33 protein-coding genes (1 of these 33 running past the window's edge) are annotated in these 57,671 nt (G+C 40.6%); 18 read left to right on the top strand and 15 right to left on the bottom strand.

The window, feature by feature from the left end; genetic code table 11:
* Nucleotides 1–277, bottom strand: the beginning of a protein-coding gene (locus tag ACFO6W_RS19960; protein WP_379999717.1) for a glycoside hydrolase family 2 protein. 2,324 nt of this gene lie to the left of the window's left edge; 277 of the gene's 2,601 nt are visible here — the first part of the coding sequence; the start codon lies at nucleotides 275–277; its stop codon lies off the left edge, out of view.
* Nucleotides 278–327: 50 nt separating this feature from the next.
* Entirely contained in the window at nucleotides 328–1,311 is a 984-nt protein-coding gene (locus ACFO6W_RS19955) for a GntR family transcriptional regulator (protein WP_379999715.1), read from the bottom strand.
* Between the two features lie 417 nt (nucleotides 1,312–1,728).
* On the opposite strand from ACFO6W_RS19955, the gene ACFO6W_RS19950 reads away from it, so the two are divergent.
* From ACFO6W_RS19950 to ACFO6W_RS19905, 10 genes are all read left to right on the top strand, one after another.
* Entirely contained in the window at nucleotides 1,729–5,142 is a 3,414-nt protein-coding gene (locus ACFO6W_RS19950) for a SusC/RagA family TonB-linked outer membrane protein (RefSeq protein ID WP_379999713.1), read from the top strand.
* Between the two features lie 45 nt (nucleotides 5,143–5,187).
* The gene (locus ACFO6W_RS19945) at nucleotides 5,188–7,404 is read left to right on the top strand and encodes a RagB/SusD family nutrient uptake outer membrane protein (protein ID WP_379999711.1); all 2,217 of its coding nucleotides are present in this window, start codon (nucleotides 5,188–5,190) and stop codon (nucleotides 7,402–7,404) included.
* Nucleotides 7,405–7,548: 144 nt separating this feature from the next.
* Nucleotides 7,549–9,240: a polysaccharide lyase gene (locus ACFO6W_RS19940; RefSeq protein ID WP_379999709.1), complete on the top strand. Its 1,692-nt coding sequence runs from the start codon at nucleotides 7,549–7,551 to the stop codon at nucleotides 9,238–9,240.
* 83 nt (nucleotides 9,241–9,323) lie between these two features.
* The gene (locus ACFO6W_RS19935) at nucleotides 9,324–9,971 is read left to right on the top strand and encodes a DUF3826 domain-containing protein (protein WP_379999707.1); all 648 of its coding nucleotides are present in this window, start codon (nucleotides 9,324–9,326) and stop codon (nucleotides 9,969–9,971) included.
* Nucleotides 9,972–10,007: 36 nt separating this feature from the next.
* Nucleotides 10,008–13,118: a DUF6298 domain-containing protein gene (locus ACFO6W_RS19930; RefSeq protein ID WP_379999704.1), complete on the top strand. Its 3,111-nt coding sequence runs from the start codon at nucleotides 10,008–10,010 to the stop codon at nucleotides 13,116–13,118.
* 11 nt (nucleotides 13,119–13,129) lie between these two features.
* Nucleotides 13,130–14,062 carry a glycoside hydrolase family 43 protein gene (locus ACFO6W_RS19925; RefSeq protein ID WP_379999702.1) on the top strand — a complete coding sequence of 311 codons (933 nt, stop codon included), beginning with the start codon at nucleotides 13,130–13,132 and terminating at the stop codon, nucleotides 14,060–14,062.
* Between the two features lie 2 nt (nucleotides 14,063–14,064).
* Nucleotides 14,065–15,408 carry a pectate lyase gene (locus ACFO6W_RS19920; protein WP_379999700.1) on the top strand — a complete coding sequence of 448 codons (1,344 nt, stop codon included), beginning with the start codon at nucleotides 14,065–14,067 and terminating at the stop codon, nucleotides 15,406–15,408.
* A gap of 24 nt (nucleotides 15,409–15,432) precedes the next feature.
* Nucleotides 15,433–18,750, top strand: coding sequence for an MGH1-like glycoside hydrolase domain-containing protein (locus ACFO6W_RS19915; RefSeq protein WP_379999698.1), 3,318 nt, complete (start codon nucleotides 15,433–15,435; stop codon nucleotides 18,748–18,750).
* 124 nt (nucleotides 18,751–18,874) lie between these two features.
* Nucleotides 18,875–21,556: a glycoside hydrolase family 78 protein gene (locus ACFO6W_RS19910; protein ID WP_379999696.1), complete on the top strand. Its 2,682-nt coding sequence runs from the start codon at nucleotides 18,875–18,877 to the stop codon at nucleotides 21,554–21,556.
* A gap of 797 nt (nucleotides 21,557–22,353) precedes the next feature.
* A complete protein-coding gene (locus ACFO6W_RS19905; protein ID WP_379999694.1) occupies nucleotides 22,354–24,381 on the top strand; it encodes an aceric acid hydrolase in 2,028 nt (675 codons plus the stop codon).
* An 80-nt stretch (nucleotides 24,382–24,461) separates the two neighbouring features.
* On the opposite strand, the gene fucP is transcribed toward ACFO6W_RS19905, so the two are convergent.
* The 4 genes from fucP to ACFO6W_RS19885 form a co-directional block, all read right to left on the bottom strand.
* Complete coding sequence (gene fucP, locus ACFO6W_RS19900; RefSeq protein WP_379999692.1) at nucleotides 24,462–25,727, bottom strand: L-fucose:H+ symporter permease; 1,266 nt, start codon at nucleotides 25,725–25,727, stop codon at nucleotides 24,462–24,464.
* A 43-nt stretch (nucleotides 25,728–25,770) separates the two neighbouring features.
* Nucleotides 25,771–26,694 (bottom strand): amidohydrolase family protein, encoded by a 924-nt coding sequence (locus ACFO6W_RS19895; protein ID WP_379999690.1) that lies wholly within the window; start codon nucleotides 26,692–26,694, stop codon nucleotides 25,771–25,773.
* Nucleotides 26,695–26,706: 12 nt separating this feature from the next.
* Nucleotides 26,707–27,723 (bottom strand): zinc-binding alcohol dehydrogenase family protein, encoded by a 1,017-nt coding sequence (locus tag ACFO6W_RS19890; RefSeq protein WP_379999688.1) that lies wholly within the window; start codon nucleotides 27,721–27,723, stop codon nucleotides 26,707–26,709.
* A 68-nt stretch (nucleotides 27,724–27,791) separates the two neighbouring features.
* Complete coding sequence (locus ACFO6W_RS19885) at nucleotides 27,792–28,724, bottom strand: aldo/keto reductase (RefSeq protein WP_379999686.1); 933 nt, start codon at nucleotides 28,722–28,724, stop codon at nucleotides 27,792–27,794.
* Nucleotides 28,725–28,862: 138 nt separating this feature from the next.
* Here ACFO6W_RS19885 and ACFO6W_RS19880 point away from each other — a divergent pair, with 138 nt between their 5' ends.
* Nucleotides 28,863–29,891 carry a LacI family DNA-binding transcriptional regulator gene (locus ACFO6W_RS19880; RefSeq protein ID WP_379999684.1) on the top strand — a complete coding sequence of 343 codons (1,029 nt, stop codon included), beginning with the start codon at nucleotides 28,863–28,865 and terminating at the stop codon, nucleotides 29,889–29,891.
* 99 nt (nucleotides 29,892–29,990) lie between these two features.
* On the opposite strand, the gene ACFO6W_RS19875 is transcribed toward ACFO6W_RS19880, so the two are convergent.
* On the bottom strand, nucleotides 29,991–34,061 hold the full coding sequence (locus tag ACFO6W_RS19875; protein ID WP_379999682.1) for a hybrid sensor histidine kinase/response regulator transcription factor: 4,071 nt from the start codon (nucleotides 34,059–34,061) through the stop codon (nucleotides 29,991–29,993).
* 253 nt (nucleotides 34,062–34,314) lie between these two features.
* Here ACFO6W_RS19875 and ACFO6W_RS19870 point away from each other — a divergent pair, with 253 nt between their 5' ends.
* From ACFO6W_RS19870 to ACFO6W_RS19845, 6 genes are all read left to right on the top strand, one after another.
* Entirely contained in the window at nucleotides 34,315–34,572 is a 258-nt protein-coding gene (locus tag ACFO6W_RS19870) for a hypothetical protein (protein ID WP_379999680.1), read from the top strand.
* A gap of 260 nt (nucleotides 34,573–34,832) precedes the next feature.
* Entirely contained in the window at nucleotides 34,833–37,946 is a 3,114-nt protein-coding gene (locus tag ACFO6W_RS19865; protein WP_379999678.1) for a SusC/RagA family TonB-linked outer membrane protein, read from the top strand.
* A 15-nt stretch (nucleotides 37,947–37,961) separates the two neighbouring features.
* Nucleotides 37,962–39,593, top strand: coding sequence for a RagB/SusD family nutrient uptake outer membrane protein (locus ACFO6W_RS19860; RefSeq protein WP_379999676.1), 1,632 nt, complete (start codon nucleotides 37,962–37,964; stop codon nucleotides 39,591–39,593).
* A 31-nt stretch (nucleotides 39,594–39,624) separates the two neighbouring features.
* Complete coding sequence (locus ACFO6W_RS19855; RefSeq protein ID WP_379999674.1) at nucleotides 39,625–40,767, top strand: SusE domain-containing protein; 1,143 nt, start codon at nucleotides 39,625–39,627, stop codon at nucleotides 40,765–40,767.
* Between the two features lie 79 nt (nucleotides 40,768–40,846).
* Nucleotides 40,847–41,995: a glycoside hydrolase family 76 protein gene (locus tag ACFO6W_RS19850; RefSeq protein WP_379999672.1), complete on the top strand. Its 1,149-nt coding sequence runs from the start codon at nucleotides 40,847–40,849 to the stop codon at nucleotides 41,993–41,995.
* A gap of 81 nt (nucleotides 41,996–42,076) precedes the next feature.
* The gene (locus tag ACFO6W_RS19845) at nucleotides 42,077–44,227 is read left to right on the top strand and encodes a GH92 family glycosyl hydrolase (RefSeq protein ID WP_379999670.1); all 2,151 of its coding nucleotides are present in this window, start codon (nucleotides 42,077–42,079) and stop codon (nucleotides 44,225–44,227) included.
* A gap of 216 nt (nucleotides 44,228–44,443) precedes the next feature.
* Here the strand turns inward: ACFO6W_RS19845 and ACFO6W_RS19840 are convergent, their stop codons facing one another.
* Genes ACFO6W_RS19840 through ACFO6W_RS19830 form a run of 3 tightly spaced genes read right to left on the bottom strand, consistent with a single transcriptional unit; the run spans nucleotide 44,444 to nucleotide 48,477 of the window.
* On the bottom strand, nucleotides 44,444–45,808 hold the full coding sequence (locus ACFO6W_RS19840; RefSeq protein WP_379999668.1) for a putative oxidoreductase C-terminal domain-containing protein: 1,365 nt from the start codon (nucleotides 45,806–45,808) through the stop codon (nucleotides 44,444–44,446).
* Between the two features lie 24 nt (nucleotides 45,809–45,832).
* A complete protein-coding gene (locus ACFO6W_RS19835) occupies nucleotides 45,833–47,209 on the bottom strand; it encodes a Gfo/Idh/MocA family protein (RefSeq protein WP_379999666.1) in 1,377 nt (458 codons plus the stop codon).
* Nucleotides 47,210–47,232: 23 nt separating this feature from the next.
* A complete protein-coding gene (locus ACFO6W_RS19830; RefSeq protein WP_379999664.1) occupies nucleotides 47,233–48,477 on the bottom strand; it encodes a DUF6807 domain-containing protein in 1,245 nt (414 codons plus the stop codon).
* A gap of 432 nt (nucleotides 48,478–48,909) precedes the next feature.
* On the opposite strand from ACFO6W_RS19830, the gene ACFO6W_RS19825 reads away from it, so the two are divergent.
* Nucleotides 48,910–49,815, top strand: a complete 906-nt coding sequence (locus ACFO6W_RS19825) for an AraC family transcriptional regulator (protein WP_379999662.1) — start codon at nucleotides 48,910–48,912, stop codon at nucleotides 49,813–49,815.
* Between the two features lie 110 nt (nucleotides 49,816–49,925).
* On the opposite strand, the gene uxuA is transcribed toward ACFO6W_RS19825, so the two are convergent.
* From uxuA to ACFO6W_RS19800, 5 genes are all read right to left on the bottom strand, one after another.
* Nucleotides 49,926–51,134, bottom strand: a complete 1,209-nt coding sequence (uxuA, locus tag ACFO6W_RS19820) for a mannonate dehydratase (protein ID WP_379999660.1) — start codon at nucleotides 51,132–51,134, stop codon at nucleotides 49,926–49,928.
* A gap of 33 nt (nucleotides 51,135–51,167) precedes the next feature.
* Nucleotides 51,168–51,296 carry a hypothetical protein gene (locus ACFO6W_RS19815; RefSeq protein ID WP_379999658.1) on the bottom strand — a complete coding sequence of 43 codons (129 nt, stop codon included), beginning with the start codon at nucleotides 51,294–51,296 and terminating at the stop codon, nucleotides 51,168–51,170.
* 123 nt (nucleotides 51,297–51,419) lie between these two features.
* Nucleotides 51,420–53,201: a RagB/SusD family nutrient uptake outer membrane protein gene (locus ACFO6W_RS19810; protein WP_379999656.1), complete on the bottom strand. Its 1,782-nt coding sequence runs from the start codon at nucleotides 53,199–53,201 to the stop codon at nucleotides 51,420–51,422.
* A gap of 29 nt (nucleotides 53,202–53,230) precedes the next feature.
* Nucleotides 53,231–56,371 carry a SusC/RagA family TonB-linked outer membrane protein gene (locus tag ACFO6W_RS19805; protein ID WP_379999654.1) on the bottom strand — a complete coding sequence of 1,047 codons (3,141 nt, stop codon included), beginning with the start codon at nucleotides 56,369–56,371 and terminating at the stop codon, nucleotides 53,231–53,233.
* Nucleotides 56,372–56,432: 61 nt separating this feature from the next.
* Complete coding sequence (locus ACFO6W_RS19800) at nucleotides 56,433–57,236, bottom strand: SDR family oxidoreductase (protein ID WP_379999652.1); 804 nt, start codon at nucleotides 57,234–57,236, stop codon at nucleotides 56,433–56,435.
* Nucleotides 57,237–57,671 lie beyond the last annotated feature (435 nt).

Below are 57,671 nucleotides of genomic sequence, written 5' to 3'. Positions count from 1 at the left end.
GGTAATTACGGCTTCCACTGGCCTCGGAAGGCATCAACTGTACCGTATGCGGTGTGGATACCACATCCCACCGACTATCATCAAAGTCTGCCTTTTCGGCTCCGGATATTTCACCTCTAAAAAACCTCCAGCCAACATTAAAGTCATAAACTTCCCGTCCGGACTTCTCCAATGAATAGAATCCGGCAACAGAAAAATCCGGTTGATAGTTTCCCGCTGATATATTCGTATTAAAAATTAAACTGGTAAATAAAATTAAGATATATGCACGTATCATGGTAAGGACACTTTAATATCGAGGTTGAGATTAAACAATGGAGGTTCTTCTTACAAAGAACCTCTTAATATCAGTTGCGTAGGAATATAAACCTGAACTTTTTGCCTTGTTTTTATATATTCAGCCGCAATTTTACCCATCTGCTTAAAATTTGTGGAAATAACGCTTATTCCATTTTCAATAACCTCCAGCATAGGAGCATCGTTCATTGTCACCAAGCCGACATCTCTACCTAACTCATAATTCTGCAGGCGACATGTTTTAACAATCTGAATCATATCTATGTGGCGAACGGCAATATAAGCGGTACCGGGAACAATATCAAATGAATTCAGATCCCGCGTAATAATATTATAAGCAAAATTATTATCCATACAAAACTGTTCAAAATAAGGAATACAACTCTTGGGATGCTCAGACTTGGCATTAAATACCAGGCAAATCTCTTTATATTTACTGAATTTATCCAGACCTGATGTCAGACAATCATATAAAGTCGTATCAAAGCCCTGGCATACATATGAGAACTTATCTTTCTTGAACTTTCCTAAGTCTACCAGCAACACTTTTGTATTATCCAAACGATCAAGGACTTCCGAATAAACATCATTCTGAAGATTGGTAATAAGATAAAGGTCGTATCGCCCAACACTATCCTGAATTATATTATTGAACGAACGTTTATTATAATGATGGAAATACAAATCCAACCTATAATTCAGTGGAAGATTCGCTGTCAGCTCTTTATAGAAATTTTCCTTATAAGGACCAAATATATCAAGCAGCACAAAAATATTATTCACTGTGTTAGAGACAAAATATCCCCGTGTCGGGGCAGATTCGATTATCCCTTTTTCCTTCAGATCCTGAAACGCTTTATATACAGTATCACGGGCCAGATTATACTTTGCACTTATTTTATTTATAGAGGGAAGTGTATCGCCTTCCTTGAATTCCCCATTCGAAATAGCTGTCCGAATAGCATCTGACAACTGGCGAACCTTGCTTTTATTTTGATCAAATTCTAATATCATGAATCAATTTTCGTTAAATATGTTCAATATTATACCGGATAATAACTATCCTGTTCTATCCTGATATCACAAAGAAAAGCATTTTTTTGTAATAGTCCAATTTTTAAGCAATATGTTATTAAACATTTATTATTTTTTATTGTATCACCATTTTTTTGATACTTTTGCCACAATCATAACAGTACAGTACAGTACAATAAATATATTTAAAACGTTTAATGATGACTTATGACAAAAACAATGAAATCTTAAAACCATAGGACAGAATATGTTAGTACACTCTTAATATTCTATATACCATCAACTTAGTTAAAATAAATTAAACATTTAACATTTATGAAAAACACTTTTAGGTATTTAATTAGATGCAAAACCGCCAATCCAAAAAAACAGGTGCATGCAAAAAAACTGATTTTTATGCTTTTATGTTGTTTCGCTTTCACAGCACAAATATATGCCCAGCAACAGATCAAAGTATCGGGGGTAGTTAGCGATGAAAGCGGAGAGCCTATAATCGGGGCTAGTGTAACGATACTGAACACTACAACGGGAACTCTGACCGATATTGACGGGAAATTCACATTGAATGTTCCGTCAAATGTGACCTTAAAAATCTCTTATATAGGCTTCACTCCTCAGGAAATTCCTGTAAGCGGGAAAACAACTATCAATGTTGTTTTAAAAGAGGATTCGAAGCTTTTGGATGAAGTTGTAGTTGTGGGATACGGAACACAAAGAGTTAAAGACCTGACAGGAGCAGCGACACCTGTACAGATGGAGGATATTGAGAACTTGCCGGGTTCCAATCTCCTCGATGCTTTATCCGGACAAGTAGTTGGGCTAAATATAACTAAAAGTGATGGACGCCCGGGATCTACAAGCGGGAAAGTTACAATAAGGAGGCCTGCTCCTATACTCTCCGGTGGTACCGGTAACGGACAGCCTCTAATCGTAATCGACGACGTGATACAGGTAAATTATGAGGGAGATCCGGATATGGCAGCGTTCTATGCGTTGGACTATTCCGAAATAGAAAGTATGACAGTACTGAAAGACGCTTCGGCAGCTATATATGGAGCAAGAGCTTCTAATGGTGTTATCCTTATAAAGACAAAAAGAGGAGCAATAGGCTCGCCACAAATATCCTACTCTGCAAAACTGGACTTCTCCGACGCTGTTAGTCACGTAAAAATGATGAATGCCTACGATGTGGGTATACTCACCAATAGAATGTTCAGACAAACTTTTGCCAATGGAGGAAAAGATTATACCGGATTTTCTTATTCAGAGGACGAACTGAATAAAATGAAGTCAATGAACTATGACTGGCTGGGTGAAGCTTGGGATTCATCATTTTCTCACCGGCATTCTTTGAATGTAAGTGGGGGTTCAGAAAAGGCCACTTATTTTGCAGGACTCTCTTATCAGGACCAGGGTACGAACCTTGGTAGCTTACAGGATTATAACAAATGGACTTTCAGAACGGGCACCGAAATCAAGGTTGCCAGCGGATTGAAAATCTCAGCCAGTGTGGCAGGATTTACAAACGAAAAAATAAGCGGCAACGATAATCCGGGTATTAGTGATAGCTCATGGGGAAGACGTGCGGGATCGGACGGTGACTATGTAATACTACGACATATGCCAAAACACATCCCGATGTCTGTCAATCTGGAAACAGAGCCAGGCATTTCAAAAAACTATTGGATATCACCTTATATAGGGCCACATGCTGTAAACAATGCTGCAAATATAAATTCTCTAAGTGCATGGAATTATTTTGCAAATCAGGAGTCCGGGTCTAAAAAAATAAATAAAGAAAACGGCTATAGTGCTAACTTTTCGTTATCTTACGATATACCGTTTATAAAAGGGCTTTCAGTAAAAGGCACTTATGCCTTAAACTATAACAATACATTCGGTGAAGAAATTCAATCATATTATACACTCGCACGCGCTCAGAATACAAACAAAGAAGGGCTGCATTTGATAGATAATTCTACGAAAGGTTCCCTTATTTGGGACCTAAAGGAATATCGTAATAGTGCCAACCCGGCCAGGATTGTATATAAAAAGGCAACCAGTAGAGGAGAACAAATGAACTTTATGATTAATTACGACCGTACATTCGGCGAACATAATGTTTCGGCTGTCGGTGTAATAGAGCGTGCAGAGAGTGAAGGTTCTGATGAAAGTCTGACTTACCAAAATCCATGGAAAAATTATAATGGAACTTCTATCACAGCAGGCGAACTACTTACTGATAAAAGCGCTACTTATTTAAAAAAATATGAAAGCGGTACATTGTCTTATATAGGCAGGGTCAACTACAAATACGGGAACCGTTATCTGGCCCAATTCCTGATCAGAAGCGACGCATCCACTAAATTCGCACCGGAAAACTACTGGGGAACATTCCCTTCCGGGTCTGTAGGTTGGGTTGTTTCGGAGGAAAACTTCTTCAAAAAGAGCAAGGTTGCAAATATTTTCGATTATCTCAAATTACGCTACAGCCTGGGGCTAACAGGGAAAGATAATGTAAATGCATGGTCATGGCTTACATACTACGCCTTTGAAAACGGTACCGGTTTCGGTTCTCAAGGGGGTGAACTGGTTAGTGGTCTGGGTCCTTCAGGAACAGCAAACCGCAATATCAGATGGGACAAAACTGTTAAAACAAACTATGGTATCGATCTGAATATTCTCGATAATAGGCTGGCTCTAACAACAGATTATTTTTATGATAAGACAAGTGATTTGATTATGCTTCCGATGACCAGCTCATATCCTATATATATAGGGGCTAGTGTTCCCCCTGTGAACTATGGAAAATCAGATAGCTGGGGATGGGAATTTACACTAAGATGGAATGATAAGATCAATCAAAGTTTGCTACCAAAATGGGGACCGATCAAATATGGTATTGGAGTGGATTATGGCATATCTTGGTATAAAATGGTACTAGGTACAGATCCTGTCTTTAACCATCCTGCCGTAGTGAATAATAATCAAAATGCCACAGGTTACAGATCACCCGATAACACTTATGGAATGAAGGTCTGGAGGGGGACTTCGTCTGGAGATGGAATACTACGTACAGACGAAGATGTACAGCGTTACTGGCAATATCTCAAGGATCTGGCAGTAACCTCTAAAAACGATCCGAACGCAGAACCAACATATTTCGGAACAGGAATAGGTAAAGACGCTCCTAAAAATATATACAAAGGTATGCTTGCCTACCAGGATATGGCCGGAAGCGCTAATGCTGAAACCGGAATTATCGAAGGGCCGAATGGATCTATTTCAAGTACGGACGGGGAAGATTTCGCAAAGCTTGCTAATAACAGGACACACAATATAAATACAAGATTCAGTCTTCAATGGGGTGACTTTAGTTGGTCTGCACAATTGGCAACCTCTTGGGGTGGATTTGCAGCAATAGATTACGGTGAAAGCCAAATCATAGATGAAAGTAGAATGATATGGGCACAACCAATATTTGCGAATGACATGTATGATCCTGTGGATAATCCGAATGGAAAATATCCAAGCATGGCAGTAAATAATGCATGGAATGTACACTCCGATTTTTGGTCAGTTTCTACCTTCCGTTGCTATGTCAGGAATATGTCATTTGCATACTCTCTGCCAAGAAATATTTTAAAACCAACAGGAATTGACAGAGTTCAACTGGCCCTTACTGGCAACAACTTGTGGGACTTTTATAATCCTTATCCAAAGAAATACCGTAATATGTATGATAGCGCAACTAGAGCAACTTATCCTACTTTGCGAACATGGACATTAAGCTTGAATCTCACATTTTAAAAATCCGACAGATTTAAGAATGAAAAATAAAATACATTCGCATTTATGAAAACAAACAAAATATTAATCACAACGTTGATATGCCTGCTGTTATTATCTGCATGCAGTGATGAATTTCTAACAAAAAAAGATAATAGTAACAACTTCTCTTCAAATTTTGTATTTGACAATCCGGAGCAGGCCAATGCTATATTCGCTTTCTTTTACAAAGGATGTCTGAGTTCCTATAAAAGTCCGATGTATGGTTCCGACCCATTAATGAGGCACAATAACCAAGCTTCCTTTGGTGGTAATGGTGATGGAGGAAAGAATTATGCATTGACAGAAGAAATAGCAATTCCTGATCTTAACGATAAAAGGATCAACATAAAGGCAGCAATTAATGATATATCCCGTGGAAACTTCATTGGCGGCGATCATTATTGGAATGCCGGGTTGAGCAACAGGGATAAACCGAGATCGACTTTATATGCAAGAGTCTATCAGTTAAATCAATTTATAACAGATATAGATGCTACGGGGCGTAATGCTTATAACGATGACACCTACTGGAATAGACTGCAAGGTCAGGCTATCTTTTTACGAGCCTGGTTATATTTCGACGCATTACGCTTATGGGGTGGAGTCCCTTTTTATGCCACAGAAACTGAAATAGCGGATGTCAACGACCGATCTCCACGCCTGACTGTAGACGAGACTGTTGAAAAGATTTGTTCAGACTTCAATCGTGCTGCAAGTTTATTACCTGACAAATGGGAAAATGGGACAGCCGATTATGGAAGATTTACACGTGTTGCTGCCTTGGCAATGATAAGCAGGGTACGTTTATATGCAGCCAGTCCGGTTTTCAATGCCAGTTGGGACACAGGGATCAAGCGTTGGGATGAAGCATTAAAGGCTTCTTTAACGGCCAAAGAGGAGGCAGACAAAGCTGGTTACGGAACATCTGTAAATTCTATTAAAAGCTGGGACGAAATGTATTATGCATACAACGGTGGAACCTTTAATCCAGAGGCACTTATAGTAATTCCTACTGCGAATAATGAGCTGACAGGAACCAGTGGACTTTTGACAAATGTTTGGGAAAAAGAAATTCGGCCGGCATTTCTGGATGGTGATGGCATTGGGGTTCCTGCTCCAAAACAGATGATAGATCTATTCCCTATGGCAGACGGAAAGCGTCCTGTTACTGGGAACAATTATAATCAGAACGAGTTTTACGTGAACAGGGATCCGCGTTTCTATCGCACATTTATCTTCTCTGGCTGTGCGTGGGAAAGTTCTGCCGGAGCAAAGGTACTTTGGTTATACGGTTACAGAACAGGAAATGATGCTTATAATTATACAGATGGCTCAACTACCAATCAGATATATGGAAAAAGTAAAGCCCTTATATGGAAAATGTCTAACCCTAAAGCATCAAATGATCGTCCGGATTTAGGAGGAGCAGATATTCTGGAATACCGTTATGGCGAATTACTACTGAATATTGCAGAATGCTATGCAGCAAAAGGAGACATAGGTTCATGTACAAGCTATTTAAATATGATAAGAAACAGGGTCGGAGCCGGAACCGTACCATCTATCGGCGATAAATATCAGGCACTAGAAGCTGTTTTGTATGAGCGTCGCATCGAATTGGCCTACGAAGGCAAGCGGGCTTGGGATACCAGACGTTGGTTGTTATATGAAGGAGGAGCTGGATTCCATATTGAGAACAGTGGTACGGCCAGTGTTGCTGCCGCTCATGGACAAGGATGGAAAATATATGACGGTAAAAATGGCAGAGCAAGCTATACGTCCGCATCTAATGTATGCACGAAATTAGGTCTTACTCCTATTAGTGGGATGAAACATGTTGCCGAAATCTGGGGAAAGGATATCACCACAATACAAAGTGGAGATCCATTATCTGGTAACACAGAAAAAGCCGCTATTGAAGCCAATCCAATTAAGAGAGATGATTCAGAGGCAGTCAGAGCTGCCAAACTACAACAACTAAAAACGTTCTATGAAAATAATCTCTCTACTGTAAATTTATCGGGTGACATAAATCTTAAATACGGAATGGATTATGTAGCCGACTATCCAAATGCTGGTATCATGTTTAGAGGCTGGTACTACATTTATCCGATACATTACAATATATACATTATTGAGAATGCTAATACTTGGATCACACAGAATGCAGGTTGGAATATTTCGAATGGATCACCAGGATTAGTCCAAGATGGCACCTATATCTATTGTACTCCGGAATAAAAATAATTAATACCCGGAAAAGTCTTCTGTCATTTCGTACAGAAGGCTTTTCATTAAGAACAAAAAAGATTATATAAACTTATATATTTTAAGACAATTAAGTTCTCTCAGTAAAGAAAAGCTGTAGTTTAAAACAAAAAAATCATGAAAAAAAAATTAGTCTTTGCAAGCACAGCCTTTTGCTTACTTGCATTTAATGCTCAGGTATTTGCCCAATACCCCAAAATCACATCGGAAGTAGCCGCACAATCATCCCAATTACTCAAAAAAGCGGAGGAAGCTTCTAATGCTGCCTGGGAAAAAGCATTGCCTATTATAGAGAAGGAAGCAAAAGAAGGCAAACCCTATATTCCGTGGGCAGCCCGCCCGACAGACCTTCCTCAGGCTGAGATACCTGCGTTTCCCGGAGCCGAAGGAGGTGGAGCATATAGCTTTGGAGGCCGCGGAGGTAAAGTGATCGTGGTAACCAGTCTCGAAGATAGCGGTCCCGGGACCCTTCGTGAGGCCTGCGAACAAGGTGGTACCCGTATCGTTGTCTTCAATGTGGCCGGTATAATCCGTTTAAAGTCACCATTGATCGTACGCGCTCCGTATATTACAATTGCCGGACAAACAGCTCCGGGCGACGGCATTTGCGTGGCAGGTGAATCCCTGTGGGTCAATACTCATGATGTAGTCGTACGGCATATGCGTTTTCGCCGTGGTGAAACATGGGTAGGACGCCGTGATGATGCATTCGGAGGAAATCCGGTTGGAAATATTATGATCGACCACTGTTCTACCAGCTGGGGACTGGATGAGAATATTTCATTCTACCGCCACATGTTCAACCCGGGGGACGGTTCCAAAGAACTAAAACTGCCAACCGTAAATGTCACAATACAGAATACAATTTCAGCTCAGGCTCTGGACACATACAATCACGCATTCGGCAGCACGCTGGGAGGTGAAAACTGCACATTTATGCGTAACCTGTGGGCCAATAATGCCGGAAGGAATCCATCGGTAGGCTGGAATGGAATTTTCAACTTTGTCAACAATGTTATTTATAACTGGGTACACCGCTCTATGGACGGTGGAGATTACACTGCCCTGTTCAATGTAATAAACAACTATTACAAGCCGGGGCCTCTTACACCGAAAAGCTCGCCTGTCGGCCACCGCATACTTAAACCCGAATCGGGCCGCAGCAAATTAGGTTACTATGTATTCGGCCGTGTATATGCAAACGGTAACATTGTGGAAGGCTATCCTGAGATAACAAAGGATAACTGGGCCGGGGGAATTCAGGTTCAGGAGCAGGGAAATACCGACGGATATACTGCAAATATGAGGTGGGACAAACCATTCCCGATAGAAAATCCATTCCCTATCATGACTGCACAGGAGGCCTATAACTTTGTACTGGAAAATGCAGGAGCGACATTCCCTAAACGTGATATCATCGACCAGCGTGTACTGGAACAGGTAAAAACAGGAAAAGTATATTACGCAGAAGGGTTGAATCCGGATGATTTCTATCAGTTTGAACATCGCCGCCTGCCAAAAGATTCATATAAGCAAGGAATTATAACGGACATCAAACAGGTCGGAGGTTATCCCGAATATAAAGGCAATCCATACAAAGACAGTGACGGCGACGGTATCCCTGACGAGTGGGAAAAGAAATACGGCCTGAATCCGAATGACCCAAGCGATGCCGTAAAGGATATGAACGGAGACGGATATACTAATATTGAAAAATTTATCAACGGAATTGATCCTGCAAAAAAAACAGATTGGACCAAACCTGAAAATAATTACGATACGCTCGCAAAGAGAAAAAGTTTATTATAATTTAAGACACCGGATTGATGGTACATAATAAATTACAGATATATTTATGTACCGTCAATCTTTTCAATACTCAAAATACTTTTATGAAACAGACATTTTCTATTCTGCTATTTCTGTTCATCGCCATATCTCTGTTTTCTCAGAATAAGGAAGAAGAATACAACAAAGTTCTGCAACAAAGAGCTGATAAAATCGTAAAAACCCTGGGCATACGAAATCAGGAAATTTACGACAAGGTTACGGATATTATTACTAATCAATACAAAGGATTGGGAGCTATCCACGATAATTCCGAGGCACTGATAAAAACCGCAAAAAGCGACATTTCAGATAAAGAACAACGTGAGACTACCATCAAAAACATAGAAAATGAAACCGACGCCAAGTTGTATAAACAGCATTGCGCATACATAGGGGCATTATCGACTTATCTGACCAATGACCAGATCGAAAAGGTTAAAGACGGTATGACATACGGAGTTGTAAAGGTCACCTACGATTCGTATCTCGATATGATTCCAAGCCTCAAGCAAGAGGAAAAAGATCAATTGTACACATGGCTGGTTGAAGCAAGAGAGTATGCAATGAGCGCCTCTTCTTCCAACAAAAAACATGAATGGTTTGGTAAATATAAAGGCCGATTCAATAATTATTTATCACAAAGAGGATATAACATCCAAAAAGAACGCGAAAACTGGAACAAACGTATTGAAGAGCAGAAAAACAAATGATATTCAGTCATTAAACTATATCGAATATCTTAAAACATGAAAAAATCATATTTCATAATACTTCTTCTTATTTTGGGCGGATATACTTCCGCTCAGAATAAGAAAGCGGAAAAACCTGTTCCTCCTTTAGAACTGAAAGATGGCAGGCTTTCTTACACTCCTGACAGCTTAGGAAACAGGATTCCTGATTTCTCCTATGCCGGATATATGGCCGGAGAAATACCTATCCCCTGCCCTGCGGCTACTATAATCATTCCTCATACGGATGGAGATGCCACAAAGATTATACAAAATGCCATTGATTACATTGGAAATAAAGAAACAGACAAGACCGGGATCAGAGGGGTAATTCTCCTCCAACCCGGAGCATACCATATATCAGGAAACCTGAATATCTCGCGTTCAGGAACAATTCTCCGCGGAGCCGGAATGGGCGATAAAGGAACAAGCCTCATAGCCACCGGAAAAGACCGGAGAACCCTCATTCAAATCGAAGGGCAAAAAGACCTGATAAAAGACGCTGCAATAGAAATAACGGACAATTATGTACCGGTAAATTCATTGACACTAAACATCGCAACAGGACATAACCTGAAAACAGGAGATAAAATATTTATCCATCGCCCATCTACTACCGAATGGATAAACAAATTAGGAACAAACCACTTCGGAGGGGGAATAACCGCCCTCGGATGGAAAGCAGGAGAACAGGACTTATATTGGGACAGGACTATTATTTCCGTCGCAGGCAATAGAATAACGATAGATGCCCCGCTCACCACTGCTTTAGACAAAAAATACGGAGGCGGCTTTGTAATACCTTATACATGGAACGGACGTATAAATAATGTCGGAATAGAAAACCTATCATGCATATCCGAATATGATAAGAATAACATGAAAGATGAAGCTCATTCATGGGTAGCTATTTCGATGGAAAATATATGCGATGCATGGATACGAAATATTACATTCCGCCATTTTGCAGGTTCTGCCGTTACCGTGCAGGAAACAGCAAAAAGAATAACAGTTGAAAATTGCAAATCGTTTGTCCCTGTTTCCGAAATCGGAGGGCAACGTCGTTATACATTCTTTACTTCCGGCCAGCAGTGTCTTTTCCAACGATTGTATTCGGAGCAGGGATACCATGACTTTGCTGTAGGATTCTGTGCTCCGGGACCCAATGCTTTTGTGCAGTGCGAATCGGAATTACCATACAGTTTCAGTGGCCCTGTGGACAGTTGGGCCTCCGGCGTATTATTCGATATAGTGAATGTAAACGGCAACGCACTGAGTTACAAAAACAGGATGCATGAAGCACAGGGAACCGGATGGAACGCGGCAAACAGCGTATTCTGGCAATGCTCGGCATCCCTTGTTGAGTGCTTTGCACCACCGACTGCTCAAAACTGGGCATTTGGCACCTGGGCTGAATTTTCCGGTGATGGATACTGGAATGAAAGCAATAATCATATAAATCCCCGTAGCCTGTATTACAAACAGTTGGAAGAAAGACTCGGCGAGTCGTATCAGGACAGGGCCAATCTTCTACCTGTAAGCTCGGAAGCTTCGAGTTCTCCATCTGTGGCAGTAGCGACAGAGCTTACCAAACAGGCTTATCAGGCTCCTGTCACACTAAGCGAATGGATCGATAGCGTAGTAGCAAAACAGAAATTTCCGGCGGATGATAAAGCCGTAATATTTACTTTCAAAGAAAATATTTCAGAAAAAAAACTACCGGTTTACCCTCTGGCCATTACAAATGGCTGGTTAACGAGAAATAATAGTGTCCAAACCGGATACAAGCATAATATCCAGTGGTGGAACGGAACAGTCCAACCGGCATATCTGGCCAAATCGGCCAGTCCCCATATTACACGCTTTGTGCCCGGGCGAACAGGTACAGGGCTGACCGACAACCTTGATTCCGTCGCTTCATGGATGCAAAAGAACAATATTATCGCTATCGACCATAATTATGGTTTATGGTACGACCGCCGTCGCGACGATCATGAGCGGGTACGCCGTATAAACGGGGAGGTATGGCCGCCATTCTATGAGCAGCCTTTTGCCCGCAGCGGACAAGGCATGGCTTATGACGGGCTGAGCAAATATGACATCACAAAATATAATGACTGGTATTGGTCGCGGCTGCATCGCTTTGCTCAGATCGCCGATAATGACGGATTGATACTCATGCATCAGAATTATTTCCAGCATAATATTATCGAAGCCGGAGCCCACTGGGTTGACAGCCCATGGCGTCCTGCCAATAATATTAACAATACAGGCTTTCCCGAACCTGCGCCATATGCGGGAGATAAACGTATTTTTCTGGCTGAGCAGTTTTACGATATCAGCCATCCTGTAAGACGTGAACTTCATCGCGCATATATACGGCAATGCCTCAACAATTTCAGAGGGACAAACAGCATAATACAGTTGATAAGCGAAGAGTACACAGGACCTCTCCATTTCGTCCAGTTCTGGCTCGATGTCATTGCCGGGTGGGAAGCCGAAACAGGAGAAAAGCAACTGATTGCCCTTAGTACAACAAAAGATGTACAGGATGCCATCCTTGCCGACCCTGTACGTTCCAAAATCGTAGACATCATAGACATACGTTACTGGTTTTACCGTAACGACGGCTCTACATATGCACCCGAAGGCGGTCTGAATCTTGCACCCCGTCAGCATGCAAGACTGGTGAAACCGGGAGGTAGCGATTTTAACTCGGCATATCGGGCCATCAGCGAATATAGGCAAAAATTTCCGGACAAAGCGGTTACCTTTTATTCCAGCACTTATCCGCAACAAGCATGGGCGGTATTTATGGCTCAAGGCTCTCTGGCCTGCCTGCCTAAGATAAGCGACGGCAGATTCCTCAAAGACGCATCGGCTATGAGCATTATTCCCGAAATGAATACAGAAGGACAATATGTACTGGGAAATCCAGCAGTAGGATATATCATATATTCCGATAATAAAACCATCTCTATCGACCTGAGCGGCACTAAGAACAGTTATGACCTTTATCAGATCGATGCCAAAACAGGAGAAATAAGTAAGGACAGACAACAAATAAAAGGCGGAAGTGCAGTCAGTATTCAGAAGAAAGAGACAGTGCTTTGGCTTGTAAAAAAATAAATCACCCTATTATGAAGAAAAGTATCTTATTCTTGTTCGCATTAATAGCATTTATATCCTGTGATACAAACAAAAATAAAGAACAAAAGGAAGCAGAGGTATATATGTTCACTTCTTTCCGCGAACCTGCTACTGACGGATTAAAATTATTATACAGTTACAACGGATATAAATGGGACAGCATACCCGGCATATTCCTCAAACCGGAAGCCAGAGTTCAGAAATTGATGCGTGACCCAAGCATTGCCACAGGGCCAGACGGTACATTTCATCTGGTATGGACTTGCAGTTGGAAAGGCGATCCGGCATTTGGCTATGCTTCATCAAAAGACCTGATAAACTGGTCGGAACAGCGACATATCCCCATTATGGCATTCGATACGACCACTGTAAATGTATGGGCGCCCGAACTATTTTACGATGACGTAAACAATGACTTCATTATTGTCTGGGCTTCCACCATTCCATTCAAATTTGAAAAAGGAATAGAAGACGAAGATAACAACCACCGCTTGTACTATACCCGTACAAAAGACTTTAAGGATTTCTCAAAAGCTGAGATACTCTATGACCCTGGATATAGTTCAATCGATGCGGTAATAGTAAAACGTGATTCAGCCGATTATGTATTGGTATTCAAAGATAACACACGTCCTGAAAGAAATATGCGTGTAGCTTTTGGAAAAACAGCCATTGGACCTTACGGCAACCAATCGGAGAAATTCACGGAGAACTTTACGGAAGGGCCTTCTGTTGTCAAGGCCGGAGACGAATGGCTGATTTATTTCGATGCTTACAGGAAAAAATCATATGACGCTGTCTCCACAAAAGACTTTAAAACATTTACAGATATCAATGGTAAAATATCCGTACCCACAGGCCATAAACACGGCACTATATTCAAAGCGCCGGAAAGAGTATTAAAAGCCCTATTGGATAAATAAATATGAAAAGAATTCCAGTCATATTATTGTTTTTAATATTCTCCTTACTTATAAACGCGCAGCTACCTGCATTTCCGGGAGCTGAAGGCTGGGGAATGTATGCTACAGGAGGAAGAGGCGGTATCGTCTTAACTGTAACCAATCTGAACGACTCCGGCGAAGGCAGTTTCCGTGAGGCTGTAATGAATCCGAATCCCCGGATTGTCATATTCAAAATATCCGGAACCATCGGATTAAAATCGGAACTTATAATAAAAGATCCATTCCTGACAATTGCCGGGCAAACAGCTCCCGGTGATGGTATCTGCCTGAAGAATTTCCCTCTGCGGATTCAGAATACTCATAACATCATTATCAGAAGTATCAGGGTCCGCCCGGGAATCGAATCAGGATTAATCGGTTCCGAAATTGATGCTATCGAAATCAGGGAATCCGAAAATATTATAGTCGACCACAGTTCTTTCAGCTGGTCGAATGACGAAGGGATAAACAATTGGCACAAAAGTGGTCACATCACATTCCAATGGTGTATTATGAGCGAGCCGCTCAACCGGTCTGTACACGAAAAGGGAGCGCATGGATTTGCTTCCACCCTCGGTGGATATAAATCGTCCTTCCATCATAACATACTGGCTAATGCTGTTGCCCGCAACCCCAGCATTGGAGGGAATGACAGCCACCATACTGTACTGCTGGATATCCGCAACTGTGTAATATCTAATTGGGGGCACCGTTCATGTGACGGGAAACCATTATCCGTAAACATTATAAATAATTACTATAAACCGGGGCCGGCAACAAAAGACGATGTAAAGCGACGCATTGCCCGTATAGACAGGACCGATCATATGGGATTCGGTAGTTTGTGGCATATCGAAGGGAATTATGTGGAAGGCTATCCTGATATTTCCGCCAATAATTGGGACGGAGGGATTGATTTCGAAGCTAATACTTCGATAGAAAAAAACAGGCAGGCTGAAGCGTTTAAGGTAGCTGGCGTGACAACCCAGTCTGCTACCGAAGCCTATAAGTCTGTATTAGCAAATGCCGGCTGTACAAACAGGGATAGTCAGGAAGAAAGAATCATAAAGCAAATAGAAACCGGAAAGTATCTCTATACCAAAGACGGAATTGTAGATAATATAGAACAAGTGGGGGGATATCCGATCTTAAAAACCGGAACCATATTAAAAGATTCGGACGGGGACGGCATGCCCGATGAATGGGAAATAGCACAGGGATTAAACCCGCATAACGCGAAAGACGCGTCTCTCGTTTTTCAAAATGGCTATACCAATATAGAGAACTATATCAATAGCCTGATTCCCGATCCATATAAAAAATAAACACCTATAATATAATTTATTAAGATGATTAAAAGATTCAAAGTCGCATTAGCCTTAGTTGCAATAACCCTGGCCGCGTCAGCACAAGACGGTGTGCATTATACAGGGAAAACATTGTCTAATGTAGATTACCATCACGGACAACTAAGCCCCGCAGTAGGGACACATAACATACAAACATTCCGTGCCAACAGAGAATATCCCCAAAAAGCGGAAGGACTGGGCTGGACATACAACCATGCTCCTATGCTCGCCTATTGGAACGGTACATTTTATCTGGAGTATCTGAACGCTCCGGTAGGTGAGCATGTGCCCCCGACAAGAACAATGATACAAACATCGAAGGATGGTTATAACTGGACTACCCCTGTAACTCTTTTCCCTGAGTATAAAGTGCCTGATGGATATACTAAACCCGATTACCCGGGCGTAGCAAAAGACCTGTATGCGATCACACATCAGCGTGTAGGTTTTTTCACGGCAAAAAACGGACGTCTTTTGACCATCAGCTATTATGGTGTTGCGCTGGATATGAAGGATGACCCCAACGATGGAAATGGTATCGGGCGTGTTATCCGCGAAATAAAGAAAGACGGGTCATTCGGACCTATCCACTTTATCCGTTACAATCACGCATTCAATGAAAAGAATACAGATTTTCCATTTTATAAGAAGAGTAAAGATAAAGGATTTGTCGAGGCATGCGACGAACTTCTTTCCAATCCCCTGTACATGATACAATGGATAGAAGAGGCCGACAGGAACGACCCTATTATACCTAAAATACAGGCATATAAGGCATTCAGTTATTACAGGCTGGATGACGGGCGCATCGTCGGATTATGGAAACACGCGCTTACAACCATCAGTAATGATGGAGGGAAGACATGGCCCGAACCGGCACAACGTGCTCCGGGCTTTGTTAACAGTAATGCAAAAATCTGGGGGCAAAGAACTTCGGATCAGAAATTCGCGACAGTTTATAATCCGTCCGAATTCCGTTGGCCACTGGCTGTTTCTACAAGTATGGACGGATTGGAATATACCGATCTGTATCTTGTACACGGAGACATCACTCCTATGCGATACGGAGGAAATTATAAATCGAGAGGCCCTCAATACGTAAGGGGCATACAGGAGAACAACGGCACTCCTCCGGATGGTAATATGTGGGTTACCTACAGCATGAATAAAGAAGATATGTGGGTTGCCAAAGTACCTGTGCCTGTTACCAATATGGCGACAAGCCACGCCGACGAGGTATTCGACAACATGCCTGAAGGAAAAGAACTCGATGTATGGAACATATACAGTCCGCTATGGGCACCTGTAAAAATAGAAAAGCGTAATGATGGTAAACGCTGGCTTTCTCTTAAGGATCGGGATTTATTCGATTATGCAAAAGCAGAGAGAGTAGTCCCCGAATCACAGACATTAGATGCTTCTTTTGCTGTACTGCCAATGCAAAACGATAGAGGAAATCTTCAAATAGAATTTCAGAATGCGAAAGGAGAAGCCTGTACACGTATAATCTTCGACAATGACGGCCTGATGAAACTGAAAACAGGAGCCAGATACAATACATTGACTCCGTATGAAGCCAATCAGGTATATAATATACAGGTATCACTGAATACAACAACCCGCAGCCTGACGATGAAAATCAACGACAAGAATATTCCGGCCCGCTTATTCTTCAACCCTGTCAAATCAATAACAAGAGTTGTATTCCGCACCGGAGATCTGCCGTTAGACCCTACACCGAACACACCTGCCGACAGGTTTACCGATCTGCCGAACTCCGGTGAAGATGAGCCGGAAGCAGCGTATTACATCTCTTATCTGAAAACGTCGAACCCGACTAAAACGGCTGTAATATTAGACGCTGGTAACTTCAAATCCTATGTAGATTACTTCAATACGATGGAAGATGAAAATATCGTACAGGCTATTCCTAATTCTCAGTCGTGGGACTGGATGAAAGCTAATATTCCATTATTCGAATGTCCGCAAAAGAATTTTGAAGAGATGTATTATTACAGATGGTGGTCGTTCCGAAAACATATCAAAGAAACCCCTGTTGGGTACGGAATAACTGAATTTTTGGTAAACAGGTCTTACGCTGATAAGTACAACCTGATTGCATGCGCGATAGGTCATCATGTATATGAAAGCCGCTGGCTCCATGACCAGAAATATACCAACCAATATATCCATGTCTGGTTCAGAGGCAACGAAGGAAAGCCGATGAATAAACTCCGTAAGTTCAGTAGCTGGACAGCCAATGCTTTATACAACAAGTATCTGGTAGATGGCGACAAAAACTATTTGCTGGATATGTATCCCGACCTTGAGAATGAATATTCGCAGTGGGAAGGCGACCACAGGTTACCCAGCGGGCTATACTGGCAGGGTGATGTACAGGATGGCATGGAAGAAACAATCAGTGGCGGCCGCCGTAAACAATATGCCCGCCCTACCATCAACTCTTATATGTATGGCAATGCCATTGCATTGGCCGAAATAGCAAAAATGAAAGGAGATGAAGCTGCTGTAAAAAAATATGAAGAAAAAGCTGCTGAAATAAAGAATCTTATTCAAACTCAGTTGTGGAATACGGATAGTGTTTTCTTTGAAACATTAAGGGCCCCCGGAGAATTTGCCCAGGCACGTGAAGCAATCGGTTACATACCATGGTATTTCAATTTGCCGGACGAGAAAAATGGATATGCCCAGGCCTGGAAGCAAGTAACCGAACCGAAAGGATTCCTTGCTCCTTACGGGCTGACAACTGCCGAGCGCCGCCACCCTCTCTTCCGTACTCACGGATGTTGCAACTGCGAGTGGGATGGAGCCATCTGGCCTTTTGCCACTTCCCAAACCCTAACAGCTATGGCCAATGTTTTGAACAACTATAAGCAAGATGTGGTAAACGACAGCATCTACTTCCGCCATATGGAACTATATGTAGAAAGCCAGCATCACAGAGGCCGTCCATATATCGGCGAATATCAGGATGAAGTGACAGGTTACTGGTTGAAAGGGGACCAGGAGCGCAGCCGTTATTACAACCATTCTACATTTAATGACCTTATTATATCGGGACTTGTAGGGTTACGCCCGCGGGCAGACCAGATGCTGGAAGTCAATCCGCTCCTCCCTGATGGCAAATGGGATTGGTTTTGTCTGGACAATGTGCCTTATCATGGCAAGACCATCACGATTGTCTGGGACAAAACAGGAGAAAAATATAAGCGTGGAAAAGGATTTTATGTAATGGTAAACGGAAAGGTCGTTGCCAGAGCGGATAATCTTACGAAACTGACTTATAAAATGCAATAATAAGGATTTCAAGATTTCAGGTCTCAAGATTTCAAGATTTTTATGGCACACAAATAACTCCATGAAGGCTTGTACTTTTGAAATCTTGAGACCTGAAATTTTGAAATATTGAAATATCATATATATGAAAAGACTGACTGTAAACATAGTAGCCTTACTCATTTGTTTAAATATTTTTTCAATCGGCATTTCAAACCTCACCGTAGAGATGCAGCAGGCACCTTTGGCTATAGATACCGATAGCCCGCGGTTCGGGTGGCTGCTGACATCAGATGAAAAGGGTGACTGCCAGACTGCATATCAGATTACAGTAATGAACGGCAGTAATAAAGTATGGGATTCGGGAAGGGTGAAATCGAACCAGAGCCAACTGGTTCCCTATAAAGGCAAAAAACCGGAAAGCAATACCCGCTATATATGGAATGTAAAAGTGTGGGATAAGAACGGGAAGATGACAGAAAGTGAATCTTCATTTTTCGAAACAGCCCCTGCATTTTCTTCATCTGAAATACAATGGATAGGCGCTATCAGCCGAGCCAAAGCAAACTTACCGATCGGCCGCCGCGATCTTCACGGGCCTTCTTTCAAAAAGCCTGAATACAAGGAAGTGTATGACAAGATAGATACGTTGGCTTTACGAAGTATCAGTCTGCGGAAGACTTTCAATTCATATAAAAAAGTAGAAAGAGCCATCGTTCATGTATCAGGGCTTGGACATTACAATCTTTATCTGAATGGTAAACGTGTGAGCAAAGATATATTCACCCCTGTATGGAGCGATTATGACAGAACGGTTTATTATAATACCTATCAGGTAGATTCACTTTTGCTTTCCGGTGAAAATGCTATCGGCGTCACACTAGGCAATGGTTTTTATAATGCGGTAGGCAACCGCTACCGTAAATTGTGGATATCGTTCGGTCCTCCTACCCTGTTCCTGAAAATGCATGTATATTACAGTGACGGTTCGGAAGATATAATTTTATCTGACGAAACATGGAAATATTCGTTAAGCCCCATCACTTTCAACGATATATATGGCGGTGAGGACTATGATGCCCGGGTGGAACAAAAAGGGTGGAACAAACCGGGATTCGATGACAGGACATGGAAACCGGTGGTTTTGCAGGAAGCTCCTAAAGGCACATTAAGAGCGCAACAAGTCACCAATGTCCGCAGTATGAAAGAATATAGTGCGGTAAAAATGACCAGAATAGATTCAAGCTATGTACTGGATATGGGGCAAAATCTTTCGGGTTATCCGTCGATCAAAGTAAAAGGAAAGGCCGGACAAACGGTAAAATTAACAGTCGGCGAACTATTGAATGAAGAAACAGGCCTTGTTTCCCAAAAGCAATCGGGTGGTCCCTATACCTATTACTACACGCTGAAAGGAGATGGTGAAGAAAGCTGGCATCCTGAGTTCTCCTACTATGGATACCAATATATACAGGTAGACGGGGCAAATATACTGTCTTACAGTAACGATAAACCGACCGTCACCGACATAAAGTCCCATTTTATTTACAATTCGGTCGAAGAAAACGGCTATTTCCAATCATCGAATGAGATATTCAACAAGGCTCATGTTCTGATAAAAAACGCGGTAAAGAGTAATATGCAGGCTGTGTTCACTGACTGTCCGCATCGTGAAAAACTAGGCTGGCTGGAAGAAACCCATCTAAACGGCCCCGGACTGCTTTACAACTGGAACCTCACCCAAATGTTCAACAAGGTGATGCAGGATATGGAAGACGGGCAGCAACCGAACGGGCTGATACCAAATATTGTACCCGAGTATGTAGTATTCGGCGACGGCCTGGAAGTATTCCGCGATTCTCCAGAATGGGGAGGCGCTTCTGTTATCATGCCGTGGATGTATTATCGATTTTACGGGGACAAAAGCATACTTAGCAAGTATTATAATGTGATGAAACGTTACGTGGATTATCTGACGTCCATGTCGGCAAATCAGATTGTTTCCCACGGACTTGGCGACTGGTACGATTATGGCGAGCACCGCGCAGGATTCTCTAAAAACAGCCCTGTAGAGGTTTCCGCGACAGCACATTATTTCTATGTCACTCATTTGTTTACTGAAATAGCAAAGCTAACAGGAAACAGCTCTGATGAAAAGAGATACGGTTCCCTGGCAAATGAGATAAGAAATGCTTTCAATAACAGATTCTTCAACAAGGATACTAAACAATATGGTTCGGGCAGCCAGTTTTGTAATGCCGTAGCCATATTTATGGATCTGGTAGAGCCGGCACATAAGCAGGCTGTAATGGACAATCTGAAAAAAGATATTGCTCAAAGAGGAAACCGCCTGACTACGGGTGATGTAGGTAATCGTTACCTGTTTCAGGCTTTGGCTCTGAATGGTGAAAACGAACTGATGTACCTTATGAACAATCATTATGATGCTCCCGGATATGGCTTCCAGATAAAATACGGAGTGACCACACTGACCGAACAATGGGACCCACGCAAAGGCGCGTCATGGAACCACTTTATGATGGGACAGATAGATGAATGGTTTTTCCGCAGTCTGGCAGGGATAGAACCGGCAGCACCGGGCTTTCAGGAATTTACCGTACAACCTCAGCCTGTCGGCGATCTGACATGGGTAAAAGCAGGGCATAAAACCCTTTATGGCGATATTAAAGTGGAATGGCAACGGAAGGACAGTAAGTTTTACCTGACTGTGCTCGTTCCTGTAAATACCAGGGCTACCGTAGTTTTACCCGACGGAAAGACACAATCGGTAGGTTCGGGCGAATATAAATTTGATTGCAGCATATAAGTTATGTTAATCAGAAATTGAAAACTTTATCTATGTTATTAGCTGATAGTTCTTTGAAAGAATGAACGAGCCCTTTCAATCCCCAAAAGGCAGGGCTGTTAAGTTCTACGTTTTATTCTGTTATTCTCTGCTATCATCCTGAGTGAAACGAAGGATCTTTTTCGATTTAGGAGATGTTTCACTTCGTTCAACATGACACAGAGGGTATAAGAATGCAGAACTTAACAGCCTTGCCCGAAGGGGGACTTACAGAGAGGGAAAAAAGTAACAGATAAAAAATAGTAGGAAATGTGTCAAGTTTGTCAAGTTTTATACATAAGCTATTGGCTAACAGCTATTAGCTAATAGCTAAAAAGGTGTTACCTTTTAACAGTTACGAGTTACTTCGCCCTACGGGTAGTTACAAGTTACGAGTAGACAAGATACGAGATACGAGTTGTTAACTGATGACTGCTAACTGCTAACTGTTCACTGATATATCTGTTACCTTTGTTACCTTTTAACAATATATAGTTAATAAATATAAAAAACATAAGACAAAAACAGTAAAAAAAGTGTCAGATATGTCAGGTTTTAACTAAACGTAGTTAATAAACGTGAACAAGGCGATAAGTGATGAGTTAGACTTTGCATCTTTGCGAGAGAAACTTTTTAAGGAAGAGATGCTTCGTTCCGCTCAACATGACAGAATATGAAGGTTCTCAAAAAGCTAACGGCTAAAAGCTATCAGCTAATAGCTAAAAAACTGTTACTTCTGTTACTTTTTAAAGTCAATATATGTAAAAATACAATACAGAATGAAATTTAAAAGTTTATCCTTATTTTTTCTATCCCTTTTTTTCGCAGCAACAACATCAGGTCAGACAAAAGGACTTACTAACACGACCAAAAGCCCCTATGCAAAGATGCATAGCGTAGATCTGAGCGATGTAGTTTGGACAAAAGGCTTCTGGGCCGAACGGTTCGATGTATGTAAAGACACCATGCTTTACAATATGTGGCGTATATTCGACAACCCCGAACTCAGTCATGCTTACCGCAATTTTGAAGTTGCCGCCGGCCTGAAAGAAGGTGAACACAAAGACCCTCCTTTTTTCGATGGCGATATGTATAAATGGCTTGAGGGCGCCGCCGCCGTTTACGCCATTACCAAAGACCCGAAGCTGGATGAGTTGATGGATCGTTTTATCGAAACAATCCGGCTCTCACAGCGTGAAGACGGATACATCCATACTGCCACGATCGTCGCTCACAAAAATAATCCCGGAGTAAAAAAAGGATTTGAGGAAAGGCTTCATTTCGAAACATATAATATGGGACATCTGATGACAGCCGGTTGTGTACATTACAGGGCTACAGGCAAAAGATCGCTATTGGATTTGGCTGTAAAGACTACAGAATTCCTTTATAGTTTCTATAAAACAGCAACTAACGAACTGGCAAGAAGCGCCATCTGCCCGTCTCATTACATGGGAGTAGTAGAGATGTACCGGACAACCGGAAACCCGAAGTATCTGGAATTATCAAAAAGCCTTATAGACATTCGGGGGATGGTAGAAAACGGAACAGATGATAATCAGGACAGGATTCCCTTCCGCGAGCAAAGAGTAGCTATGGGACATGCCGTCCGCGCCAACTACCTGTATGCAGGTGTAGCCGATGTATATCTTGAAACCGGAGATAAAACGCTTTTGGATTGCCTGCACCCGATCTGGGACGATGTTACTTACCGGAAGATGTATATAACAGGCGGCTGCGGTGCTTTATATGATGGTACCTCTCCCGACGGAACAGCTTACGAGCCGGACAGCATACAGAAAGTACATCAATCGTATGGACGGGCGTATCAGTTGCCGCAAGAGACAGCGCACAATGAGACCTGTGCCAATATAGGCAATATGCTGTGGAATTTCAGGATGCTCCAACTTTCTGCCGATTCCAAGTATGCCGATATTATGGAGCAGACATACTACAATAGTATCCTGTCAGGCATCAGCCTTGATGGTAAGAAGTATTTCTATACAAACGCATTAAGCCGCACTCATGAATTTCCTTACCAAATGCGCTGGGGTAATTTCAGACAGGAATATATCAGCTGTTTCTGCTGCCCGCCTAACACTGTGCGCACCATAGCGGAAGCTAACAGCTATGCATACACGACTTCCGGTAAAGGTGTTTATTGTAATCTTTATGGTAGCAATATTTTAAGAACCAAGGGAGCCGATGGTTCTGACATTCATATTACGCAAACGACGGATTACCCGTGGGATGGAAATATTAGCATGAAAATAGAAAAGGCTCCGGAAAAACCTTACTCCATATTCCTGCGTATCCCTGAATGGTGCGAGAATGCTTCCATAAAGGTAAATGGTAAAGCTACGGATATACTAGTGATTCCGGGAAGCTATGCAGAGGTAAACGGCACATGGAAGAATGGTGACATTATAGAACTGGATATGCCATTCGAAGCCAGATTGGTAGAATCGAATCCGATGGTTGAGGAGAACCGCAACCAAATAGCTGTAATGTATGGCCCGCTGGTTTACTGTATGGAAGGGAACGACCTGCCGGAAGGGGTATCAATACATGACATCCTCATTCCTACGAATATAAGATTAACGCCAAAAGTTATCAGTATAGATAACAGTAAGGTAGTAACGCTGACAGGAAAAGCCCGTATGCTCACTGACAACAAATGGGATGGCAAATTGTATCGTAAGGTTAATAATTCGGCCAAAGATGTTGATATAAGCCTTATTCCGTATTATGCGTGGAACAACCGGGGAAATTACGATATGTCGGTGTGGTTAAGAGCTGTTAGGTAGTTACAATCCCTAAGGCAGTTACGAGTTACAAGTAGATTGACGCACTGAGAGCGTAAAACGACTTGTAACTCGTAACCAAATCAATCCACGACCTTATATCCTTTCCATCCGTAATATGCACAGAAAACAAAGCAGATAAGCGGAATGATATAAGCTATCTGATAGATCTGTTCATTATGGTGCATGATATAAGCCGTAAGTTGTGGCAGGCAGGCATTTCCTACTATGGCCATTACAAGGAAGGCCGAGCCGCTCTTCGTATTCTTCCCCAGGCCTTCGAGAGCCAGCGAAAACTGGGTAGGATACATAATCGACATGAAGAACGAAACGCCAAGCATAGCGTATAGGCCGGCCATTCCGCCAAATATCATAATCACCGCGCATAAGGCAATATTGGTCAGCGCATATACCACAAGCATATTCTGCGGTTTGAACTTTACCATCAGCATGGTCCCTACCCAGCGCCCAAGCAGGAAAGCCAGCATATAAAGCCCGAAGAATGTTGTTGCTGTACCTTCGGCCATTCCTGCATAAGTACAGCAATAGACCAGGAACAGACTATTGATAGCCGTCTGTCCTCCATTATAAAAGAATTGGGCAATTACTCCCCAACGGAGATGAGATCGTTTCAGCACTTTAAAGTCGATAAGCTTATCATCATTCTTTTGTCCTTCTTCATGATCTCCTTCTTTGATTTTAGGAAGATGGGAAAAGACAAATACAACAGCTATCACGATCAGTACACCGGCCAGAATGAGATAGGGAAGCTTCATCGCATCCGTCTCGAACTGAATATAACCTTCCCACCCGCCGGTATAATCGGCAGGAATAGTCTCACGGCTGTATTCTTGTCCGCTAAGTACAAGTTTACTCAGGAACATAGCCGCAATAAAAGCACCTAATCCGTTGAAGGACTGGGCAAGGTTCAGCCTCCTGGGCGCCGTCTTCGGGTCCCCCAAAACCGTAACATAAGGATTAGCCGCCGTCTCAAGGAAACACATTCCCGTAGCGATAATAAAGAATATACCTAAGTATGCCCAATACTCCCTGATGATCGAAGCAGGGAAGAACAGAAGCCCACCCATTGCGGCCAGACACAAGCCGAATATAATGCCGGCCTTGTAGCTGTATTTCTTCATAAACATTGCTATAGGGATTGGGAATATGAAATAAGCCAGCCAATAGGCTGTCTCTGTAAATGATGCTTCAAAAGTATTGAGTTCGCAGGTCTTCATCAACTGACGTATCATTGTCGGCAAAAGATTACTGCTGATAGCCCAGATAAAGAAAAGGCTGAAGATAAGCGCAAGTGCTATTGTATAGGTATTCTTCTTATTGTTGTTCATGGCTGTTATATGACGTTTTCCTGGTTTGTTCCGGATAATATATCTATTCGGACATGTTTTTGATATAAGGAAGGTCTATCAGGCTTTTAAAGCGATAGAATCTCTCTGCGTTTTCTCCTAAAAACATGGCCTTTTCTTCATCGGCCAGACTCTTTGACTTTAATACAAAGTCATAGGACATACGGTAGGTAATAGCCGTTATAGTGCGTGGATAATCCGAGCCCCACATCAGTTTGTCCATTCCTACCAGCCCGGCTGCTTCCTGTATGGCTTTTATGGCACCGGTAAAGGGATAAAACTCATCATTAAACAACCAGGTGATCCCTCCCGATTCTATCATTACGTTCTTATTCCGCGCCAGCTTTATCTGTTCCTGCCACCCTTCACGGGTCACCATCCCAAAATGGCCAATTGCTATTCTCAGATCAGGACATGCTGCTATTACTTCCTTCATTTCCCCGACCTGTTCCGCTCCGTCTGCCAGATCAATAGACAGGAGGATATCGTTCTTTTCCATTAGCCTGAATATCTCCATCATCGGGTCTGATGTTAAATAAAGCCTGCCTTCGGGTAAGAAAAAGCGGTGAGCCGGAACTTTGAGGGCTTTAAAACCGTGTCCTATCAGTTTTTTCGCATGCTTTATATAATTAGGCCGCCTTACATCAAACATCCCGCAACACATAAATCTATCGGGATATTTCTCTCCTACCTCCGACAGATAAGCGTTTTGCAGGCCATCTATATATTCCTGAGTAATAACGGCGGCAGAGACCTGTGCGTAATTCATATTCGCAAGAAATATTTCTGCCGTGTTCCTTCCATCTACCATAAACGGGGGAATCATCTGACGAATCTCTCCCATAAAAATAGACTGTCCACCTTCCAATGCCTTTATCTTCTGCCCATTTACTTCCGTATCCTGACTTAACCAAAGGTGCGCATGAGCATCTATTATCTTGAAATCCATAGATCTTCTTTTTTAAAATTCAATGAGTATTCTGAATACCTTACCCGGATTTTCAGCCCATCCAGCCAGTGCTTTCTGTGCCTCTTCCGGTCTATATATTGCTGTTATAAGCTCATCTTTCGGACATGTGCCGCGTTTCATATATTCAATCACTGCCCGAAAATCTTCAGGCATAGCATTCCTTGAACCTCTGATATCCAGTTCCTTTTGCACAAAATATTTTGTTTCAAAAGCTATTTCAGTTTTAGCGTATCCTATACAGACAACCCGCCCTGTGAAAGCGACCTCATTTATGGCAGTCTGATAAGTCACCGGAGCGCCAACAGCCTCTATAACAACATCTGGGCCCGAGCCGTTGGTAATCTCATATAAACGGGAATGGACATCTTCAGTCTTTGAATTTATTGTATTAACTGCCCCTAAGCGTTTAGCCAAGGCCAGTTTCTCGTCATCCATATCCATCGCGATAACTCTTGCTCCCCTCAAAACGGCACGGACAATCGCTCCTACCCCAATCATACCGCACCCTATAACCAATACATTATCTATGTCTGTTATTGCTGCACGGGCAACAGCATGAAAGCCGACACTCATAGGCTCAACCAAAGCGAAATCACGGGGATTCATATCTTTATCTACTATCACCTTCTGCCAGGGTACAGCTATATATTCACACATGGCCCCGTCGCGCTGTACACCAAAAGTCTCATTATGCTGGCAGGCATTAGGACAGCCATTTCGGCAAGAAGGACAATATCCACAATTGGTATAAGGATTTACCGTACAAGACATACCTTTTTTAATAGATTCAGGCACATTAACCGATATATCTTCCACAACAGCGCCTATCTCATGACCGGGAATCACAGGTAACCTCACCATTGGATTCTTCCCCAGATAAGTATTGAGGTCAGAACCACAAAAGCCTACATATTTGATTTTGACAAGGACTTCCCCTTGTTTTAATTCAGGTTTGTCTTTTTCCAATACAGCAACCTTTTGACTTTCTATTATAGTAACTGCTTTCATTTTTACCTTTTGGCTATTAGATTTTATTACGATTATTTCAGATTTTATATTTTTCAACCAGGTAAACATCAACTGTTCAGCCAAGTATCCCGGAAACGGGACTTTAGTATGGAGCGTACTTCTTTCAGTAACTCTTCATTCAATGACAGTTCAGCCCACCTGATATTTTGAAGTATTGCTTCGGAACGGGATGTACTGAACAAGGTAGTTGCAATCCGGGGATTGGAAACCGAATAACTAATGGCTAACTGCTCTATAGAGGTATCTTTCCCCTTACAATATTCCATAGCCTTATTGCATAAATCTTTCAAGGGATTTGGTGCAGGGTGCCATTCCGGGGCGCCTCTTTCGGTGAGCAGCCCCATAGAAAAAGGGGACGCGTTGATTACACCGATTCCTTTTTCTTCAAAGAAGTCGAGATAATCAAGCAGTTCATCATCATTGAGACAATAATGACAGAATGACAATACACTATCTACTGTTCCAAGAGGCACATTGTCAATTACATATTTCAGATGCTTAAGGGTAAGATTGGTTAATCCTACATTCTTTACAATGCCTTCCTCTCTCATTTCTACCAATGCAGGAAGAGTTTCTGCACAGATCATTTCCAGATCGGAGAATTCGATATCATGAATATTAATAAGATCCACATAATCGACATGGAGGCGTTCCATACTTTCGTATACACTTAATCTTGCTTTCTTAGCCGAATAGTCCCAATAGTTTAGCCCGTCTTTTCCATATCTTCCTACTTTTGTAGAAAGATAATATTCGCTTCTGTCTATATTTTTTAAGGCTTTTCCCAGTATAATCTCAGCTTTTAAATGGCCATAATAAGGAGACGCATCAATAAAATTAATACCGTTTTCTATTGCTGTATATACGGCTTCAATCCCCTCTTTTTCCTTTACAGGATGAAAGACTCCCCCCAATGAGGAAGCGCCAAAACTCAAATTGGACACTTTCATTCCTGTTTTACCAATTTCTCTATATTCCACGATACGGATTTATTTAAGGTTTATGTACCCAAAAATATAGCTTTGTAAATTTCATTTAATCAATTTATAGTGAAAACAGAACGCAAACCTTTGCGTAACTCGAAGCTATTTTGTATTTTCAGGAATTAATTGTTTCGCATGGATAAAAAACGCCCTATATCATTAAGAGATCTGGCTTCAGAACTAGGAGTTTCTATTTCCACGGTTTCGAGAGCACTTAAAAATAGCCCTGAAATCAGCATGGAAATGAAAGAGAAAATAAAAAAACTCGCAAAGAAAAGGAACTACCGGCCTAATCCCTTTGCTATGAGCTTACTAAAGAATGCACCGCGCATAATCGGTATAATAGTTCCCGATATAGTAACCCATTACTATTCATCCATCATTAGCGGCATAAATGATGTTGCCAGAAAAAATGAGTATTCAATAATCATTACTTCTTCCTACGAAAATTATAAACTCGAAATGCAATGTCTCGAAGATCTCATTAATATAAGGGTAGAAGGTATTATAGTATGTCTCTCTCAGGAAACTACAGACTACTCTCATTTCGAGGCCCTATATGACCAGAATATACCCCTTGTGTTTTTTGACCGGGTTTGCCTGATCAGAAAGTTTTCTTCAGTTATAACAGATAACGAAGATTCGGCATTTCATGCCGTCAGCCACCTTATCGAAACGGGTTCGAAACGCATAGGTTTTATTGGAGGAGCCAATCATCTGGAAATTGTAAAGCAACGGAAGCATGGTTATCTGCAAGCCCTTAGGAATTACAGAATACCAATAGAAAAGGAACTTGTCTATTGTAAAAAAATCGGCTACGAATCGGGATATGATGGGGCACATGCTTTATTATCATTGCCTGAGCCTCCTGATGCAATACTAGGAATGACAGACAGCCTGGCTTTTGGAGCCATGAAAGCCATCAGGGAACATAATTTACGCATTCCTGAAGATATCTCTCTGATTGGTTATACAGACGAGGTCCATTCTAATTATGTAGAACCTCCACTCACAGCTGTTACGCATCAAACCTACAAAATGGGCGAAACCGCTTGCAAATTACTACTGAAACACATAAAAGGGAATAATAAAGTTGAACAGATCACAATTCCCTGTATTCTATCCGTCCGGGCTTCATCTATAAAGCATCAGAAAAAGGAGTAAAGCATTGTATTTCAATCTGCCTATAAGGCTCATTCTATAACGACATTGTTCTATAGCACTTTGCTTCCTTATTCCATATTCGTTATTTTACCGGTAACATTATTCAAATCTTTTTTTACCGGATTTATATTTGCTTATATTCTTATCCCTATACTCTTTTGGTGTACAACCATATTTTTGAGAAAATAGCCTAAAGAAAGTCGCCCTGTTTGTAAATCCGGATTTATAGACGATCTCATCTATTGTCATTTGACTATTTAGAAGATACTTGTGGGCTATATGCATTCGGGATTCTTTTATCATTTCGGAAGGACTGTCACAATCTATTTCGCCTAATTTTCGATACATATGCCGAGGACTTATGTTCAACTCGGCAGCTATGAATTGGCTCGATAACTTTGGGTTATGAATATTTTGATTTATAACACTTAATATATTCTGTATAAATTCGATATTCCCTTTATGCGTTAGTTTCCCTTTATTTAACACAAATGCGCTCATTGGCGAGTCCAGATAATCTTTTAGGGCTTCGTCCTGCGAAAGTAAAGATTTTACAGATGTTTTCAGATAATTTGGATCAAATGGCTTGGCTATATACATCTGAGCCCCTGTAGATAATCCTCTTATCTGCTCTTCGGTAGAATGTTTGGCTGAAATAAGTATCATCGGGATGTGTGCCGTCCTCTTATTGGCTTTTATTTTTTCAGTTAAGGAAATACCATCTATCTGAGGCATCATTATGTCGCTGATAATAATATCAGGAGATACTTCAAGCAATAAGCCCTCGACTATTGTAGAATTATTGACAGGAATAACATTGTATTCATTTTTAAAAATTTCGCATATCAACCATAATATTTCAGAATCGTCATCAATTACAAGGATTGTCATTTTAGTTTGATCTAATTGATTTTGATCAGGGTGTATTATAGCGTCATATTCTATGACAGGCTTCATTTCATGTAAAATATTTCCAATCTTACTTGTTTCCGCATGCTGGGTTATCTCTTTTTGAGGAATCCGTACAGTAAAACGGGTATTTTCATTTACAGTGCTTTCAACATCAATAGTACCATCAAGTAATTTTACCATATTATAGGAGATAGCCAATCCTAATCCATTTCTGGAACTGCCTTTTATTTTGTCCTGGTTCTCAAAATTATCCAATATCATGTACCGGTCAAAAACACGGCTTAAATCCTGGTCTTTGATTCCTTTTCCGGTATTGGTGATAACAATACATAGTTCTTCATTTTCTTCAAATATATCTAAAGATATAGTCCCGTTTTGATTAGTATATTTGAATGCATTGGAAATCAGATTTGTAACAATTGTATATAAAAAGTTCTTATCCGAGTTCCAATAAAGGCTGCGAGGTATATTACGTTTGAAAATAATCTTTTTGGATTCGGAGAAGTTACAAAAAGACTCGCTCAGGTCTTTTATGAGAGTAGATACATCTATATTTTCGATGACGGGAGAACTATTATCTGTTTCTATCCGACGGAATTCTATCAGATTCTGAATGAGGTCGTTCATCCGTTCTGCATTTCGCTGAATCAGTAATATATTTTTCTTAATATAATTATCCGTTCCCAGATAAGTTAAAATATTATTACATGGCCCATAAATAAGGGTCAGTGGCGTACAAAACTCATGCGCTATATTTGTAAAAAAGCGTAGTTTAGATTCATAAACTTCTTCCTGGTGTTGTTGCTGAAGCTTTCTTATAGCATTTTTCTTCTTTCTCTCGTTACGTACATATATTTCTTTTATTATGTATATAATACAGATCAAGATTAGGACAGTATATGCCAGATAGGCCCACCAGGACATATACCAGGGAGGAGAAATTTTGATAATCAGGGAATATTCGGGACTTTCTATTCCCGTAAGTTTATTTTTATATTTCACATGTAATATATACTCACCGGGAGGTATACTCGTAAAAGAAGCATAATTAGATGCTCCGTTATCTATCCACTGTTTACTCAACCCTTCTAGTTGGTAGTAATAATTATAGTCATATCCGTTGATATAATCTAATGCAGTAAATGACAAGGAAAAGAAATTCTGATTATGAGAGAGCCTTAATACATTTGAACCCTCTTCGTCCATAATATAGTCGTACAGATTCCCTTTACTACCATATATCATTAAGTCCCCAAAATAAATAGGAGGTAGAAAATCCTGCTGTTGAATATTTGTTTCGGATACAACCACAAAGCCATTGATTCCCCCAAAATACAGATTATTGGTCTTACTGTCTTTGAATGCTGCGCCATCACTAAATTCTACGATCTGTATTCCATTATGTTTATTATACAAGTGGAAGGTCTCTTTGTTGATATTAAAACGTACAATACCTTGATTCGTACTTAACCACAGGTTGTCCCGGGCGTCAGTTAATATTGTATGAATGGTATTATTAGGCAGTCCATCTTTCTGATTAAAAAGCTTACGTTCTCCACTGGCTGTTTCTCTCAGTAAACCATAACTGGTTCCAAACCAAAGATTATTGTTTAGGTCGGAATTGATAGCATAGATATCATTTATAGTTTGATTTTCGCACAAATCATAAAAATTCTCATTGTTCAATTGAAGATTTTCGGGTTCGAAGTAAAAAGCTCCGTATCCCCTATTCCCAAACCATAATGTAGAATTTACAGAATCATTATAAATTGTAAAAAAATAATTACAGAAACTAGTACCGTCATTTATCATTATTCTGTTTGCCGATTCAACATAAGGGGTATTCCCTGCCCATTTTAGTCGTGCTTTGACAATACCGGTACCGACCGTAGCAATCCACAAGGTAGAATCATTCAGTTCGCATATTCCGTGTATGAATTTCACATCCTCTCCGTCGGCGATAAAATCCAGTCTCTTTATTTCATCACGGTCATATGAGTAATAATTTAGCCCGAGTTCAGTTCCTATCCACAGAATATTATGTCTACTTTTTTCAAAAGCATAAATTGAATTATCTGTCAGCCGGCTATTTGAAGTTGTGATATATTCCGTTTTGTGAGAGGAGAAATCTTTATCAACTTCAAACTTGTTTATTTTGGCTATTCCATCGCCTTTGGTTCCAATCCACAGATCCCTGTTATAATCCATAAAAAGTGCACGTACAGGCTTATCTATTCTGGGAATAAAATTCGAAAGAGGATAGGAACGCATTATATATATATTATTTGACAGCATATATACACCATGCCCGTCTGTTCCAATCCATATAACATCCTGATACCTGCCTTTTACCAAGCAAAAGATCCCGGACTTTATCCCGATATCTTCTATTTTATATTTATTTACACTATCGCTGATGTTTTCTAATTTCAAGACACCGTTTGTTTTAAACCCAATGAAAAAATCATCGTGCAACTTTATGATGGAAGAAATAATACCCCTGCTTTTTATTTCTTTTTCCAGCTTCGATATATAATATTTTTTCTTAGAGACAAAGTTATATTCATACAAAGTATATGTTTCATCTACGAAATAAATAATATCCGGGGTTTCCTTTTCATGGAAGCAATAGATTAACCCGGGGGCATGTTCAAATGGGTCCTGTTTTATCAACAAAACCTCCCCGGTGTTTTTTCTATTGATTGTCAGACTTATATTCTTACCATCCCGCATAAAAATATGCATGATGTCTTCTGAAGTAATAGTGAATCCGATAATTTGATTGTATACTAACCCTGATACCGTAATTTTCTTAAATGAGTCAGAATCCTGATGATAATAATAAATGCAACTATTCTCATTGATAATATATACAATATTATGCTTATCCTTTTCGATAAAATAAAGACCTTTGAATTGGTTGTATGCCGATAGCTGCCAATTTCTTTTATTGAGTTTGTTCAGTCCATAATTTGTATGTATCCATAAAATATTATCTTCTGTTTCGAGAATACTTTCAATCAGATTACCCGACAAATTAATTTTATCTCCAGTAGGTTTATATACCTGCACATTTTTTCCATTGTATAAGTTTAAACCATCGCAAGTTCCGAGCCACATATAGCCGTCTTTATCTTGTTGCATAGAAAGTATTGCACTATTCGACAAACCATCCCTGTTTGTTATTTGTTGTATATTATTAGCTGATAATCCCGATATACATACCCAAAGGCTAATAATAAAACAAATATTTCTCATGCTTATTTCTCTTGTCTCAGACATTATCAAATATGTATTTATTTGTGACAAATATAAGCAAATAGACTCCGAACAACAATATACACAGTATGAAATAAAAAAGTTAAAAAGTATAATTATGCGACAATATTGTAATGAAATAAGACTTCGCAATGGATTCAATGATTAGAATTATATGAGAGATACTTAAGGTCTGTATATTTGCCTTTGATAAATTAATACCCTAAAAAATATCTCTATATCTTTATTTAATATGTTATCGAAAAACAGAATAGGATTTAGAATCCCGACAGCTAAAATTATTACAATAATAAATGCGGTTTTTCCTTCTAATAATTTGGAAGTTATCTCTGTTTTATTAAGAGAGAGAGAGAGAGAGAGAGAGAGAGAGAGAGAGAGAGAGAGAGAGAGAGAGAGAGAGAGAGAGATTAAATATAATAAAAAAAAGGGATTTAGTAAAAAATATTTACTATTTTCTTACACCTATAAAGAGAGGGTCTCTTATGCTTGATTGTCAGGTATAAGGGGCCTTCTTTTTTTAATTAAACCTCAATTAACTAACCATTTAAAATTTAGTCTATGTAAAATAATCATGAGAAATTTTAATAAGAAAAAAGAAAAAGAGATTTTCTAATAATAAATGTTGATCGCATTGCAATCATTCTTACTTCCGATTAAATAAAAAAATAGCGGAAGATAAAACATTTTACAAATACGAAGATCCCTAACTCTTAGTCAAAAAAAATAAAAAACAAATCTAAGAACCATTCTATGATTAAAAAGCAGCACAAAACAATTTTTACTTGCATTTTGAGCGGATTCTTACTAATGAATTCGTCTCTACACATATATGCAGGAGAAAACAATTTGAATGAGACTCAGCAGTCTGTTACAAAGACTGTTTCCGGGACCGTGAAAGATCAAGGTGGAGAGCCATTGATTGGAGCAACTATAGTTGTTAAAGGAACTACAAAAGGAGTTACGACCGATATTGACGGGAATTATACCATTACATGTTCTGATAAAGACTACCTGGTAATTTCTTATATGGGATTCGTAGCACAGGAAGTTCTTGTCGGGAATAAGACCAATATATCTGTTGTATTATTGGAAGACTCTAAAGTTTTAGACGAAATTATTGTAATCGGATATGGAACAACTACCCGGAAGAGCGTTGTCGGAGCCGTAGATCAAGTAAAGTCGAAAATGCTGGAAGACAGGCCTACATCCAATATGGCTCAGGCGCTTCAGGGAGCTTCTCCCAGTTTGATTATACAGCAGAAAAGTATGGATCCAAACAACAATAGTATGAATATAAACATAAGAGGACTTTCTACAATGAATGACAATGCCCCTCTTATTGTTATCGATGGGCTGGTCTCGGACGACGCCAGTTTAAACAAACTTAATCCAAATGATATAGAAAGTGTATCTGTATTGAAAGATGCCGGAACCGCGGCAATATATGGCTCCCGGTCTTCCAATGGAGTTATCCTGATAACAACTAAAACGGGAAAGAAGAATCAACGCCCGTTAGTCCGGTTAAATGGGCAGGTAGGGGCTCAAGATCCTAAAATCCTATTCAGGCCTGTTTCCGGCTATCAGAATGCAACATTGAAAAACTTATCTTTGACTAATACCGGCCAGGCTCCGCAATATTCACCTCAACAGATTCAGGATCTATATGCTCACCAGAATGAGGAATATTGGTATTATGATAAGATTATACAAACGGCACTTCAACAATCTTATAATGTTAGTGTATCGGGAGGTAATGATAATACCACTTACATGTTTTCCGGCGGATATTTTGATCAGGAAAGCAACTACAAAGGTCCCGGCTATGGTGTGGCACGTTATAATTTACGTTCCAGCATCATAACAGAATATGGCCGGTTCAAATTGACTTCTATTCTGGGCTATACCCGTGATGATGGTAAAAAAAGTGTAGATGGCAATGCTATCATTAATTCATCTCGTATACCTACCTACTATTGGAATAGACTACAAGATGAAAATGGAAGATATTTGGTAAATGATCTGCTTACCGATCAAAATCCTTTGGCCGGTCTGAAAGAAAGCGGATATGAAAAAGGAAATACTGACTATATCAATGTTAATCTTGGATTAGAAGTAAAGATAATCGATGGTCTTAAACTCAAAGGTATTTTAGGAGCTGATATTTTCGATTATCACAGATTTATCAGAAGAAAAGCTGTTCCGATGTATATGAGCGGCGCTGATGAACCAATAGCATATATGAATCCGGATGGAGGTACAGAAGATTACAATGAAAATAAACGTTTGATGAATTATCAGCTGTTAGCCGATTATCAGAAAACCTTTAATCAAAATCACAACCTTTCGGTTTTATTCGGAGCTTCCAATGAATCTTATACGTTCAAAAGTAATGAGATCAAACATCAGAAAACAAATGATCTCGGAGTAAGCATCGATCCTGAAAAAATAACAGGAAGCACATCTTTAGGCAGGGAGAAGAGAAGTATTACGTCCATCTTAGGCCGTTTATCTTACAATTTCATGGATAAATATTATGCTGAATTCAGCTTCAGGGAAGATGGTTCTTCCATGTTTGCAAAGGATAATCGCTGGGGATTCTTTCCCTCAGGCTCGTTAGGATGGAGAATTTCGGAAGAAAAGTTTATGGATTCTTATAAAAAAGAAGTCGGAGACCTGAAAATCCGTTCTTCATACGGGATACTAGGTAACCAGCGTGTTTCTTCGTATCAGACAATCACTACTTATGATAATTATCAGAATACATATGTGTTTAATGGCAAACCTGTCGTAGGAGCCGGATTCAATTATGGGAATGTGGATATGCAATGGGAAACATCTCATAATTTCAATATTGGTTTCGATGCCGGCTTCTTCCAAGGAGCTTTAAATGCAACATTTGATTATTTTCACAAAACCACAAAAGATATTTTGCTAAATCCTGAAATTCCTACTGTATTTGGCGGTGGTCTGAAAAATTACAACATGGGTGAAATGAAAAATCAGGGATGGGAACTTGTTCTCAACTATCGTTTAGATACTAAGGATTTTAAACACTCTTTTTCTGGTAATATCGGAGATTCATGGAATAAGGTCACTAAATTCATTGGAAATGAGCAGATCAGTACATCCGATGAAATTTCACGTTTGATCAGGATCGGTCTTCCGTTCAATGTCTATTATGGATATAAAGTCGACGGATACTTCAAGTCGATGGATGAAATTTCATCTTCAGCCCTTCCCGTAGGAGTCTCGGCTTCTGACCTGCGCCCGGGAGATGCCAAGTATATCGATCGTAACGGAGATGGCGTCATTGATGCAAAAGACCGTTATGTCTTAGGTAATGCCTTTCCTCGTTATACATTTGGATTCACTTATGACCTAACATGGAAAGATTTTGATTTCAGTATGTTCTGGCAAGGAGTAGGCAAACGGGATATGATGGTGCGTGGTGAGTTAGTGGAACCTTTTCACAGCAATTATTCTTATACAATATACCAACATCAGCTAAATTATTGGTCTCCGACCAACACCAGCGCCGACTGGCCTCGTTTGGCAGCTATAGGCTCTACTTCTAATAAAAATAACTATGGCATGGGTTCTGAAATCAATCTGGCAGACGGAAAATACTTGCGTTTGAAAAATATTCAGATAGGATATACTTTGCCTAAAAGCTTAACTCGTAAGATAGGTTTGGAAAAAGTGCGTACATATATCAATGGACAGAACCTATTAACCTTTAGCAAAAATTCATGGATCGATCCGGAATCATCGGAATTTAACTCTAACATGTCTGGTTCGGCCAATAGTGCCCGGAATTATCCGACTCTGAGATATTACGGTTTTGGTTTTGACATAGAATTTTAAACAAACAGATAATATATGAAAGTAAATAAATTCAAATATATAATTTTATCTTGTATTGGTTCATTTCTCCTGTTTTCATGCAACAGTCTGGATCAAGAGCCTACAGATAAATACACAGATGCAACATTCTGGCAATCGGCCGAGAATGCTGAATCAATTGTCAATATGGCTTACAGCCAGATGTATGGCGCAGGCAAATTATGGAATGATGAAGGCCTTTCTGATAATGTGATTGAAGGGCGGGATAATAATGATGGCCGCATGATCCGTAATGGTTTGGCTGATCCATCGTTAGGCCGCTTCGCAAGTGAGTGGAAATGGGCTTATGAAGGGATTAAAACCTCTCATAAATATCTGGAAAATGTAGATAAGGTTCCCAAAATGAGTGCATCCTTAAAAGAACAGAGGAAAGCTGAAATACGTTTTATCCGGGCTTTTATATATTTCCGGTTAGTGAATTTTTATGGCGACGTTCCTTTCTTTACATCGGATATCTCATTATCAGATGCAAGTACAATAAGCCGTACATCTAAAGCTACTGTATTAAAGTTCATCCATGACGAATTAGACGATATAGTACAATATCTCCCAGCCCGTAATTCAAGTTTTTCGGCAGAAAACAATGGACGCATCACAAAAGGAGCTGCTTTAGCATTTCAGGCTCGGGCGTATCTATATGAAAGCAATTGGGCGAAAGTGGAAGAATGTACAAACAAGCTAATCAATGAACAAGCAACCTATGGTACATACGGCTTGTTCAAAAACTACGAGAATCTGTTCCATACTGAAAATAAATATAATGAAGAGGTTATTCTTGACTATGGATATACAACATCTTATCGTATTTGGAGCGAAATGTATTCAAGAGTACCAATGTCGGTAGGGGCTTTTCTTAATAGTTGCGCACCAACTCAGGAATTGGTAGACGATTATCTTACTGTAAAAGGATTATCAATTGATAAGGATGCGAGTTACAAGGAAAATGAGCCTTACAAAGATCGTGATCCCCGGCTGACCTATACTATTGTATATGACGGATATAAATGGACAAAACCTGATGGAACCGTTGTTACAATAGAAACAAAATCAGGAGCAAATTCAGCGGATGCCTGGCAAGGAACCAACTCGAACCGCTCTATTACAGGATATTATATTCGCAAATATTTCGATCCGGAATCAACCAACTCCGAATCAAGCTATAATCAACATAATAACATTATTATGTTCCGTTATGCCGATGTATTATTAATGTATGCGGAAGCAATGTTTGAACAAAACAAAATGAGTCAGACTGTTTGGAACGAAACAATTAAACCGATCCGTACCCGTGCAGGATTTTCCGGCGATGCGTTAAACTACCCGTCAGCTCTCTCTACTGATGAAATGAGAGAATTGATTCATCGCGAACGTCGCTGTGAGTTAGCTCTCGAAGGACTTAGATATTATGATATTGTCCGTTGGAAAGAAGGGACAAAATATTTGAACGGGGTTGTTCGCGGTGCAAAATTTGCAAATAATAATACAGCCTATATCACTCTCGATACGCGTAAGTTTAATGAAAACAAAGATTATCTGTGGTCTGTGCCCCGTTCGCAAATTCAGCTGAATCCGAACTTAAAGCCAAACAATCCGGGATATGCTAACTAAAAATCATAAATCAAATACAAAGAAAATAATTATGAAAACAATACTAAATAAGATATTAATTCTGATCCTATTTGTGATTGGCTTCACTGCCTGCAAAAGTGATGATATGAATTTTTCAGATGCAAAAGTGACTGCTGTTAATACTTTATATGAACCATCTGATGACAAAGCGATAAATTTAACTCCTACCGGATCTTTATATTTTTCATGGGAACCTGCTGCTGTTGAAGATGGAGGTTCACCCCTATACGAAGTATTATTTGACAAAGTAGACGGAAATTTCTCTAATCCGATATATGTGGCAACCTCTGATCAGAATGGATATTCTAATGGAGCATCCGTTACACATAAAATACTCAGTAAAGTCGCCGGATATGCAGGTGCTGAACCGGGTGAAACAGCAACTGTAAAATGGACTGTAAGATCTTCCCGTGGAATTAATCAGGCGGTTTCTCCTGCTTCCCGGGAATTGACTCTCACCCGTTTTGTAGGGTTTGCAGAATTGCCCGATCAGGTATTTATTACGGGTAGCGGTTCTGAAGCGGGGGATGATATTGCAAATGCGATGCAAATGACAAGAACAGCGCAAGGTGAATATGAAATATATATAAAACTTATTCCGGGAGGAACATATAAGTTTGTGGATGCAAAAGCGGGAACACCTCGTGAGTTCTATATAGAAAACAATATGATAAAAGAAGGAGCCGAAAGTACTTCAAATACTTTAAATGGAGTATTTCGAATTTCTCTCGACTTTAATACTGCATCGCCAGCCTCACCTATTGAAATTACAAATGTTGGATTCTGGTTCTGTCCAAGTAATAAAAGTGAATGGAATCTGGCATACGCAGGAGAGGGTATATGGAAAGGCTCCGGGCCTGTTAACTTTAAGCAAGAGTCATGGGGACGCGATCAACGCTATAAATTTAGAGTTACCACAAAAGACTCTTCAGGAACTACAATCATGGAAGACTGGGGTCCTAAAAACATGAATGAAGACGGCACTCCATCGGGGGCAGCTAGCTACTATGAAATTAAGACGTATATAACTTCATCATTGAACGATCCTCAATGGAATCCTAAATGGAAATTTGCAAGTGAGTTTGACGGAGCCAATGTAAACCTTACGGTTAAAATGTCCGGAGAACAATATACACACGAAGTTTCGAAATAAGAATTAATAGATTATCCCAAAAATTTCTAATTTTATAAGATATAAGTTTTTGGGATAATCTTAACAATGTAAAATATCTATGAAAAAAATAATATATACAATTCTGTCATTCGGTTTGTTCTTTCTGCAATCGTGTGGAGACATAGATGATGAGTATACATACGAAGAGTGGACAGAAGTAAACTGGTCTGCGGTAGCCGACAGTACTACAAATTCCTTAATAGACAGGTTCTGGAATACATCCGGTAATTATTTCAATTATGGAAATGATGGAACCACCATAGATTTTCATTATTGGCCCAATGCCCATGCAATGGATGTTCTGATCGATGCTTATCAAAGGACTAATGATACAAAATATAGTGCATATTTTGATAAATGGCATGCCGGCATTAAAGTGAAAAATGGTAATACATATAAGAATGATTATGTCGATGATATGGAATGGAATGCATTGACAATGTTAAGAATATATGATATTACTAAGGATGTAAAATATCTTGATACGGCTAAAGAACTTTGGGGCTGGATAAAAGACGCGTGGACCGAAGATGCCGGGGGAGGCATAACCTGGTGCACCAACCCCAACGTGCTGTTTACGAAAAATGCCTGTTCTAATGGTCCCGCAGCAATTATTGGTGCGAGAATGTACAATATAACAAATGACCAGTCTGATTTGGAATGGGCAAAAAAAATATATGAATGGGAGAAAAATACATTGGTGAACAGAGCTACAGGTGCAATTAGCGATCATATTGTATGTGAAACAAATGAAGTAAAAGGTGTCGCATTGACATATAATCAAGGCACTTATGTCGGAGCTGCTGTAGAATTGTTCGGCATTACAGGAGATAGAACATACCTCAATGAAGCTCAAAAAGTTACTAATTATACCATTTCCAGTCTTATAAACACAAGTAATAATATATTGAGAGATGAAGGCAATGGAGATAACGGTCTCTTCAAAGGTATATTTATCCGTTACTTTTTGGAATTGATCAAAGTAAATGAATTACCCGATTCATACCGCAATAAATATATCACGTTTTTCAATAATAATGCAAATGTGCTTTGGTCCTCCGGTGTTTACAAAGAAGACTTACTATTTGGGCCGGCCTGGGATACTGCTCCTGTAGGGATAACCCAGCTTACATCGCAGGCTAGCGGATGTATGATGATAGAAGCAAAAGCAGCGTATGAGAGATGGGAAACTTCTCAAAAACAATAACGTTCTGAAAATAACCTATGACAGAGAGTTTGTCTTAAAAGCAAATTCTCTGTCTTTACTCTTTAATATCCACTTTAAAACATGAAGAACCTAAATCAATTTATTCTATTCTGCTTATCAATCCTCTTTATTGCCTGCTCGGAAACAAGTCCTAAATATCTGACGAACTATGTTAACCCTTTTATCGGAACAACAACCTTATGGGATAGTATCGATCTTGGATATACACCTACCCGCAGAGCCTGGGGAGCAGAAGCGTATCCCGGAGCATCCGTACCAAACTCTATGGTACAAGTTACACCTGTAACCATGTGGAGAAGCGGTTCGGGTTATCAGTATGAAGACTCTGTAATTCATGCTTTTACTCATACGAGTAAAGGACATTGGAATTTATGTTATGTTCCGTTTATTGGCGTAAGAGGCGAAATCTCTCCTAAAAATTATGCTTCTTCATATAGCCATAAAAATGAATCCGCCAGTCCCGGATACTATCAGGTATATCTCGAAAAATATGATATAAATGCCGAAGTAACATCTACTCTGCGATGCGCATATCATAAATATACATATAAAGATGGAGGAGATAAAAAAATATTAGCCGATTTATCCCGGTCGAACGAACGTGTGAGAGACTGGAAAATAGAGCAGGTCGGAGATAATGCTTTTTCCGGTTATCAGAAGACAGGGCCTACCTTCTATTTTTATGCGGTCACAAATCATAATATCAAGAATATAGAATCTATAAAAGAGGACGATGCTGAAGTCAATCTTATAAATTTTATAAATAATAAGAATATTGATACTCCTTTGGAAATGAAAGTAGGTTTTTCCTATGTGAGTATTGAAAACGCAAAGATGAATCTTGAGTCGGAAATGTTGGCAAAAGATTTTCAGCAAGTACGAAACGAAGCTACAAATACGTGGGAAAATCTACTAACCAAAATTCAGGTCTCAGGAGGAACTGAGGACCAAAAAGAGACCTTTTATTCAACTTTTTACAGAGCATTCTTATGGCCTATATTACTGAGCGATGTAAATGGGGAATTTATTGATGCCAACGGGAAAAGAGTGAACAAAGGGTTCCGCTACTACAGCGACCCGTCTTTTTGGGATGATTACCGGAATAAACTAATCTTGCTAGGCATGATATCCCCTGACGTAGCTACGGATGTTATTAAATCAATAACGGACCGTGGCGAAATAAAAGGATTTATGCCTACATTCTTTCATGGAGATCATGCCTCTACGTTTATTACAGGCAGTTATCTGAGGGGACTTCGTGATTTTGATGTACAGAAAGCATATAAATTATTATTGAATAATGCCTATCTGGAAGGAAATGGCGGAAGGCCTCATATAAAAGAATACATAGAGAGAGGCTGGATATCTGAACAAGACATAAAAGATCCTAAATTGGAAACTGTAGCCAAAGCTGCGGTAACTAAAACTCAGGAATACTCATATGATGATTATGCAACGGCTTTGTTAGCCAAAGAGCTGGGCGATCAGGAAAACTACCGGAATTTGATAAAAAGAGCAGAGAGTTATAAGCATTTGTTCGATCCATCGACACAATTGATGCGTGGACGGCTAGACAACGGGGAATGGCTGACACCATTCGACCCGGAACGGCCTTTTTACGAATATATGTATCGTGAAGCAAATGGTTGGCAATCGACTTTTTTTGCACCTCATGATCCCAAAGGTTTTATTGCTTTATATCCGAACGAAGATGCTTTTGAAAAAAAACTAGATTCCCTGTTCTCTATTCCGTGGAAAAACTATGAAGCTCATAACATGACTGTATTTATCGGACAGTATTGTCATGGCAACCAGCCGGACCATAGTTCTCCATACTTATACTATTTTATCAACAAGCAAGAAAAAGCTCAAAAAATCCTAAATAAGATATTGAATGAATTTTATCGCATGGGACCTGAAAGATTAGCTTATGCAGGAATGGATGACGCCGGAGAAATGTCATCCTGGTATGTGCTTAATGCTATAGGTTTATATACTTATTCCCCTGCCGATCCGGAATATATTATAACAGTCCCTTTATTTAATAAAGTTGTATTTAATCTGAATGGAAATAATTTTACAATAATCAAAAAAGGTAAAGGAGATAAGATTAAACAGATTGTTTACGGAAATAAAAGCATAGATAATTACTTCATTCCGCACGACCTGCTGAAACAAGGAAAAGAACTGGTTATAACAACCAGTGAATAACCTTTTACATTACCACATTACAATTTTGACATCCAACATATTATAAACCGGCAGGCATAAATCTGCCGGTTTTTGGCATATAAAATCCGGAGTTTTAATATTTTGAAAATAAAAAAGTTATTTTTGAACAAAATTTAAGCAGGTTCTTATCATAGAACCTGCTTAAATTTTAGCTAAAAAGTTATTATGTACTCTAATAATTCTTAGCAACTTAGATCAATTCGTGGTTTTAGCTATTTCGAGTGCTTTGGTCGTGATATAATATTTTGTCAGCATATTCGGTACTTCCCACTCCGGTAGTTTGCCTTCTTCCAGGTATTTCAGATAGTTGGCGGCAACTTGTCCGAAATGCGCCTCGTGTCCGACTTTATAAGAGTCTGGGATGATGACTTCAGATTTGTCATCGCTATGCTTAAAGCTTATCCCCGGATACTTCTGCTGCAAGGCAGGGAGGTATTTATCCAATGCTGCCTTAAGTTCTGAATATTCCTTATCTTTGGCAGGTTCAATATACAAAGTCGGTTTGTAACCTTGTTCCTGACCTTGCAGTATAATAAGGTTGCAGAGCGTTCCTCTCATAATGGAATAATGCGTATCTCCGGTTCCGTCAGGCGCCTGAAAATTCCAAATCACACTGATTTTGGCATGGATATCATTTATCGTATAATTAAATGCCCCGTTCGATAATACATATAAAGAATCTCCCTTTACATCTTTTTGCAGGTATGCCGGATACTCATCCAGTGCAGTAGCCTTTTTGAACTGTTCCCGGGAAAGTACGGTAGGCCATTGCCTCGACTGGTAAATATTTACCTTGCCCCGGTCTATAATCTGGTCGGGGAAACATTCCCATTGCACAAGGTCGACGAGATGTGTCGTAACATCCACAATCCCGTTGCCTTCCTGCTCCACGTCGAAAAACCATGCCGGCCTCTTCAGTACGCTTCCTGCTACATCCTTGTAAAAATGATGTACGCTCTCTTTTACTATGGCCGGCTCTTCTGCCGAACCTTTCTGAATAGTCCCGAATACGTCCGGCACCATTGAAAATTCTTTTTGCAGGATAGTCGTTATTTCAAAACGCTCGGTCATCACATCGTAGAGCAATACCCCTTTCTGCTCTGCCAATTTAAATGCATCTTCCAATATTTTGAAATTACCGACATTGATTGCCATTGGCTTGTCAGCCAGAACATTCAATCCTGATTCAACAGATCTGAATATATATTCTGTTTTTTTCTTGTTATTGCCTGCAAGCACAACTACATTCCCCGGTTTTTGTTCCAGCATTTTTTCAAGAAAATCATTACCCAGATATACATTCTTTTTCCAATGGGTAGGTTCTTCGCCCCGTGTATTGAATCCTTCTATTTTAGACAGGTATTCGTTTACTTCATCCCCCTCGGGAGCGAATACAAAAAAATCGTTATTGATTTGCGGATTATCAGTCTTTTGCAGCAAGGCGGCATGGAAGTGCCCCGGAGCCAGTATGATAAGCGTCACCTTATCGGATTTCCCTGCATCTTTTGCGCATGCGGCAAACAAAAGACCGATTAGCAGTATGATATAATATCTTTTCATAGATATATGTTTTATAAGTGAATTTTATCTGATTTCGAATCCTGCACGCTGAGACCGGGCTATCATACTATTGGCTTTGTCATCGTTTCTGAAACGTTCTCTGATAGGGTCCCAGTAAAGTTTGCGTTGCAGTTTCATAGCTATATGCTGAAGCAGGCACGCTGTACAGGAGCGGTGCGCCACTTCTGCCGGAGCTATCGGTTGTGTCCTGTTTTTTACAGCTTCGAGCCAATTGCCATGGTGATCTTTACTTTCAGGCGCCCTCCAGTCTCCAACACCGAGAGGCGACAATATTTTAGGGTCACTTGCATCTATTGTTTTAGCTTTTTGGGTCGGTGAAGTAGGATCACTCGATGTGATCTGCTGTTCGCCGCGGCTGACGAATATCCAGCCTTTTGTTCCTTTAAACAGAATACCATTAGGCTTGTCGGTATTGTTCTCGGTAAGGCCGTAAACTTTGACTCCGTTTGGATACAAAAGTTCTGTTTCGAAATTCCCGTGTACATCCCAAAGTCCTGAAGTAGGGAATGTGGCCTTTCCGCTTATCTCCACCGGCCCCGAATGTTCCAGGTTCATTGCCCAGTGTACGATATCGAAATGATGCGTACCCCAGCCTGTAATCATTCCTGCGCCGAATTGTTCGCATCGCAGCCAGCCTGGCCTTCCATAACCTGACGACGGGTGAACTCGGTCTTCTGTATAATATACATATGGCGTAGGTCCTATCCACAGATCGTAATTCAGCTGCTTCGGCACGGGCATTTCGATTATCTTGCCACCTGCAGGATCTCCCGGTAAACGGACTTCGCACGAAACCAGATCCCCGATTCTTCCGTTGCGTACAAATTCTACGGCATCACGGAATTGCTTCCATGAACGCTGCTGGCTTCCTATCTGAAAGATACGCCCTGTTCTGTTTACTGCGTCGCTCATCAGACGGCCTTCCTCTATAGTAAGGGATGCCGGTTTTTGCAGATATACATCTTTGCCTGCATATACGGCATCTATAGCCTGTTTGGCATGCCAGTGGTCGGGGGTACTGATTACGACTGCATCAATATCCTTATTGTTGAGCATATCCAGGTAATTCTCGTAGGTGGCCACACCGTCGTATGTCTTACCTGTCTTTTTCGAATAATAATTATTTATCAATGTTTTGCCCTGTTCCAGCCTCACACTGTCGACATCACAAGCCGCCATTACTTTAGCGAAATCATATTTCCAGATGCCGGGCAGATCGTGTCCGCGTGATATACGCCCTATGCCTATGGCACCCACATTTATTTTATTGCTCGGTGCATCTTTACCCAATACGCTTGCAGGAATGATGGTGGGTATGATGAAAGAACTTGCCCCCAGGGCAGCCGCTCTCTTTATAAAGTCTCGTCTGGATGTTGTCATATCGTGTTTGTTTATAGTTGTTTTTACTTGCTCATCGTTATTGATATGCGTGGAGGATTCGCGAAGTCCTGCCAGTATTGTTCAGCCTTTTGTGCTGTCATTTCACCGCTGTATACTACAATCCTGTATTGTAATGTGTAGTCTTTTCCCGGCATCAGCGACCAGTCTTTGTTCTTGGCCGGATTGAAGTTCATGTATACATCCTTATCCCTCTCTGGCCATACGCGGATAGGCTCGGGAAAATTGAAGTTGGTAGGATAACTCAGGAATAGTATTCCCGATTGGTTTCCTCCGGCTTTACCATTGCAAAACATCCAGCGGGCAATAGTATTGTCGGCGTCTTTTCTGGTTTTTCCCTCCGATGTAAGGATGGTACTTGTAGAAGTATTCCATTCCGGAGTGGCACGTATGCTGAAGCCTGCATAACGGTACGCATTGATAATAAAAGGAGAATCAGAGGCGCAATTCATTGTAGAACTGAAATCCCATAGCCATACTTTCCGGCTTTGCTCGTCTTTTACATCCCATAGTTTAATAGAGAATGTTTCGTTCATAGCTACTTTTTCATATCCGGGTTTGAATACGACATGTTCCTGTATTCCTTTGAGTCCACCATATACGGCACCTTCATTCAGTGAATTGAATGCCTTGAACCTGACAGTTCCCTGCCCGTCGGCCAGATTCCAGAAATCCACGGATTTCCCTTCGAATGTCACGCGTGTCCACGGGTTCCATATGCCATAGTGGTGGTAATGGTCACGAGGCTGGATATTGGTCAGCACCTCGCCTGTAGGCGACCAAAGGGGGTGGATGAAACCGCTTCGGCGGAATTCGTATTTCGCCCCTTTTGGCGGTAATTTTACCCCATAATGGTATTCCATCACTTTATCATTGCCGGAAGATATCAGTATGGCGTCTTCCGTATTCTTAATGTTTATTGCTTTGTCAAAATTTGCAGCTTTGCCGTTTTCAATTACATACTTGCGTTTACTTTTCGCTTTGGTATGCGACGACATTATCCATGATAATATCCTGCCGTTTTGTGACTGTTCGATCTGGAACCTGACAGGAGTTTTGTCCTTATTTATCAACTCGTAGACTACCAGATTGGAGTCGGCCTCCAACGTTATTGCATCGAGGCATATATTAACAGGAGTTTCTAATCTGTCTGAGGAGCCGGCGTCCACTACGATTGTTGCTATTTCTTTCCCGCTTATATAATTAATAGAGAAGAGGAAAAAGGAAGCGATAATAATCAGTTTTTTCATAATTGGAGAGTATCAAAATTTTGCGGTTAATATAATCTTATTTACAATAACAAATATCTAAATTAAAATAAATCCGTTCAAATACTAAATTCGCAAATGCTTGTACGATAATTGCATTAACAATAGTGCAGAATGACAATATAGACTAATCGTAAATAAGTTTAAAAGATGGGAATTCCGACCTTAAATTAACAGATATAATGCGAGTTACCAAAAAATATTTAATTTTTTTGCAAACACTCAAAGTATTCTTATATTTACAATAACAAACCTACATATTACTGATATTTTATAAATCTACAGAGGACACTTGCTACTAGCAAAATATTTATCTTAATTTTTCTCTGACAAACGAAGCTAATATAGAACTTCCCACAAAGGGATAAAGAATTCCTGATTTTTAAGCTAAGAATCTTAAATACTTTAATGATCATGAAAAGTACAGTTAAAATAATGCACGAACAACTCGGGTTCGTTTCCGGTTCACCAGTTAAAATAAAATGGTGTGATTATGACTATTTCAAGTATCCCTGGCACTTCCATAGCGAATACGAAATAGTATATGTCATTAAAAGCACAGGAACCCGCTTTGTAGGGAACAATATAGAATCTTTCTCAGACGGCGATCTGGTTCTTTACGGTAGTCACCTGCCACATATGTACCGGAACGATGAAAAATATTATGATGGGAATCCCGAATTGCGGGTTCATGCAATTACCATACAATTCTCAAAGGATTTCTTCGATCATGCTATCCGGTATTACCCTGAATTCCAGAAAATAAAGGGGATGCTGGATATGGCTAAGAAAGGCATTTATTTCGAAAAGAGAGAAAATGATATGATCCGTAAACGGATTAAAAGATTGCTGAATATGTCAGGACTGGAGAGACTACTCGAATGTGTAAAGATACTGTCCCTTATGAGCAGAACGACATATAAACGTGAACTTAGCAGCGATAGTATAGATCCCGATCCTATTCTGGTGGCAGAGTCCCGTATAACAAAAGTATTAAGCAAGTTGAACAGGGATTATCACAAACCTATAATCTTATCGGAAATCTCCGATGTATCCGGTATGAATAAGAGCGCATTCTGTCGCTACTTCAAAGAGAAAACGGGAAAGTCGATGATGCTGTATATAAATGAACTGCGTATAAAATATGCCTGTAATCTGCTATTGGGCGGTGATATGTCTATTTCGCAGATATGCTATGAATGCGGATATAATAATATTTCGAATTTTAACAGGCACTTCAAAAAAATTACGGGCTTTACACCATCTGAGTATATAGAAGAGTTTAAGAGAGATATGCGTCCGGTAATTATTGAAGAGTAACCGGAACACAAATAATATCAAATCCCTCTTCCTGATTCAAACACAGGAAGAGGGATCTACTTAATAAGCATCATCAGTTTGCAGCGACAATGATGTTATTAACAAGGAATCTAAGGAACCTGCTTACTTTTCTCAATCCCCATTTCTAAACCACATATTTCGGCCAGACCTTTCATCCTTCCCACAAGCGGATATCCCGGATTTGCCTTGCGGCTAAAGTCATCCAGTATCCTTAACCCATGGTCGGGGCGGAATGGCATCCGTATATCTTTGCGTCCTTCTTGTATTCTTCTTTTTTGTTCCTCAAGCAGTGCTTTTACAACTTCGTACATATCTATAGAACCTTCGAGATGTCCGGATTCGTAAAAACTTTTGTTTCCAAGTCTCCGGGTATTTCTCAGATGTACAAAATGTATTCTGGAGCCTAACTCTTTTATGAATTTCAGCATGTCGTTGTCTTCTCTCGCAGACAGTGAGCCTGTACAGAATGTGATACCATTCATTACGGAATCATATTGTCCTGTTATCCATTTGAAATCTTCCAGTGTACTGGCTATGCGGGGCAAACCCAACAATGGAAACGGCGGATCGTCAGGATGAATACACATGTTGACCCCGTATTCCTCGGCAATTGGCATAATATCAGATAAGAATGCAGACAGGTTTTTCCGTAGCTGCTCAGGGCTTATATATTTATATTGCTCCAGATAACTTAGAAACAATTGCTTGTAATCTTCAACATCACTTACTGTACCGTTGATAAATCCTTGTGTAACAACAATTATATTATGAGCCAGCGTTTCTTTTTCTTCATCGCTCATATTTGCAGCCAGTGCCCCCGCCTTTTCTCTTACGTCCTCCGGATAGTCTTTGGCAGCCATCGGGCGCCTGAGCACATATATATCGAAGGCGGCAAAAACACAATAGTCGAACAGCATAGATTCGGCACCGTTTTTATCTTTGTAATGGAGATCGGTACGTGCCCAGTCCAATACCGGCATAAAGTTGTAGCAAACAGTGTCGATACCACATTCGCCCAGATTGCGAAGAGATTCTTTATAATTATCTATCAACCTGCCCCTGCCGGCCGAGCATGTCTTTATTCCCTCCAAAACAGGAAGGCTTTCTACCACGCTCCAACGCATACCGTACGATTCGATCTCATTTTTGACTTTCATAATTTCCTCTTTTGTCCAGATTTCACCATTTGGAATGTGATGAAGTGAGGTCACTATGCCTTCTATTCCTATCTGTTTCAGGTCGGATAGCGTTACCGAATCGTTTGCTCCAAACCAGCGCCATGTCTTTTCTAATGCCATTTTCCTAACTAATATTTATTGTCTGTATGAATTTTATTTCTGATGCATATTATGCAGGTTTTCTTTGCCTAATGCTTCGCCCAGTGCATTCAGCATGCCATATCCGAACCGGTTGTTATGATAACGAATGAAAATAGTAAAAGGAATCTTATTCCATTTCACCTTATCACCCTGAAGTACAATAATTTTCTCCGAATATTCGGAATATTTTACTGCCTTCAGGATGACCAGGGACCTGATAACGGCCTTTCAAATAGCCTCGCCTAATACTTAGCTCATTAATTGTTATTCTACAGGAATATTATTTTCTGCACCCGGATATCCGATATTCTGGTTGATACGCCCCATAGTGTTGGCTGTAATAGCTTTGTGCGGAACAGGCCAGAGGACATGATAGGGCTTCATGACAAATGCATTGGTTGAATAAAAATATTGTTCCCTGTAAAAATTATTCTTTTCCATTATTCTGTCATAATACCAGTTTTTTGTACTGAAATCTTTCAGGTTATACCCGTCCTTACCCAACTGCGCCATGATGAAAGCTATACGTGTAAGCTCAGTTTTCCGGTGTTCCTCAATAAATAATTCACGCGCACGCTCATCCAATATATCATCCAGAGTGACTGACGTCAAAGTAGGTGCTTTGGCTCTCGACCGGATCTCGTTCACATCTTTTGTTGCCAATGGTATATTGTTCAGCCAATAATAGGCTTCGGCTCTCATCAGATAGGTTTCGGCCAGGCGGAATACATACTGGTCGGTGAATCCGCCCGAAGGGGTCTTACCTTTGTTGATGTCATCTTTATATATCAGCACTTTGACTCTTGGGAAAGAGTAATAGCATCGCATGGTGTCGGTAACAAATGCTCTCTGTACCGGTTTTCCGAACCATGTGGCGCTACCGCTCTTGGACGGAGGCCTGTTGTACTTCAACGTATTGATATCGTACCAGTTATTATTGTTGCGGCGCATATCATTTCCATAGTTTTTCCATATTTCGTACTGGTGATAATTGCTGGGACGTATTTTTGAAATTCCACGTCCTAGTTCAGCCACTTGTTCATATCCGTCATATGGCCCCGTATCGAAGGTTGTCCCCTGCTTGCCGTCCGGTGTTTTTACCGCTGCGCCGTTACTCCAGTATGGTACATAATTGCGCATGCGTTGCGAACCGTTACCCTGTACATTCCCAAGCAGGCCGTATCGTTCCTGCAATACAAAGATTGCCTCTTTGTTTGCAGCATCACTGATATTCACTTCGCCGAAAAGGTCGTTGAATACATCGAGGCTTGCATTGCTTGCATTTTTGCCGAACCGTGTTTTCATCAGTGATAAACCATTATCGTTTATACAACGCGTAGCAGCATCGACTGCATTCTGGAATTCACCTACCGACAGGTATAGCTTCGTGAGCAAGTGTTCGCCGGCCGCCCTGTTAACGGCTCCCCGTGTAACATCTTTTGGCAGCCATTTTACGGCAAATTCCATATCCGCTTTCATCTGGTGGAGTATTTTCGCCCGCGATACGGAGTTAAAGTCTATCTTGGGTTCGGCAACCTCTTCAATAATCAGCGGAACATCGCCCCACTGATGTGTCAGCAGATAGTACCAGTATGCCCTGTGAAAATACGCTTCGGACAGAAGGGCATTCTTATCCTGCTCGGATATACCTTCTACCGTCTCTACCCTGCTGACAATGGTATTGGCGTATTTGATACCGTTCCAGCAGTACTCCCAGTAGCGCATATATGCCGAAATATCGCTTTCGGGAGTCAACTGTATTTCCAGATTGTGTATTTCTTTTGTTTCGGGCGAACCCATTACAGACATATCCGAATATGCATATTCAAATACCAGTGGATTCAAGTTGCTGAAAGCATCACCGAACCATTCCCATTTTATCTGTTTACGGCATGTGTTGAGGCCGGCTTCCAATCCTTCTTTTGTATTATATGTATTTTCGGGAGCATAGAAAGACAATGGATGCGGTTCGAGGTCTACACATGATACCATAGTGATAAGACCGATCGCTATGATAGAACTCTTTACTATATTTAAAGTATTCATTTTGCTTACTTGTTTAATAATTGTTCTTTTTATAATGTGATGTCTATACCAAGAGTAAATATGCGCGGAGAAGTTCCTATATTTTCGGGATCATAATACTTCCAGTCTGTTACAACGAAAGCATTATCTACATTGACGCTTACTTTCAGATTTTCGATCGAGAATTTCTTAAGAAGTTTTTTCGGGAAAATATATCCTAAAGACGCATTTTGCAAACGGACATAGTCTCTTTTTTTCCATATCCTCACACTAGGGTTGGAACTGTTCGATCCAAGGCGCGCATATTCGTTCGAAGGATTGTCCGGTGTCCAGTATTCGGTCCATATAGAATTGAACCGGTCATAATAGCGCCCGTCAAAGTTACGGGGCATGCTGTCTTCACCCCAGTAGTTGAATTCGCCCCTTAGCACAAATGAGAGGTTGATACAATTGAGGAAAGTGAAATCGTTTCGCAGCGACATATTGTAACGTGGTATCCGCGAGCCCATGAATAGCTTGTCTCTCTCATCCAGTATACCATCTTCATTTACATCCAGAATCCTCGGGTCGCCGGGCTGTTTTCCGTATTTCCTCGCCTCTTCTTCCTCGCCGAGCTGCCACATGCCGATCATCTTGTAATCCCTCAGCGTGTATATGCCATGCCCTATATACCAGCCATTTGTCAGGTCGTCACTTTCACGCCGGCCTGTTACATTCCCGTTATTGTCAAGCACATCTATCATATCACCATACAAGTGTTTTATTTCATTATCGTTGGCACTGTAGATGAACGTTGTCGTCCAATATACTTTTTTAGGCATGTTCAGGTTTACGCTATTTAAGGTTAGTTCTATCCCTTTATTGTTTACCTGTCCAAGATTGGATATTACGGTTTTATATCCTGTTATGTCAGGTAATGCCCTGTCCAAAACGAGGTCTGTCGTTTTGTTGGAATAAAGATCTACAGTCCCACTAAGGCGGCCATTGAACAATCCGAAATCGAGACCTAAGTTGAAAGCCTGCGTTCTCTCCCACTTCAGGGTCTTATTTGCCATGTTGTCTGTCCAGAGACCCGATACGGTCTGTCCTCCAATGATCTGGTCGGTGAGATTCAATTTCGAAAGAGCCGCATAACGTCCGATATCCCTGTTCCCGTTTTCACCCCACGAGAAGCGGAGTTTCAGATTGTCCAACACCCTGTTCTTGATAAAACTCTCTTCCGATAACCTCCAGGCTGCGGCAAAAGCAGGATATGTACCATGTGGATTCCTCACCCCGAATGCCGAGAATCCGTCGCGACGTACCGATGCCGTAAAGAGATATTTGTCCATCAGCCCGTAGTTGACCCTCCCCAGTAGAGTTGTTCCTGTCTGTACCTGGTCATTTGCCCCCGTATTTGGCAGTACACCTCCATCAAGATTATGGTAACCCAGATTTCCATTCGGTTTGAATTCCTGGTTTGACGCTGTTGTTGTCCAGAACTCATACTTCTCCGAACCTGCCACAAAAGTAAGGTCGATATTATGTATTTTATTAAAAGTATAATTCCATTTCAATATATTATCAATCAGCCATTCATAGTCGGAGTATTCTTCCCTTGTTGTTTTTCCTCCTTTTGGTGTGGAAGGTATAATCTCGGAAGTGTAATCATAGCTTTTTCTCCAGCCATAACGGTTTGTAAAATTGGTTCTGAATGTGATACCATATGGTAATGTAAGCAATCCATACACAGTCGCATTCAGCGTATGGGACCTATGGAGTTTATCATTATTATAAGTTGCCAGTAAAGGATTGGATGACCGCCCGTCATTGTAAGGGAAATTATTCAGAGTACCGTCATCATTATATGCCATCAGGTAAGGACTCATTGTATCGGCTTGACCGGTGTCGGCGACTATGCCTTTATTTGCCCTGTCGGAAAACTGTGCATTTACACCTAACTTGAGCCATTTCTGAATTTCCGTATCGAGATTGACACGTGCCCTGGTAGCCTGAAATTCTTCGCCTTCCTTAAAGCCTTCGTTATCAGTCCTGCCTACCGAAACATAATAATTACTCCTGGTTGTACTGCCCGATATGGAAGCATTATAGTCCTGACGGAATCCGGTGCGGTATACAACATCTCTCCAGTCGGTAGTGCGGCCTGCCTTATAGTTAGCAATTTCGTCAGGGATGAAACTTAGGCGGGTAAGCCATGTTTCGGTATAGTCACCTGAAAATCCGCCTTCGTAAGCAGCCCATTCCTCCATGGTTACACCTGATGGTAAATTATAGGGACTGTCATAGTAGCCCAGTGGCTTCTTATCTTTATCGGGAGCGAAATAGTCGTTCGTTTTGAAATAGTCGGCTCGGCGATTCAGATATTGTTCCGGAGTCGGCATATCCGGCATTGAGCGCGAAGTGGTAGTACCAAACTTTGTACTTATATTTATTATCGGTTTTTCACTGGCTCCTCTTTTGGTGGTAATCATTATAGCCCCTGCCGAAGCTTTTGATCCGAAAATAGCAGCGGAACTGGCATCCTTCAATACATCTATACTTTCTATATCATTAGGATTGATATCGGATATGTTTCCATAGAAAATATTCCCATCCAAGACAACAAGAGGGGAAGTAGATGCCTTGAGAGATGCCGGTCCCCTGATCTGCATGGAACCTCCTCCTGCAGCGGTATTGTCTACTGTGACCCTGAGACCGGCAATACTACCTTTGAGATAGTCTACGAAGTTGGTCGCTACTTTTGTCTCCATCACTTCCTTGCCTATATGCGAAACAGAGCCTGTGAGGTCTTTCTTCTTTACAGTACCATATCCTACTACTACAACCTCTTCGAGCTGTTCGGATGTTTCGAACAATACTACGCTTAACGGTTTAGATTTATCGGTTACCGTAACTTCTTCGTTCTGATATCCCAAAAATCTGAATGTAAGAATCGTCTCGGATTCGCTCATTTGTATTTTGAAGTTTCCGTCAATATCAGTCATCGTACCTTTGGTTGTCCCCTTTATAGTAACGATAGCTCCAGCGATAGGAGTACCACTGTTATCACTTACACTTCCCGTTGCTAATCCTGCCGATTGTTGGGAATACATAAAACTTGCTCCCGCAAAGAGCAGCATACTAAGTACTAATATACATTTAACCTTCAGGTTAGATATGATATTTTTTATAAATAGCCGTGTGTCTAACATAAGATTTTAGATTAAAAGTGTTGATTTATTATATTCTATAAGTTATTTACCACTTGGAAAACTATACACCACTAAAAGAACTGAAGCCTCCGTCGACAGGAATCACCGCACCTGTAATAAAGCTGGCTTCGTCAGAACATAGGAATTTTACAATGCCGTTCAGCTCCGTAATATCACCAAATCGTTTCATCGGCGTATGGGCCAATACCCGCAGGCTACGCCCAGTGTACGATCCGTCGGGATTTATTAATACTCCCCGGTTTTGGTCTCCGATGAAGAACCCGGGAGCAATGGCATTTACCCTTATTTTATCACTATATTTCAGCGACATTTCCATAGCCATCCATTGGGTGAAAATATTTATCGCTGTTTTAGCCATAGAGTATCCAGGTACACGGGTGATGGCCGAGTAGGTGGCCATCGATGAAATATTGATGATACTTCCGTATTCCTGTTCGGCCATAGCCTTGCCAAACACCAGACAAGGATAGACCGAACCATACATATTAAGGTCTATAACCCGGTTGAGATCGGAAATCTTCATATCAAAGATACTCTGTTCTTCATCCAGCGTAGCTCCCGGTAAATTTCCGCCGGCGGCATTGACCAGAATATCTATTTTACCCCATTTTTTCATTATCTTGTCTTTTACCCCATTAAGACTTTCAATATCCAATACGTTGCAGGTGTATCCCGAGATATCGCCCAAACTCTTCAATTCATCTACACGTTTGTCTATATTTTCCTGGCGGATGTCAAGCACTATGACTTTAACACCATCTTCCACCAAGCTTTTAGATATATTTCCACCTAAGACGCCGCCACCTCCGGTTACGATTGCGACCTTTCCGTTCAATTTGCTCATAAATTCTTATTATTTATTGTAATTCAGCTGTAATACCCTGTTGATTCTTAGTTTTTAGAATTAGAATAATAGATGTGCCTTTCATGTAAATTATTACATGAGATTTTCGGTGTTTTGTAAATAAGCAAAACCAATTCCGGGGTGTTTCGATTATTGCTTAATTAGTTGTTTCCGGTTGTTTTATTTTCTACCGGATTTCACAGGAGTATCGGGGGCGTTTTCTTGTGTATTCCTGTAATGTAAAGGTATAGCTTGATGGAATTGTTATCAAACTAATAATTTGCAATTATTGATATTATATTTGCAGGTTAGTTTGTGCCGTAATAGTTCGGGTAACCGCGTCTTGCAAAGCCGTACGCGAGTTCTTACCTTTGAGGAAAAAACCTATGGAAACGAACGATTATGTGCGAGGAGTGGCGTTGAGCGAAGCCGAAG

The organism is Dysgonomonas termitidis (assembly GCF_042654545.1).
In the GTDB taxonomy this organism is placed as follows: domain Bacteria; phylum Bacteroidota; class Bacteroidia; order Bacteroidales; family Dysgonomonadaceae; genus Dysgonomonas; species Dysgonomonas termitidis.
The sequence above is the reverse complement of the archived record's forward strand: the minus strand, read 5'-3'. Positions and strand labels throughout refer to the sequence as shown.

Bases quoted from the DNA above. Each gene is read 5' to 3' on its own strand.
- ACFO6W_RS19910 (WP_379999696.1), top strand. From the start codon at position 18,875: ATGAAAAGACTGACTGTAAACATAGTAGCCTTACTCATTTGTTTAAAT.
- ACFO6W_RS19830 (WP_379999664.1), bottom strand. From the start codon at position 48,477: ATGAAAAAACTGATTATTATCGCTTCCTTTTTCCTCTTCTCTATTAAT.
- ACFO6W_RS19955 (WP_379999715.1), bottom strand. From the start codon at position 1,311: ATGATATTAGAATTTGATCAAAATAAAAGCAAGGTTCGCCAGTTGTCA.
- ACFO6W_RS19855 (WP_379999674.1), top strand. From the start codon at position 39,625: ATGAAAACAATACTAAATAAGATATTAATTCTGATCCTATTTGTGATT.
- ACFO6W_RS19935 (WP_379999707.1), top strand. From the start codon at position 9,324: ATGAAACAGACATTTTCTATTCTGCTATTTCTGTTCATCGCCATATCT.
- ACFO6W_RS19930 (WP_379999704.1), top strand. From the start codon at position 10,008: ATGAAAAAATCATATTTCATAATACTTCTTCTTATTTTGGGCGGATAT.
- ACFO6W_RS19870 (WP_379999680.1), top strand. From the start codon at position 34,315: ATGTTATCGAAAAACAGAATAGGATTTAGAATCCCGACAGCTAAAATT.
- ACFO6W_RS19915 (WP_379999698.1), top strand. From the start codon at position 15,433: ATGATTAAAAGATTCAAAGTCGCATTAGCCTTAGTTGCAATAACCCTG.
- ACFO6W_RS19845 (WP_379999670.1), top strand. From the start codon at position 42,077: ATGAAGAACCTAAATCAATTTATTCTATTCTGCTTATCAATCCTCTTT.
- ACFO6W_RS19925 (WP_379999702.1), top strand. From the start codon at position 13,130: ATGAAGAAAAGTATCTTATTCTTGTTCGCATTAATAGCATTTATATCC.
- fucP (WP_379999692.1), bottom strand. From the start codon at position 25,727: ATGAACAACAATAAGAAGAATACCTATACAATAGCACTTGCGCTTATC.
- ACFO6W_RS19840 (WP_379999668.1), bottom strand. From the start codon at position 45,808: ATGAAAAGATATTATATCATACTGCTAATCGGTCTTTTGTTTGCCGCA.
- ACFO6W_RS19950 (WP_379999713.1), top strand. From the start codon at position 1,729: ATGCTTTTATGTTGTTTCGCTTTCACAGCACAAATATATGCCCAGCAA.
- ACFO6W_RS19890 (WP_379999688.1), bottom strand. From the start codon at position 27,723: ATGAAAGCAGTTACTATAATAGAAAGTCAAAAGGTTGCTGTATTGGAA.
- ACFO6W_RS19945 (WP_379999711.1), top strand. From the start codon at position 5,188: ATGAAAACAAACAAAATATTAATCACAACGTTGATATGCCTGCTGTTA.
- ACFO6W_RS19875 (WP_379999682.1), bottom strand. From the start codon at position 34,061: ATGAGAAATATTTGTTTTATTATTAGCCTTTGGGTATGTATATCGGGA.
- ACFO6W_RS19860 (WP_379999676.1), top strand. From the start codon at position 37,962: ATGAAAGTAAATAAATTCAAATATATAATTTTATCTTGTATTGGTTCA.
- uxuA (WP_379999660.1), bottom strand. From the start codon at position 51,134: ATGGCATTAGAAAAGACATGGCGCTGGTTTGGAGCAAACGATTCGGTA.
- ACFO6W_RS19825 (WP_379999662.1), top strand. From the start codon at position 48,910: ATGAAAAGTACAGTTAAAATAATGCACGAACAACTCGGGTTCGTTTCC.
- ACFO6W_RS19835 (WP_379999666.1), bottom strand. From the start codon at position 47,209: ATGACAACATCCAGACGAGACTTTATAAAGAGAGCGGCTGCCCTGGGG.
- ACFO6W_RS19810 (WP_379999656.1), bottom strand. From the start codon at position 53,201: ATGAATACTTTAAATATAGTAAAGAGTTCTATCATAGCGATCGGTCTT.
- ACFO6W_RS19895 (WP_379999690.1), bottom strand. From the start codon at position 26,694: ATGGATTTCAAGATAATAGATGCTCATGCGCACCTTTGGTTAAGTCAG.
- ACFO6W_RS19940 (WP_379999709.1), top strand. From the start codon at position 7,549: ATGAAAAAAAAATTAGTCTTTGCAAGCACAGCCTTTTGCTTACTTGCA.
- ACFO6W_RS19920 (WP_379999700.1), top strand. From the start codon at position 14,065: ATGAAAAGAATTCCAGTCATATTATTGTTTTTAATATTCTCCTTACTT.
- ACFO6W_RS19850 (WP_379999672.1), top strand. From the start codon at position 40,847: ATGAAAAAAATAATATATACAATTCTGTCATTCGGTTTGTTCTTTCTG.
- ACFO6W_RS19865 (WP_379999678.1), top strand. From the start codon at position 34,833: ATGATTAAAAAGCAGCACAAAACAATTTTTACTTGCATTTTGAGCGGA.
- ACFO6W_RS19880 (WP_379999684.1), top strand. From the start codon at position 28,863: ATGGATAAAAAACGCCCTATATCATTAAGAGATCTGGCTTCAGAACTA.
- ACFO6W_RS19805 (WP_379999654.1), bottom strand. From the start codon at position 56,371: ATGTTAGACACACGGCTATTTATAAAAAATATCATATCTAACCTGAAG.
- ACFO6W_RS19905 (WP_379999694.1), top strand. From the start codon at position 22,354: ATGAAATTTAAAAGTTTATCCTTATTTTTTCTATCCCTTTTTTTCGCA.
- ACFO6W_RS19800 (WP_379999652.1), bottom strand. From the start codon at position 57,236: ATGAGCAAATTGAACGGAAAGGTCGCAATCGTAACCGGAGGTGGCGGC.